This window comes from Chromatiales bacterium (assembly GCA_014762505.1).
GTDB lineage: Bacteria > Pseudomonadota > Gammaproteobacteria > SpSt-1174 > SpSt-1174 > SpSt-1174.
This window is the reverse complement of the sequence record JABURS010000040.1, coordinates 1-55326: the sequence shown is the minus strand read 5'-3', so window position 1 is coordinate 55326 and position 55326 is coordinate 1. Positions and strand designations below refer to the sequence as shown.

The following is a 55326-nucleotide window of genomic DNA, read 5'->3' as shown; positions in this document are numbered from 1 at the left end:
CCAGCTGCTGGTGCAGGGCGGCCTTGGAAAGCAGGTGCGCGCTCACCGGCGCGGTGATGAAGAGGAACAGCGTCACCAGGATCTCGTGCAGGCTGACGCCGTCCTCCTGCACGCTGAAGTAGACGGCGGAGGCGATCAGAACGCAGCCCACCCCCAGGGTGGTGGCCTTGGTCGGGCCATGCAGCCGGGTGTAGAAATCCTTCAGGCGGGCCAGACCGAGCGAGCCGATGAAGGTGAAGGCCGCGCCGGTGACGATGAGGAAGGAGAGCAGGTAGTCCATGGGCATTCCCTTATTCGATGATGTCGCCGCGCAGCAGGTATTTGCACAGCGCCACGGTGCCGACGAAGCCCATCAGCGCGATGAGCAGGGCCGCCTCGAAATAGATGTTGTTGCCGAGATGGATGCCGAACAGCACCAGCAGCGCGATGGTGTTCACGTACAGGGTGTCCAGGGCAAGGATGCGGTCGGGCGCGCTCGGGCCACGCAGCAGGCGCCAGAAGGCCAGCACCACGGCCAGGCCCACCAGGGTGAAGGCGATGTAGAGTGCGGTCTCGATCATGATTCGAACACCTTCTTGAGCGGCGCCTCATAGCGCTGCTTGATGGTGCGCACGACCTCCTCGGGATCGGAGGTGTTGAGCGCGTGCACCAGCAGCTGACGGCGATCGGGCGAGAGCTGTGCGGAAACGGTGCCGGGGGTCAGGCAGATGGTATTGGCCAGCAGGCTGATGGCCAGATCCGTCTCGAGGTCCAGCGGGATGGCGACGAAGGCCGGATGTACGTGCTTCGGCCCCAGCAGGATGCGGCCTGCCACCACGAAGTTGGCGATCACGATGTCGCCAAGCACCACGCCGGTGTAGCGCAGCAGGGTCAGGGGGTGGCGGATGGCGACGCGCTCCGGCCAGAAGGACCGGGTGAACAGGGGGATGGCCCAGCCGAGCAGCAGACCGAGGATGACGGCGCCCGCGCTCAGTTCGTTGACGAGCAGCACCCAGATCATCGCCAGGACCAGGGTCAGCAGCGGATGGGGCAGCAGACGATTCATGGTTGGACTCCAGGTTGCACGCCGGGCGTGATATCCGTGCCGAGCACGGCACGCACGTAGGTCTCGGGCGCGAGCAGCTGATCGGCCGTGGCGCGGGTGAATTCATCCACCGGCCCGGCCCATATCACCAGCGCCACGCACAGGGCCACAAGGCCCGCGGCGGGCAGCAGTTCCCGCGAGAGGCGTTCGGTGCGCACGGTGGGGCGATTCACCTCCGGTGCCTCGGAGCGATAGAACAGCACGTTGCCGGCCCGTGCCATGGCGATGACGGCCAGCAGGCTGGTGGCGAGCACCACGGCCAGCACCCAGGGCATCCAGGCATGATCGACGGCGGCCTTCAGCGTGAGCCACTTTCCGATGAAGCCCGACAGTGGCGGCAGGCCGGCGATGAGCACGGCGACGAGGAAGAACAGCGTCCCCAGCACGATGCGGTCGGTGAGCATGACGCCGGGCAGGAAGCGGTCGTCGTGCTCGCCGCGCCGGCTGCTGATACTGCCGGCCAGCAGGAAGAAGGCGCCGGCGGCAAAGCTGGCGTGGGGCAGGTAATACAGTCCGGCGGCGATGCCGGCACTGGAACCCAGGCCGAAGGCCGTGAGCAGCGAACCCACCGAGGCGACCACGAGATAGGCGATCTGCTGGCGCAGGGCGGTGGCGGCCAGCACGCCCAGCATGCCGACCGCCAGGGTGGCAAGTGCCAGCGGCAGGACCCAGCCGCTGATCAGGCCCGACAGGCTGCCCGCGGCGGCGCCGAAGATCAGGGTGTCCAGGCGCAGGATGCTGTAGGCCCCCACCTTGGTCATGATGGCGAACAGTGCGGCCACCGGGGCGCTGGTGTTGGCGTAGGCGCCGGGCAGCCAGAGGTGCAGCGGGATGAGCGCCCCCTTCAGGGCGAACACGCCGAACAGCAGCAGGCCGGCCGCCTTCACCGGGCCCAGGTGTTCCGGTGGCAGCATGGCCACCTGGCGGGCCAGGTCGGCCATGTTCAGCGTGCCGAGGATGCCGTACAGCGTGCCCACCGCAAACAGGAACAGGGTGGAGCCGGCCAGGTTGATGACCACGAAATGCAGGCCCGCACGCGTGCGCAGCCTGCCGCCGCCATGCAGCAGCAGGCCATAGGAGGCCAGCAGCAGGATCTCGAAGAAGACGAACAGATTGAAGAGGTCGCCGGTGAGGAAGGCGCCGTTCAGGCCGAACAGCTGCCACTGGAACAGCACGTGGAAATGCCGGCCCCGGGTGTCGATGCCGCGCACCCCGTAGAGCAGGGCGAACAGCGCCAGCAGTGCGGTGACGAGCAGCATCCAGGCGGCCAGCCGGTCGGCCACCAGCACGATGCCAAAGGGTGGGGCCCAGTCGCCCAGGGCATAGGTGAGGATGTCGCCGTCGCCCACCTGGCGCAGCAGCAGAACGGCGAGCAGCACCTGGCCGGCCACGGCGAGCAGGCTCAGCAGGCGCCGCGGGCCGATGGTCAGCGGGCGCAGCAGCAGCAGGGCGAGACCGGCCAGCAGGGGCAGCAGGACGGGGGCGATGACGAGATGGGTCACGCGTCATCCCTCCCGTCGACGTGGTCATTGCCGAGTTCGGCGCGGGCCTTGAGCGAGAGCATGATGACGAAGGCGGTCATGGCGAAACTGATGACGATGGCGGTGAGCACCAGCGCCTGTGGCAGCGGATCGGCATAGCCCGTGGCGGCGGCATCGATCACGGGTGGCTGGCCGATGGTGAGCCGGCCCATGGTGAAGAGGAACAGGTTCACCGCATAGGAGAGGAAGGTGAGCCCGAGCACCACGGGAAAGGTGCGTGCACGCAGGGCCAGGTACACCCCACAGGCGGTCAGCACGCCGATGACCAGCGAGACGAGTGCTTCCATCAGCGGCCTTCCTCCGGTTGCTGCGATTTTTCCTGGCTGGTGCTGTGCATCAGGCCGAGGTGGATGAGGATCAGCAGGGTGGCGCCGACCACCACCAGGTAGACGCCGAGGTCGAAGGCCAGGGCAGAGGCCACCTCGAACTTGCCGACCACGGGCCAGTCGAGGTAGGTGAAGGTGGACGTCAGGAAGGGGTGCCCCACCAGCCAGCTGCCGAGCCCGGTGAGCGTGGCGATCAGGAGGCCGATGCCGATGACCGGGTGCATGTTGCCAGGCAGGCGCGACTGGGTCCAGGACACGCCGTTGGCCAGGTACTGCATGATCAGCGCCACGGCCGTGACCAGGCCGGCGATGAAGCCACCGCCCGGCAGGTTGTGCCCACGCAGCAGGATGAAGATCGAGACCAGCAGGGCCAGCGGCAGCAGCAGTCGGGTGAGCGAGGCCATCACCGCCGGGTGCATGTCCCAGTTCCAGGGGCGGCCCTGGCTGTCATGACGCGGCGCCGGCAGGTGCAGGTGCTCGAGCATGGCGAAGATGCCCAGCGCGGCCAGGGCCAGCACCGCGATCTCGCCCAGGGTGTCGAAGCCGCGGAAGTCGACCAGGATCACGTTGACCACGTTGTAGCCGCCGCCGCCCGGCTTGGCGTTGTCGAGGAAATAGCCGGCAATGGTCTCGTAGGGCCGGGTGAGCACGGACCAGGCCAGCAGGCTGGCGCCCAGGCCGGCAAGACCGGCCAGCGTCACGTCGCGCAGCACCCGGGGATTGCCGGACTGGCGCGCCGGGCGCTGCGGGAGGAAGTACAGGGCCAGCATCAGCAGCACGATGGTGACGATCTCCACCGAGAGCTGGGTGAGCGCCAGGTCGGGTGCGGAGAACTTCACGAAGATGAGCGCGACCACCAGGCCGACGGCGCCGATGAGCACCAGCGCGGTGAAGCGTTCCCGGTGCATCACCACGGTGCCGATGGCCGCCAGTATCAGGCCGATGGCGGCGATGAGGCTGATGCCGTCCACCGGCAGCAGTTCGCGCTGCCCGCCGAGCGGGCTGCCGCTGCCCAGGAATCCCGCCACGCCCAGTACGAGCACGGAGAGGATGAAACTCAGCACGATGCGCTGCAGCGTGCCGCGGTCCAGCAGGCGGGTGATGCCCCGGGCGAAGGCGAACAGGGCCGACATCAGCCCGTCGAAGAGCTGCTTGCCGACGATGCGGCCGCAATACTTCTCGTGGCAGGCGAAGAGCCTCGCACGGAAGGCATAGAGCACACCGCCGCCGATCATGGCGAACACGCTCATGATCAGCGCCGGGTTCACGCCGTGCCAGATGGCCAGGTCGAAATCGGGCGGGGCGGTCTGCAGGACGCCGGTGGCGGCCACGTAGAGGATGGGCTCCACGGTGAGGGCGGGGAGGATGCCGACCAGCAGGCAGAGCGCCACCAGGAACTCTACCGGGATCTTCATCCAGCGCGTCGGTTCGTGGGGCGTCTTCGGCAGGTCGATGGGCTCGCCGTTGAAGAACACGTCGTGGATGAAGCGGAAGGAGTAGGCCACCGCGAAGATGCCGCCCACGGTGATCACCGCCGGCAGCAGCCAGCCGAGCTGGAAATAGGTGCCCGCGCTCACGGCCTCGGCAAAGAACATCTCCTTGGAGAGGAAGCCGTTGAGCAGCGGCACCCCGGCCATGGAGGCCGCTGCCACCATGGCCAGCAGGGCGGTGTGCGGCATGTACTTCCACAGCCCGTTGAGGCGACGCATGTCACGGCTGCCGGATTCGTGGTCGATGATGCCGGCGGCCATGAACAGCGAGGCCTTGAAGATGGCGTGGTTGATGATGTGGAAGACCCCGGCCACGGCTGCCAGCGGCGTGCCGATGCCGAACAGCACGGTGATGAGCCCCAGGTGGCTGATGGTGGAATAGGCCAGCAGCCCCTTGAGGTCGTGCTGGAACAGGGCAATGAAGGCACCCACCAGGAAGGTCGCCAGCCCGATGCTGCCCACCAGCCACGACCACTCCGGGGTGCCCGACAGCGCCGGGAACAGGCGCGCCAGCAGGAATACCCCGGCCTTCACCATGGTGGCCGAGTGCAGGTAGGCCGAGACCGGCGTGGGGGCGGCCATGGCGTTGGGCAGCCAGAAATGGAAGGGAAACTGGGCCGACTTGGTGAACGCCCCGAGCAGCACCAGCACCAGCATGGGCAGATACAGCGGGTGGGCCTTGATGGCCTCGCCCGAGGCGAGGATCACGGAGAGCTCGTAGCTGCCGGCGATCTCGCCCAGCAGCACGAAGCCGCCGAGCATGGCCAGGCCCCCGGCGCCGGTGATGGCCAGCGCCATGCGCGCCCCCTGCCGGGCATCCTCGCGATGCTGCCAGTAGCTGATCAGCAGGAAGGAGGCGATGCTGGTCAGCTCCCAGAAGACCAGCAGCTGGATGATGTTCTCCGACAGGGCGATGCCCAGCATCGCACCCATAAAGAGCATCAGGTAGGCGTAGAAACGCCCCATGGAATCGCGCGCCGACAGGTAGTAGCGCGCGTACAGCACGATCAGTAGGCCGATGCCCAGGATCAGCAGGGCGAACAGCAGGCCGAGGCCGTCGAGGCGGAATACCAGGTCGAGTCCCGCGGCCGGCATCCATTCCCAGCGTTCGATGGCGGTATGGCCATCGAAGACGGCCGGGATACGTGGCGCCAGCTGGGCCAGCCCGAGCAGGGTGACGAGGCCGGCGGCCCAGGCCGCATACAGGCGTCCGAAACGCGCGGCCCAGGCCGTGATGACGGCGCCGGAGAAGATGGTGAGCAGCAGCAGGAGCAAGGTCATCGGCGTAGCTTACCCGGCTTGGTGCATGGTGGAAACCGAAAGGGTTTTGTGACCGGGGCGGGTGTTCTTGGCAACGTGCTTATGCACAGTTCGCGCGTGGATGTGCCCTAGCGGCGCCGACCCAGCAGCGAACCCAGGATGCCCCGCACGATCTGGCGCCCGAGTTGCGAACCGATGGAGCGTGCGGCGCTCTTGATGAAGGCCTCGCCGGTGCTCTGCCGGTTGCTGCGTGGGCGTGCAGTGGTTCTGGCGGCCTGCTGCGGTTTTTCTGCCTCGGTGGCCTCCTGTTCCGCCGCTCGTTTCTTCAACATCTCATAGGCGGAATGACGGTCGACGGTTTCGTCGTAGCGTCCGCGCAGGGGCGAGCGCTGGAGATGCTCGGCGCGTTCCGCGTCGGTGAGCGGCCCCATGCGCGATTCCGGCGGGCAGATCAGCACGCGCTCCACCGGCAGGGGGCTGCCTTTGGCATCCAGGGTGGACACCAGGGCCTCACCTATGCCGAGTTCGGTGATGACCTGCTCGGTGTCGAGTGCCGGGTTGGGACGGAAGGTCTGGGCGGCGGCCTTCACGGCCTTCTGGTCCCGTGGAGTGAAGGCGCGCAGGGCGTGCTGTATCTTCAGGCCCAGCTGCCCCAGCACCTCCTCCGGGATGTCCGTCGGATTCTGCGTGATGAAATAGATGCCGACGCCCTTGGAGCGGATCAGGCGCACCACCTGCTCGATCTTGTCGAGCAGGGCCCTGGGGGCCGTATCGAACAGCAGGTGGGCCTCGTCGAAGAAGAAGACGAGCTTCGGCCGGTCGGCATCACCGGCCTCGGGCAGCTGCTCGAAGAGTTCGGCCAGCAACCAGAGCAACAGGGTGGCATAGAGCTTCGGCGAGCTGTGCATGAGCGTCGAGGCATCGAGCACGTTGATCACGCCGTTGCCCGAGAAATCGGTGAGCATCAGGTCGTCCAGCCGGATGGCGGGCTCGCCGAAGAAGCGGTCTGCCCCCTGTTCTTCCAGCACCAGCAGACTGCGCTGGATGGCCGCGATGCTGGCCGTGGCCAGGCTGCCGTAGTCCTTTTCCAGGTCCTTGCGGTTCTCGGCCATCCAGGTGAGCAGGGCGCGCAGGTCCTTGAGGTCCAGCAGTAGCATGCCCTGGTCGTCGGCGATGCGGAAGGCGGCATAGAGCACGCCCTCCTGGGTGGCATTGAGCTCGAGCAGGCTGGTGAGCAGCAGCGGGCCCATTTCCGAGATGGTGGTCCGCACGGGGTGTCCGTTGATGCCGAACAGGTCCCAGAAGGCGACGGGAAAGGCGCGCGACTGATAGCCGTCGATGCCGATATGACGGATGCGCTCCTCGATCTTCGGATGCGGGGCGGCCGGCCGGGAGAGCCCCGCCAGGTCGCCCTTCACGTCGGCGAGAAATACCGGCACCCCGAGGCGTGAAAAACCCTCGGCCAGCACCTGCAGGGTGACGGTCTTGCCGGTGCCGGTGGCGCCGGCGATCAGGCCATGGCGGTTGCTCATGCGGGCGAGTTGCTGCACGTGGCGTGCATCGGCAGTGCCGCCGATCAGGAGGCCGGTGGTGTCTGGCATGGCAGGTGCTCCCTGGAGCAGTGGGCGGGCCGGGTTTCGGTGACTATACCCGATCAGCCCGCCGACGAGGATATGGGCAGGCTGCCGGCCGGGCTGCAGTCATGTCGGGTATAGTGCGGAAACGCAGAAGCACTAGTGGAGAGCCATTCCTTGAGATTGTCGGCGCGTTATTACAGCCTCGTCTTTGCCCTGTTGATGTCGCTGATGATGTCCTTCCTGATGTCGGGGGTGATCACCTTCATCAACCTGGGCTGGGTGCACGACTTCATGCTGCGCTGGCTGCTGCATGCCTTCCCCAGTGCCTGGGCGGTGGCCTTTCCCATCTCGCTCTTCGTCGTGCCGGTGGTGCGCCGGCTGGTGGCGCGCATGGTGGCCGAGACCTGAAGTCCCGCCCCGATCGGGCGGGCCTGGTGTGGCCTGATCAGGTACCGGCCGGCTTCTCCTCGTCCTCCGACGGCAGCAGCATGTCGTCATGTTCTTCCATCTTCCAGGGCAGGATGCCGGGAGAGATGTGCAGGAAGTGCAGGTATTTCTCGAACTGACTGAGGATGTCGTCGATCACCTCCTGCTCGTCGTAGCCGTAGATGTCATAGGCCTGGCCGCCCCGGCGCAGGAAGACCTCGGCGCGGTAGTACTGTTCATCGCCATCCGGGTTGCGCGCCTGCTCGGGGTAGACAAAGCTCGGTTTGGCGTAACCGCGCATGCGTATGTCGTAGATGAAGTCCACCTCGCCTTCCTTGACGATCTCGAGAAAGGCACGCTGGTTGGTTTCATCGATGCAGATCTCGCCCGGCCAGCCCTTCTCCTTCAGGGCGTCGGCGACGTGGCGCATGGCATTGTGTGCCGTGGTGCTGATGAAGGTCTCCACCTCGCTGCGGGTGGGGTAGGTGAGCAGGTCGAAGAGCCGCTCCTTCCAGCTGCCCGGACCGGCGCCGCCGGCATGTGCCGCGGTGCGCATGTGCGACTGCAGGCTCACCTCGCGATGCCCCTCGATCACCAGTGCCCGCCACATGCCGATGGCGGCGATCAGCATGATGATGGCGAAGGGCAGGGCGCTGGTGATGCTCATGGTCTGCAGTGCGCTGAGGCCGCCGGCGATGAGCAGGGCGGCGGCCACCACACCCTCGATGCTGGCCCAGAAGACACGCTGCCACACCGGCGTAGCGGCCGCGCCGCCGGAGGCCAGCGAATCGATCACCAGCGAGCCCGAGTCCGAGGAGGTGACGAAGAAGGTGATGATGAGCACCACCGTGATGAAGGAGACGATGGAGCTCAGGGGCAGCTGCTCGAACAGCTTGAACAGGGCGATGGCGGTATCGGCCTGCACGTCGTCGATGATCTGCGTGTAGCCCTCCACCAGGATCATGTGCAGCGCGGTGTCGCCGAAGATCGAGAACCAGAGGAAGGTGAAGATGGTCGGGACGAACAGCACGCCGAAGACGAACTGGCGAATGGTGCGCCCGCGGCTGATCTTGGCGATGAACAGGCCGACGAAGGGCGCCCAGGCGATGGTCCAGCCGAAGATGAACAGGGTCCAGTTGCCGATCCAGTCGCTGTGTTCGTAGGCCTGCAGGCTGAAGGTGCGCTCGACGATGTTGTTGAGGTATACCCCGGTGTTCTCGAGGAAGGTCTCCATGATGAAGATGGAGGGGCCGACGATGAAGACGAAGGCCATGAGTGAGACGGCCAGCACCATGTTGAGGATGGAGAGCCGCTTCACGCCCTTGTCCAGCCCCGCCACCACCGAGACGATGGCGGCGGCGGTGATGAGCACGATGGCGACCACCTGCACGGTGGTGTTCACCGGGATCTCGGGCCACAGGTAGTTGAGCCCGGCGTTGATCTGCGCCACCGACAGCCCCAGGGTGGTGGCGATGCCGAACAGGGTGCCGAGGATGGCGACCACGTCCACCGTGTGGCCGATGGGCCCGTGGATGCGCTCGCCGATCAGCGGGTAGAGCGCCGAGCGCATGGACAGCGGCAGCCCGTGACGGAAGGCAAAATAGGCCAGCACCAGGCCGGTCAGGCCGTAGATGGCCCAGATGTGGAAGCCCCAGTGGAAGAAGGCGATCTGCATCGCCTGCTTGGCGGCATCCAGGGTCTGCGGCGCGCCGGTCGGCGGCGAGGCGTAATGCAGCACCGGTTCGGCCACGCCGAAGAACAGCAGGGCGATGCCGTAGCCGGCAGAGAACAGCATGGCGAACCAGGCCGGGAAGCTGTACTGCGGCTCGGCATGGTCGGGCCCGAGCCGGGTACGGCCCCAGGGCGAGATCGCCACCACCACGATGAACACCAGGAAGATCGCCACCGCCAGCATGTAGAACCAGCCGAAGGTCTGGGTGATGTAGCTCAGCGTCGCGCTGAAGGCCTGGCCGGCGAGCTTCGGGTTGCTCATGGTGCCGATCACCAGCAGCGCGGTGATGATGACGGCAGGGATGAAGACCGGGATGAGGACGGTGGAGGGCAGCTTCTTCTTGTCGTTTCCGCTCATGGTGGACTCCTGTCACGGCCTCTGGCGGGCCAGGCTGTTACGAGTGTAGCTGGCCGAGGATGCATGGATGACCCGCCGGCGAATCCGGGCCAGTGTTGTCAGCCTGAACGGTGATGTCAAATGGCGGTTGCGGACGCCAGCCGTTTCAGCCAGAAGGTCATCGGCTTGGCGGATTCGCCGGCTTCGTCCAGGTCCTGCCAGGAGAACGCGGCCCTGAGTTGCGGATGGCGGCGGTAGCCGCGTTTCTCCCAGAAGCGGTCCAGCGGGGAGTAACCGGCCGGGCGGCGCGGGTGGTCGGTGGGGCGGTCCACGGCGCAGAAGCAAGTGAGGTCGAAGCCCCCGAGCGCGCGGGCGTGGGCCTCACGTTCCACGAAGAAACGCACGCCGAGCCCCTGCCCACGGTATTCGGGCAGCAGCACCGATTCACCGAAATAGAAGATGCGAGCCACATCCATGCCCGCCTCGCGAAAGGGGGCGATCACGTTGTCCGTCTCGTCGGCGAGCGGCAGTCCCGTCGAGGCCCCGACGATCTGCTCCCCGTCGAACACCAGCACCACCACGCTGTCCGGCGAGTTCGTGTAGGTACGCAGATAGCGCGCCTCGTAATCCGCGTCGCCGTCATACAGGTAGGGAAACTCGCGAAACACCCGGATGCGCAGGCGGGCGAGTTCCGGGATCCAGGGCAGGATGGCGCTGCCGCGCAGGCGTTTGATCTCGGGCATGGGTCATCTGTCATCAGAATGTCATGCCAGTCTCGCAAGATCGTGCCCCGCGTGCAAAAGGCCCGAGGGGCGCGGCCCGGATACCCGCTCTTCTGCCGAGTAGAGAAAAAAGCTCAATCTTTTGCCGAAATGGCCGCTATAGGAAACCGTACGGATCGTGACGTTTCCTGCCAGGGGGGCGTGGCGCCGGGCACTGCCAACAATACATAAGGGAGCATTGGTGTCATGCACTGGTTTCAGAATCTTTCCTTTCGCAACAAGCTCCTGATCCCGCTGGGGCTGGTTGCGGCACTCTTCATCGCCATGGCGGCGGTCTCCATCAGCAAGCTCATGGTGCTGGGAGAAGAGATCGACGAGCTGGCCACGCTGGACGTGAACGGTCTCAACTTCCTCCTGCAGGCCGACCGCGACCTCTATCAGGCCCAGGTGGCCGAGCGCAGTCTGTTGTTCCTGGAGCCAGGGTCGGACGCCTACCGGAAGATGCTGGGCATGCACGACGAAAACATCGTGCAGGCCCGCGACCGCATCGGCAAGTTCATCACCCTGGTGGAGGAGGCCGGCAAGGTCGACATGCTGGGGCTGGGTCAGGCCATCGCCGACTACCGTCAGGCCCAGGCCAACTGGGAGCGCCAGACCCGTGCACTGGTCGCCAACCTCACCGACAACGCCCTCAGTGGCCGCGAGGAGGCCACCGCGCTGAGCTTCGGGGCAGTGGGCCAGTCCTTCGAGGGCATGCGCGACCACATCGACGTGATGGGCGAGATCATGCTCAACCGCACCCAGGCGGTCGCGACCATGGGCCAGAACGATGTCGCCGCCGGCCAGCAACTCGTCGTCACCCTGCTCGTTGCGGGCATCGCGATCATCCTGCTCATCGCCATCGTCATGCCGTTGCTGATCGTGCGGCCCATGCGCGCGCTCATCGGTCACCTTGAGAACGTCGCCCAGGGCGAGGGCGACCTCACCGTGCGCCTGGATGCCAGCACCCGTGACGAGATGGGGCGGCTGGCCCGTGCCTTCAACCAGTTCGTCGCCAAGCTGCAGGAGCTGGTGGCCCGTTCCGTCGACTCCACCGCCCAGCTCAGTGCGGCCTCGGAGGAGCTCTCCATGGTCGCCACCGACAGCCGCCAGGCCGTCAGCCAGCAGCTCAGCGAGATCGATCAGGTTGCTACCGCCATGAACGAGATGACGGCCACCGTGCAGGAGGTCGCGCGCAATGCCCAGGAGGCCGAGATGGCGGCCCGTGCGGCCGACGAGCAGGCCAGCGGCGGGCAGCGGGTGGTGCACGACACCGTGGCGGCCATCAATGCCCTGGCTGCGCGCGTCGAAGGACTTTCCCAGACCATGACCAGTCTCGAGAGTGCCAGCGTGGATATCGGCACCGTGCTCGAGGTGATCAAGGGCATTGCCGAGCAGACCAACCTGCTGGCGCTCAACGCCGCCATCGAGGCCGCGCGTGCCGGCGAGCAGGGCAGGGGCTTCGCCGTGGTGGCCGACGAGGTGCGCCAGCTAGCCTCGCGCACCCAGCAGTCCACCCGCGAGATCCAGGGCATGATCGAATCCCTGCAGGCCACCGCCAGCCAGGCTGCCGGCGAGATGGAGGCGGGCCGCAAGGACGCGGAGACCAGCGTCGAGAAGGCCGCCCAGGCCGGCAAGGCCCTGGACGACATCGCCCGGGCGGTGAAGACCATCACCGACATGAACGTGCAGATCGCCAGCGCCGCCGAGGAGCAGGCCGCCGTGACCGAGGAGCTGAACCGCAACACCAGCAACATCCAGGCGCTGGCCAACCAGTCTGCCGATGGCAGCCGGCAGACCGACGAGGCCTCCCAGGAACTCGCGCGCCTGGCGGCCGATCTGCAGATGGGCCTGGGGCAGTTCAAGGTCTAGACCCGACTGCACCGGTACCGACGCGACACAGGGCCACCCGGGCGGGTGGCCCTGTGTCGTTATGGGCCCCGATCAGGGCCGCGAACCGGCCATCGGGCGCCCTTCCATGGTCCTGTGTTGGCCGCAAGGTCTCCGCGGTCTCTGCGCATGGATCGACACGCGAATGGTGGTATAATGCCGCCACTTTATAACTAAATGATTAAAAAGGGTTTTCGGGGTCTGCCTGTGGCGGATTCCACTGCCACCGACACGATTGCACTCAGGGAGCATGCAGCATGGCTGAACTGTTTTCCGCGGACTGGATGAAGGCCTACATGGATGCCTGGAACAGCGATGGGGCGCTGGCCGACGAACTGGAACGCATCAACTTCAATGCGGTCATCGGTTACGGGTATGACAGCGATCCCGCGCCCAGCGTGGTTTATGTGGTGAATGGGGGGCGTATCACCTCCATCGGCCCGCATAATGGCGAGACCCTGAACTGGGATCTGCGCGCGAGCCCCGATCAGTGGGCGCAGTGGATGGCCAAGCCGCCCAGCCTGATGGCGCTTGCGCTGGCCTATACCCAGCGCAAGCTGCGCTTCCGCTCCGGCGACTATGCCTCGATGGTCAAGGATCCGCGCATGGCGGGCCCCTTCGTCAAGAGCTTCGACGTGATGCGCCGCGCACTGGCCTGAGCCCGTGCTTTCCAGGGCCGCATTGCCTGTGGGTGGTGCGGCCTTCTGTTTTTATCCCGGGGGCGGTTCGACGTGATCAGCGAGGATGTAACGGCACCGACGACAGTCCGTTCGCGGCTGCTGCTGGTCGATGACGAGCCCAACACGCTGCAGGCCCTGCGTCGCATGTTTCGTCATGAGCCCTATGAGCTGTTGCTGGCCTCCGGTGGCGAGGAGGGACTGGCGATACTTTCGCATCATGAGGTTGGCGTGATCATATCCGACTACCGCATGCCCGGGATGAACGGCGTGGACTTCCTGCGCCAGGTGAAGACGCGCTGGCCCGATACCCTGCGTATCGTGCTCAGCGGATTCACGGACCTGCGTTCGGTGACCTCGGCCATCAACGAGGGCGCCGTATACAAGTTCCTGACCAAGCCCTGGAACGATGAAGAGCTGCGCGAGATCACGCGCGAGGCGTTTTCCCTCTACGAACTGCAGCGTGAAAACCGGCGTCTCAATGCCGAACTGCGCGAGGCCAATGCGGAACTGGCCAGTCTCAACCAGGCACTGGAGCGGCGGGTGGAGGAAAAGACCCGGCACCTGGAGATACACGCCGCCTCCCTGCGCATCTCGCACGAAATGCTGGACCGCCTGCCTGTCGCGGCGCTCGGCATCGATCCGGATGGCATTGTCGCCTATGCGAACGAGGAGGCCATGCGCCTGTTTTCCGCCAGCCCGGGCGCTGCCCTGGTGGGGACCTCACTCGCGCAGTGCGCAGCGGCCTTGTCCGACAGCCTGCGCGCATCATCGGAAGCCTTTTTTACACAGGCTCTGGAATTGGCGGGTATCGGCCCGGTGGCTGCGCAGGTGCGCCGCATGGGCAGGTCCTCGGCATCGCAAGGCTGGATCGTGACGTTGATCCGGCAGGAGGGGTGTCACGATGCCGATTGAGTGGCGGGAGCTGGCTCAGGTCGAGCCCGGCAGCCGTCTGGCCGAAGATATCCGCGGTGCATCCGGCGACCTGCTGTTGCGGGCCGATGCGATGCTGCACGAGCGCGCCCTGCAGATGCTCGCCCAGCGTGGCGTGATGCAGGTCCCGGTGCATGTCGCGCTGGATAGCACGCGTTACGCCGGGCAGATCGCCGCCATCGATGCCCAGCTGTCACATCGATTCAGACACTGTGACGATTCCCAGCTGATGCGCCGGGTGCGGGAATCGGTGCGCCGCCAGATGCTGGCGCGACTGGGGAGTGACGCATGACCCCGGCCGATCTGGAACGCGAACTGGCGGACCTGCCACCCCTGCCCGCCGTCCTGCTGCAGGCCCTGGAGGTCTTCGATGACCCGGAGTTCGAGTTCGAGCGTCTGGATCTGGTGATACGCAAGGACCAGTCGCTGGTGTCGCAGGTACTGCGGGTCGCGAATTCACCGTTTTACGGCCTGACAGGCAAGGTATCGTCGCTGCGGGATGCCTTCGTGATTCTCGGCAGCAATACACTGCGCAATCTGGTGCTGGGTGTGGGTATCATCCGCGTGCTCGGCAACGCTGCCGGTGGGCCGCTGGATCAGCAGGGTCTCTGGGCGCATGCGTATGGCGTGGCCATGCTCGCCCGGCGGCTCGCCATCGACGTGCCCGGCGTGGACGAGGAGGCCGCCTTTGTCGCCGGCTTATTGCATGATGTCGGCAAGGCCTTCATGAACCTGCGCTTTGCCGAAGAACTCCGTCGTGTGGTTGCCTATTGCAAGACCCATGATTGCCGCTTCATCGAGGCCGAGGCCGCCCTGCTGGAACTGGATCACGCACATGTCGGCGGGCACCTGGCCAGGCGCTGGCATCTCTCGCCCGAGATCGTATCGGCCATCGGCCTGCATCACTCGATAGACAGGGCGGGCGGGGCGCCACTTGCCGATATCGTCCACGTCGCCGATGCCCTCTGCCGTGCGCTGGCCTTCGGCAACCCGGGTGACGATGGCGTGACCACCATCGAGCCCGCGGCGCTCGAACGCCTGGGACTGGATGCCGGCGCGCTCGATGTCGTGCTCGATGCGGTGTGGGGGCAGCTGGCGGCAGGCAGCGGATTTTCACTGGCCGACTGAACGGCTTCGGCCGACGGCGTTATGATCAGGGCGGTCAGTCATACCAGGAACAATACAGAGGTATTCCATGAGTACTCCGATACGTGTGCTGTTCGTCTGCATGGGCAACATCTGCCGCTCACCGACGGCCCAGGGTGTCTTCGAGGCGCTGGTCGAGCGGGAAGGGCTGTCGGCGCACATCGAGATCGATTCGGCGGGAACCCATGCCTATCACGTCGGCAATCCCCCGGATGAGCGCGCGCGGGAAGCGGCGGCTCGCCGCGGGGTCGAGATCGGCCACCAGCGGGCGCGACGCGTGAGCGACGAAGACTTCACTGGCTGGGATTACATCCTCGCCATGGACGAGGACAATCTCTCCATTCTGCAGGCAAGCTGCCCGACCGGGCATCGCGAGCGCATCCGCCTGTTTCTCGACTTCGCCCCGGACAGTCCGGTGCGCGAGGTGCCGGACCCCTATTACGGCGGTGCCGCCGGTTTCGAGCGCGTGCTCGACCTGGTGGAGCAGGCGGCCGAAGGCCTGCTGGCGGACATCCGTCGTCGCCTGAAATAGCCATGCGATCCCGGCCGTCGTCTGGCGACGGCCAAAACGCGAAGGGCCCGCTATCAAGGCGGGCCCTTCGCGTTTCTGCGCCGGCTACCTGGATCAAGCGCCCGGGGCGTCATTCCCCTTCTGGGGATCAACGGGCTTCGGTGCGGCTTCCGGCTTCGTCGGTGCGGCCTCCGGTTTCGGTGCGGCCTCCGGCTTCGGTGCGGCCTCCGGCTTCGGTGCAGCCTCCGGCTTCGGTGCGGCCTCCGGCTTCGGTGCAGCCTCGGGCTTCGGCGCGGCCTCGGGCTTCGGCGCGGCCTCCGGCTTCGGTGCGGCCTCCGGCTTCGGTGCGGCTTCCGGCTTCGGTGCGGCTTCCGGCTGCGGTGCGGCTTCCGGCTTCGGTGCGGCCTCCGGCTTCGGTGTGGCCTCCGATTGCGGATTCACGTCCTGTCGCGACCCGTCGTCACCGGCGGATTGGCGGTCAGCGGCGCGACCGGTCTCCTGGCGCTGTGCCCGCAGGCGGCGGCCCTGCTGGCGGTCATCGCCATGCGAACCACGCGGCTGCCTGGGCGTGCCCGCATCCGCAGCGGACTCCTTCTTCTCCGTCGTCTCGGGGCGGCCGGTCTCGGTTGCCTGCTGGGCATCGTTACCGCCGTTGTTGCCGTTGTTCTCACTGCCCTGGGCGTCCTGACCCGGGCTGCGGCGACGCCGGCGTCCGGAGCGTCGACCACGTCGGGACCGGGATTCACCGGTACTCCTGTCCTGACCGGCGTCCGAGCCTTCGGCGGAACGCGGGGAGGACTGTGCCGCCTGCTCCTGGGACCGGGTGCCGGCTTCGTCACGCGATTTCGGGGACGAGTCGGCGGACTTGTCACGAGTCTCGGACTTGCGTCCATCGGTCTGCGGCTTGCGGCGCTCCTGCTGGCTGCCGGTCTCGCTACGCCGACGGTTGCTGCTGCGCCCGCCGCGGCCGCGGCGGTTGCCGTTGGTGGCATTGCCGCGTGCGGCGCCACGTCCCTCGGACTGGGCCGAGCTGTCGCGGCGACGCGTCTTTTTCTCGCTGGTCTCGGTGCTGCGTTCCGGTGCCGGCGCGAACAGCAGGTTCCACAGGCGCACCAGCAGACCCGGGGCCTGGGGCTTCAGGGCCACGGGGGCCTGTGGGGCCGCCTCGGCCTCGGGTTCGATGGGGGCGGGTGCCGGGGCCGGCATGGACGGGGTGACGGTCTTCACCGCGGCGGCCTCGGGGGCACGCTGTGGCGCGGTGCTCTGGGGCAGCTCGGGTTCCTCGCGGGTCACGAGCTCGTAGCTGGACTTGCCCTTGAGCTCGCCCTGGACCTCGTCGGCACGCAGGCGGATGACCTCGAAGTGCGGGGTCTCCATGTGGGGGTTGGGCACCAGGGTGATCTCGACGCCGTGGCGCTGCTGGATGGCGCTGATGTCCTCGCGCTTTTCATTCAGCAGGAAGGTGGCGGCATTCACGGGCAGCTGGGCGACCACGTGACCGGTCTTTTCCTTCATCGCCTCTTCTTCGACCAGGCGCAGCACCGACAGGGCCAGGGATTCCACGCCGCGGATGGTGCCATGGCCGTTGCAGCGCGGGCAGACGATCTGGCTGGACTCGCCCAGCGACGGACGCAGGCGCTGGCGCGACATCTCCAGCAGGCCGAAGCGCGAGATGCGGCCGATCTGCACGCGGGCCCGGTCCATCTTCAGGGCGTCGCGCAGGCGGTTTTCCACCTCGCGCTGGTTCTTGCTCGGCGCCATGTCGATGAAGTCGATGACGATGAGGCCGCCCAGGTCGCGCAGGCGCAGCTGGCGGGCGATCTCCTCGGCCGCCTCCAGGTTGGTGTTGAGCGCCGTCTCCTCGATGTCGCTGCCCTTGGTGGCGCGCGCCGAGTTGATGTCGATGGCGGTGAGTGCCTCGGTGTGGTCGATGACGACGGAGCCGCCGGAGGGCAGGTGCACCTCGCGGGTGAACGCGGACTCGATCTGGCTCTCGATCTGGTAGCGGTTGAACAGCGGAACCGGGTCGGTGTAGAGCTTCAGCTTGCGCTGGTTGTGCGGCATCACCTGTGAGACGAATTCCTGCGCCTGCTGGTACACCTCCGGGTTGTCGATGATGATCTCACCGATGTCGTTGCGGAAGTAGTCGCGCAGGGCGCGGATGATGACATTGCTCTCCTGATAGATGAGCTTGGGTGCCTTGTTCTCCTCGCCCGCCTTCTGGATCGCATCCCACAGGGTGATGAGGTAGTCGAGGTCCCACTGCAATTCCTCGGTGCTGCGGCCCACGCCGGCGGTACGCACGATCACGCCCATGCCCTGCGGCAGGTTCAGTTGGGAGAGGGCCTCGCGGATCTCGGCGCGGTCTTCGCCTTCGATGCGACGGGACACGCCGCCGGCACGGGGGTTGTTCGGCATCAGCACCAGGTAGCGGCCGGCAAGGCTGACGAAGGTGGTCAGCGCGGCACCCTTGTTGCCGCGTTCTTCCTTCTCCACCTGGACCAGGATCTCCTGGCCTTCCTTCACCGCATCCTTGATGCTGGGACGCCCCTCAGCCTCCAGGGCCTCCTTGGCGAAATAGCTGCGGGAGATTTCCTTGAACGGCAGGAAGCCATGGCGCTCGGCGCCATAGTTGATGAAGGCCGCTTCGAGGGAGGGTTCAACCCGGGTGATGACACCCTTGTAGATATTGGCCTTTTTCTGTTCGCGGGCCAGGGTTTCGATATCCAGGTCGTAGAGGCGCTGGCCGTCGACCATCGCCACGCGCAGCTCTTCGGGCTGCGTCGCATTGATCAGAATTCTTTTCATTTAGTTGTACTCGAGCTGTCGGCTCGACCACCCCGGTGCGCAGACCGCAGGAACGGATTGTCGACGCGTTGGATGTGCTGCGGCGCAGGAAGAGCGCGCAAAGGCACAGCCACGGGAGCAAGACGCCCGCGGCGGACCGCGAATCGAAGGTGGGAGCGTGCGTGTTCATGAAACCGCTCATTCGCATGGAGTGCTTGGAGCGAAACCTTTTGCTTGGCTGGCCATCGTCCCGCAGGGCGGGGCGGTGACCGGGAAACCGGTGGTTACGGGGCGCGCGGCCTGCGACCCGCCAGGGGCGTTACGGAGTCGCGCGCTCGGAGCACTATATCAAGCTTCCAAAGTCCCTGCAAATGATTGATTGAACTGTTATTATTCGGCCATGACCGCAACCCCTGAACGGGCGCGGCAGGGCGTCCGCCATGTCGAGGTCGGACAGCAGGACGCCGGCCAGCGACTCGACAACTTTCTTGCCCGCCACCTCAAGGGCGTTCCCCGCAGCCGCGTGTACAAGATGCTCCGCAAGGGCGAGGTGCGGGTGAACCGCAAGCGCGCCAGGGCGGACTACCGCGTGGAGGCCGGCGACGAGGTACGTCTGCCGCCCGTGTACCAGGCGGCACCCGGCGAGCGCCCGTCGGTGCCGCCGGCGGTGCGTGAACGGATCGAGGCGGCCATTGTCTACGAGGACGACGCACTGCTGGTGGTCGACAAGCCGGCGGGGCTGGCCGTCCACGGTGGCAGCGGCCTCGCCTTCGGTCTCATCGAGGCCCTGCGGGAGGCGCGCCCCAACCAGCCCTTTCTGGAGCTCGGTCATCGCCTGGACCGCGACACCAGCGGCTGCCTGGTGATCGCCAAGACCCGCCCGGCACTCAACGCCTTTCATTGGCAGCTGCGCGAGGGGGGGGTGGAGAAACACTACCTGGCCCTGGTGACCGGGCGCTGGCAGGGCGGGACGCGCCGGGTGGACGAGGCGCTGGCCCGCACGGGGCGTCGCGGCCAGGAACGCCTGGTGGCGATCGATGAAGAGGGCAAGGATTCGGTCAGCCACTTCACGCCGGTGACCCGGCTGGCACGGTTCACCCTGATGGACGTACGCATCGATACCGGTCGCACCCACCAGATCCGCGTGCATGCCGCGCACCTGGGGCATCCGCTGGCCGGCGACGACAAGTACGGCGACTTCGAGTGCAACCGGGAACTGAAGCGGCACGGGCTCAAGCGCCTGTTCCTGCATGCAGCGCACCTGCGCTTTCGCCTGCCGGAGACCGGTGGTAACTACGACATCACGACACGGCTGCCGCCCGAGTTGCAGCAGGTGCTGGACGAGCTGGAGACATGAACAAGCCATACGATCTGCTGGTCTTCGACTGGGACGGGACGCTGATGGATTCCCAGGCGCGCATCGTGCGCTGCCTTTCGAAGTCCATCGACGACATCGGCGCCGAACCGCGTGACGAGGCGCAGCTCAGCAACATCATCGGCCTCGGTCTCGCCGAGGCCATCCGCGCGCCCTACGCCGATGCCGACGCGGCCTTCATCCAGGCCTTCAGCGAGGCCTACCGCCGCCACTTCCTGTTCGAGGACGATACGCCGAGCCAGCTCTTTCCCGGCGCGCGGGCGGTGCTGGAGGCCCTGACGGAGGCCGGCTACCTGCTGGCCGTGGCCACGGGCAAGGCCCGCCGCGGGCTCGACCGGGTGCTGGAGGCCGAGGGGCTGTCGCCGTTCTTCCACGCCACGCGCTGTGCCGACGAGACCTTCTCCAAACCCCACCCGGCCATGCTCGAGGAGATCATGGTCGACCTGGACACGCCACCGGCCCGCACGCTCATGATCGGCGACACCGAATACGACATGCTCATGGCTGCCAACGCCCGCACGCACGGCCTGGCCGTGAGCTACGGCGTGCACGCGCTGGAGCGTCTGCTGGAACATGCCAGTGCGGGGCATATCGACGATATCGCCGAACTCCCGGCCTGGCTGGGCCGCAAGGCCCGTTCCGCCGCCTGATGAATCACCCACACAAGGACATCGCATGACCGAGCAGAATCCGGAGCCGCGCAGCGGCAACGCCCCCGACAACTGGGAGCGCCAGGTGATCACCCAGCTCGCCCTGGAAGGGCTGCGCGAGCAGAAGCTGGCGCGCCGCTGGCGCATCGTCATGTTCTTCCTGGTCATCACCCTGATGACCGTGAGCCTGCTTGGCCCGTACCTGCTGAACATGGCGAGCCAGGGCCGCGTCGGCAAGCACACCGCGCTGGTGGACCTCTCGGGTGTGATCTCCGCCGATTCCGATGCCTCGGCGGATCGCATCGTCACCGGTCTGCGCGCGGCCTTCGAGGACAGGAACACCGTGGGCGTGATCCTGCGCATCAACAGCCCCGGCGGCAGCCCCGTGCAGTCCGGTTACATCAACGACGAGATCGAGCGCCTGCGCAGCGAGTACCCGGACATCCCGCTGTATGCCGTGGTGATGGACATCTGCGCCTCCGGCGGCTACTACGTGGCCGCGGCCGCCGATCGCATCTATGCCGACAAGGCGAGCGTGGTGGGCTCCATCGGCGTGCGTTTCGACGGCTTCGGCTTCGTCGATGCCATCGACCGGCTGGGTATCGAACGCCGGCTGATGACCGCCGGCGAGCACAAGGGGCTGCTGGACCCCTTCCTGCCGGAGGGCGAGACGGAGAAGGCGCATATGCAGGACCTGCTGGATGCCATCCACCAGCAGTTCATCGACACCGTGAAGCGTGGACGCGGCGATCGCCTGGCCGATGACCCGGCGATCTTCTCGGGCCTGGTCTGGACCGGCGACCAGGCGCTGGCGCTGGGGCTGGTGGACGAGCTGGGCAGTGCGGGCTACGTGGCGCGCGAGGTGATCGGCGAGTCCAATATCGTCGACTTCACGCCGCGCAAGAGCGTGTTCGACCGCTTCCTCACCAACCTCGGCGCCTCGGTGGCGAAGGGGGCGGTGGAGGCCGTCACGGAGCCGACCCTGCGCTAGGTTGGCAACAACACATCGGACAACGCAAAAGGCCCGGCAATCCCGGGCCTTTTGCGTCAGGCCGCCGGTGGGTCCGGCAGCAGGGGATTGACGCCGGCCGCGCGCAGCATCGCGAGCAGGCGGATGAGCGGCAGGCCGACCAGGGCGGAGGGGTCGTCGCCGCGCAGGTGGTCGAAGAGTGCCACGCCCAGTGCCTCGGACTTGAAGCTGCCGGCGCAGTTGTAGGGCTGTTCGAGGCGCAGGTAGTTGTCGATCTCCGCGTCCGAGAGCCGGCGGAAGCCGACTTCGAACCGGATGTCGTCGACCTCGGTCCGGGCGGTGCGCGTGTCGAGCAGGCACAGGCCGGTATGAAAGGTGACGACCCGGCCGGCGCAGGCACGCAGTTGCGCCACGGCCCTTTCGTGGGTGTGCGGCTTGCCGAGGATGGTCTCGCCGAGCACGGCGCACTGGTCGGAGCCGATGATCAGCGCCTCCCCCGTGGTCTGCGCCGCCACGGCCTCGGCCTTGAGCCGGGCCAGGCGCTGCACGTAGGCCGGGGGTGGCTCGTCCGGCAGCCGGGTCTCGTCGATGTCCGGCGCGGCGGTCTCGAAGGGCAGGTGCAGGCGTGCCAGCAGCTCGCGGCGAAACGGCGAGGTCGAGCCGAGGATCAGGCGGGGCGGGGCGCTCATTCGATCTCGATCAGGGTCTCGTCGGGATTGACGTTCTCGCCCTTGGCGACGTGGATGGCCTTGACCGTGCCGCTGACCGGCGCCTGGATCTCCGTCTCCATCTTCATGGCCTCGAGCACCAGCAGGCCGTCGCCGGCCTTGACCTCGTCGCCCTCGGCCACCAGTACATCCACCACCACGCCCGGCATGGAGGTGGTCACGTGGCCGGGCCGGGTGGCACGCGGCCGCTGGCTCTGCTGGCTGCCACCGCTACGGGCCGGGGCGGCGGCATTGTCCGACGCGGCGATGAGTTCGTCGAGGATCTCCAGGTTGATCTCCTCGGGGATGCCGTCCACGGTGACGTAATAGGGGCGCATGGCCTCGCGCCGGTGGCCGGTACCGGTCACCTTGATGTGGTAGGTCTCGCCGTGCAGGGTGGCGTTGAATTCCACCGGGGCGGCAGTCGTGGGCGCGCTCTCGCCGCCTTCGGCCTTGCGCGGTTCCAGCGGCTCGGGTACCAGGTTCCCGGCCTCGCGTTGCTCCAGGTATTCGCGTCCGATCTCCGGGAACATGGCGCAGGTGAGCACGTCCTCCTCGCTCTTTGCGAGCGCGCCGCAGGACTCCTGCAGCGCCTCCATCTCGGGTTCCAGCAGGTCCGCCGGCCGGCAGTCGATCACGTCGGCGTTGCCGATGGCCTTCTGGCGGACCACCTCGTTGATCTTGCCCGGTGCCCTGCCGTAGCGGCCCTGCAGGTAGAGCTTCACCTCGTTGGTGATGGTCTTGTAGCGCTCGCCGGTGAGTACGTTCATCACCGCCTGGGTGCCGACGATCTGCGAGGTGGGCGTCACCAGGGGCGGGTAGCCCAGGTCCTCGCGCACGCGCGGTATCTCCTCCATGACCTCGTCCAGCCGTTCCAGCGCGCCCTGGCTGCGCAGCTGGTTGATCATGTTGGAGATCATGCCGCCGGGTACCTGGTTGATGAGTACGCGGGTGTCCACGCCGGTGAACTCGCTCTCGAACTGGTGGTACTTCTTGCGCACCTCGCGGAAGTAGTGGCTGATGCGCTGCAGGCGGTTGAGGTCGAGCCCGCTGTCGTAGGGCGTGTCCCTGAGTGCCGCGACCATGCTCTCGGTCGGTGCATGGCTGGCGCCGCCGGCAAAGGCGGAGATCGCGGTGTCGATGCGCGCGCAGCCGGCCTCGATGGCCTTGTACTGGCAGATCTCGGCCTGGCCGGCGGTGGCGTGGGTATGCAGCTGCAGCGGCACGTCGATGGCGTCCACCAGGCCGCTGACCAGCTCGGTGGTGGCGGCCGGCGTGAGCAGGCCCGCCATGTCCTTGATGACGATGCTGTCGCAGCCCAGCGCCACCAGCTCGCGGGCCATGGCCACGTACTGTTCGACGTCGTGTACGGGACTCACGGTGTAGGAGAGGGCGCCCTGGGCGTGCTTGCCGGCGGCCTTCACCGCCTCGATGGAGACGCGCAGGTTGCGCACGTCGTTCATGGCGTCGAAGATGCGGAACACGTCGATGCCGTTGGCCGCGGCACGGGCGACGAAGGCGCGCACCACGTCGTCGGCGTAGTGGCGGTAACCGAGCAGGTTCTGGCCCCGCAACAGCATCTGCAGCCGGGTGTTGGGCAGGGCCTCGCGCAGCCTGCGCAGGCGTTCCCATGGGTCTTCCTTGAGGAAGCGGATGCAGGCGTCGAAGGTGGCGCCACCCCAGGCCTCCAGCGACCAGAAGCCGACCTGGTCGAGCTCCTCGCAAATGGGCAGCATGTCCTCGGTGCGCATGCGCGTGGCGATCAGGCACTGGTGTGCGTCGCGCAGGATGGTTTCGGTGATCTCGACCTTGGATGGCGACGTCTTCGCTGTCGACATGTCTGCTCCTGCTTACAGTCCGTGATGGGCCGCCAGGGCGGCGGCGATGACCGCGGCGATCTCTCGCGTCGGCCGTCTCGTGGAGTATTGGACGAGCTCGGGGTGCTGCTCCACGAAGCTCGTATCGAAGGAGGCCTTGCGGAAGTCCTCGGCGTGGAGGATGGCCAGGTGATAGGGGATGGTGGTCTTCACCCCGAACACCCCGATGTCCTTGAGCGCGCGCTCCGAGCGGCGCAGCAGGGATTCCCAGTCCAGCGCCCAGACGATGAGCTTGGCGCACATCGAGTCGTAATGCGGCGGGATGTGGTAACCGGTGTAGATGGCCCCGTCGGTGCGCACGCCGGGCCCGCCCGGCGCGAAATAGCGCGTGATGCGCCCGAAGCTCGGCAGGAAGTCGTTCTTCGGGTCTTCGGCGTTGATGCGGAACTCCATGGCAAAGCCGCGGCGCTGGATCTGCTCCTGGCTATAGGTCAGGGGTTCCCCGGCCGCCACCCGGATCTGTTCCTGCACGATGTCGATGCCGGTGATCATCTCGGTCACCGGGTGCTCGACCTGCAGGCGGGTGTTCATCTCCATGAAGTAGAAGCTGCCGTCGTGATCCATCAGGAACTCGACGGTGCCCGCGTTCTCGTAGCCCACGGCGGTCGCCGCCCGTACCGCCATCTCGCCGACGAAGGCCCGCTGATCGTCGGTCAGCTGGGGGGAGGGGGCGATCTCGAGCAGTTTCTGATGGCGGCGCTGGATGGAGCAGTCGCGCTCGAACAGGTGTACCACGTTGCCGTGGCTGTCGGCCAGGATCTGGGCCTCGATGTGGCGCGGGTTGACCACGGCCTTTTCCAGGAACACCTGGGCGTTGCCGAAGGCCTTGGTCGCCTCGGACAGCACGCGGTCGTAGTTGCGCCGCAGCTCCTCGGCCGAGTCGCAGCGCCGGATACCGCGCCCGCCGCCGCCCGTGGTGGCCTTGAGCATGACCGGATAGCCGATCTCCCCGGCCAGGGCCAGGGCCTCGTCCACGTCATGCAGGTTGCCCTCGCTGCCGGGCACCACCGGCACGCCGGCCTCGATCATGGCCTGGCGGGCGGCGACCTTGTCGCCCATGCGGCGGATCACCTCGGCCGAGGGGCCGATGAAGCGGATGCCGTGCAGGGCGCAGCGCTCGGCCAGCTGGGGGTTCTCCGAGAGGAAGCCGTAGCCCGGGTGGATGGCGTCGCAGCCGGCGGCGCGGGCCAGGTTGACCATGCGGTGCACGTTGAGATAGCCGGCCAGGGTGTCCGGGCCGATATAATAGGCCTCGTCGGCCTTTTTCACGTGCAGGCCATGCCGGTCCGCATCCGTGTACACCGCGACCGAGGTGATGCCCAGTTCGGCGCAGGCGCGGATGATGCGAACGGCGATCTCGCCCCGGTTTGCGATGAGGATTTTTCTTATCATTGTGCAGGTCCTCCCGTCGCCGGAAGCTGGCAAACGGGCTCGGTCACCCAGTATCCGGGAGCGGGGGCGACGGATCAAGCGCAAGCCCCGGTTTTCTGGGCGCTTTTTTCTTTGACACGGCGCCGAATATCCCAGTAAAATTGCCGGCTTATGTCTGAACGGATACCTGAGCGGGTGAACCCGTTCCGTCTGGCCGACACCGGCCGCCGTCTGGAAGGGCGGCTTGCCCTGTCCCGGCTCGTGCGCCTGGTCCCGGCGCTGTCATCCGATGCAGGCGAGGTGCGGGTACGGCTCGAGTTCGGCCGCGACATGCAGGGGATTGCGCTCATCCACGGGCAGCTGGAGACGGTCCTCACGCTCCAGTGTCAGCGCTGCATGCAGCCCATGCCGTATCCGGTGAGCGAGGAATTCACCGTCGCGGTGGTCGAGACCGATGCCGAGGCGGAGATGGTGCAGGCGCACTACGATCCGCTGCTGGTCGAGGACGAGTCTTTGATGCTCGCCGACCTGATCGAGGACGAGCTGCTGCTGGAGATGCCGCTGGCACCCATGCACCAGGAGTTGCAGGACTGCGTGGGTCGAGACCTTCGGGAATTCGACCCCGAGAGTGTCGGCGAGCCGGTTGAAGAAAAGGACAACCCGTTCGCCGTGTTGAAAACGCTGAAACCGAATTAAAGACCTGAAGCTGGAGTTTAGTCATGGCTGTACAACAACGACGCAAGACTCGTTCCCGCCGCGGCATGCGCCGTTCCCACGATGCGCTGAGCGCCCCGGCGCTTTCCATCGACCCGACCACGGGTGAGACGCATCTGCGCCATCACATCACTCCGGATGGCTTCTATCGCGGCCGCCAGGTGATCAAGAACGCGGTGGAGCTCGACGACGAAGAATAAGCGCCCGCGCTTTCGTCGACAGCTCCATGTGGCAAGTTGAAATATCGCGGGATTCTCATCCCGCGATTTTCTTTTTGTGGTGATCGGATCAGTTCATGCCTTCCGTATACACAGTGGCCCTGGATGCAATGGGTGGTGATTTCGGCCCCGACGTGGTCGTGCCCGCCGCCCTGAATGCCCTTGGGCACCACGACGATCTCGCGCTGATCCTCGTCGGCGACGAGACGGCACTGCGTGCCCGTCTCGATGCCGAGAAGGCGGCCCCGGCCGATCGCCTGCGCATCCATCATGCATCTCAGGTGGTGGAGATGGGCGAGCCGCCGGCCCAGGCCCTGCGCAACAAGAAGGACTCCTCGATGCGCGTGGCCATCAACCTGGTCAAGGCAGGCGAGGCGGATGCCTGCGTCAGCGCCGGCAACACCGGCGCGCTGATGGCCACGGCGCGCTACGTGCTCAAGACCCTGCCGGGTATCGACCGCCCGGCGATCGCCACCTCCATCCCGTCCATGCACGGACACACCCACATGCTCGACCTGGGTGCGAACGTCGATTGCACGGCCGAACACCTCTACCAGTTCGCCGTCATGGGCTCGGTGCTCACCAGCGCGGTAGACAGCAATCCGGCGCCGCGCATCGGCCTGCTCAACGTGGGCCAGGAGGCCATCAAGGGCAACGACGTGGTGAAGGAGGCAGGACGCCTGCTGGAGGCGAGCGAACTCAACTACATCGGCTTCGTGGAGGGGGATGATATCTACCTCAGCGATGTGGACGTGGTAGTCTGCGATGGTTTCGTCGGCAATATCTCGCTGAAGACCAGCGAAGGCGTGGCGAAGATGGTCTCGCAGCATCTGAAGTCCGGCTTCAAGAAGAACCTCTTCACCCGCATCGCCGCACTGTTCGCCCTGCCGGTGCTGAACTCGTTCCGCCAGCGCTTCGATCCGCGCCGTTATAATGGCGCCAGCCTGCTGGGGCTGCAGGGCATCGTGATCAAGAGCCATGGTGGCGCCGACGTGTTTTCGTTCGAGAATGCCATCAAGATCGCCCGCATGGAGGCGGAGAAGAACGTGCCACAGCAGATCGACAAGAAACTCGAAACCCTTTTGACGGAAAGACATACCGAGTGATGTACGCACGCATAACGGGAACGGGCAGCTTTCTGCCGGAAAAGGTGTTGACCAACCAGGATCTGGAAAAGATGGTCGACACCTCGGACGAATGGATTCAGGAGCGTACCGGTATCCGCAAGCGCCACATTGCCGTGGACGGCGAGACCACCTGCGATCTGGCCGAACAGGCCGCGCGCCGCGCCCTGGAGATGGCCGGGCGTCGCCCCGAGGACGTCGATCTCGTCATCGTCGCCACCACCACGCCCGACCGCGTCTTTCCCAGCACGGCCTGCCTGCTGCAGCAGCGCCTGGACATCCACGGCTGTGCCGCCTTCGACGTGCAGGCCGTCTGCACCGGTTTCGTCTACGCCCTGAGCGTGGCCGACAAGTTCATCCGCACCGGCGCCGCGCGCTGTGCCCTGGTGGTCGGTGCCGAGACACTCTCGCGCATCCTCGACTGGAACGACCGCACCACCTGCGTGCTGTTCGGCGACGGGGCCGGGGCCGTGGTGCTCGAGGCCAGCGAGGAGCCGGGCATACTCTCCACCCACCTGCATGCCGATGGCAGCTACGAGAGCCTGCTGACCGTGCCCTATGGCGTCAGCACCGGCTACGACAAGCTGCTACAGAGCGAGGCCTACATCCACATGAAGGGCAACGAGGTCTTCAAGATCGCCGTGAACACCCTCGGGCGGATCGTCGACGAGACGCTGGCGGCCAACGACATGGACAAGTCCGATATCGACTGGCTGATCCCGCACCAGGCGAACATCCGCATCATCGCCGCCACGGCACGCAAGCTGAAGATGTCCATGGACCATGTCGTCGTCACGGTAGGCGATCACGGCAATACCTCGGCGGCCTCCGTGCCGCTGGCGCTGGATGCCGCCGTACGCGACGGGCGCGTGAAGAAGGGCGAGACCCTGCTGATGGAGGCCTTCGGCGGCGGTTTCACCTGGGGTTCCGCGCTGCTGCGCTTCTAGCCCCGCCGTTCTCACCGGCTCCCGGCATGGCACGCGAGATCGAACGCAAGTTCCTGGTGCGGCACGATGGCTGGAAGTCCGGCGTCAGCCATCAGGTACATTACCGCCAGGGCTACCTGGCCAGCGACGGGCGTGTCTCCATCCGGGTGCGGGTCTCCGACGTGCAGGCCCATCTCAACATCAAGAGTGCCACGCTGGGCGTGGAGCGCCTCGAATACGAATACCCCATCCCGCTCGACGAGGCCCACGAACTCCTCGACCGTCTTGCCGACGGCCCGCTGATCGAAAAGACCCGCTACGAGGTTCCGCTTGGTGCGCATACCTGGGAGATCGACGTCTTCGAGGGTGACAACCAGGGGCTGGTGGTCGCCGAGATCGAACTGTCCTCGCCCGACGAGGACTTCGAACATCCCGACTGGCTGGGCGACGAGGTCTCGCACGACCCGCGTTATTACAACGTCTGCCTGGTCAGGCACCCGTATCGCGACTGGCAGGACTGAGCATTCGCCGACTGCCGGCGCCGATTGCCGGCCCCTATTGCCGGTCTGGCAATACGTGATCCCCGTTCCTGAGACACGGGATGCAGGGGGCATGCAGTCTCCCGATGCATCTCAGCCCGCCCTTCGGGATTCCTGCCTACGCAGGAATGACGATCAGGCGCAGGGTCTTTCTTTGTGCCCTCCGGGGCAAGCCACGCTGTCCGCTCAGCCCGGCAGCAACCGCTCCAGTATCCCCTCGTAGATCGCGCTCAGGGTATCCAGGTCTTCCACCCGCACGTGTTCATTGCGCTGGTGGATGGTGGCGTTCAAGGGCCCGAGCTCCAGGACCTGGGCGCCGGTGGGGGCGATGAAGCGGCCGTCGGAGGTGCCGCCGGCGGTGGAGAGCTCGGTGTCGGTGCCGGTCTGCTCGCGGATGGCGGCGACGGCGGCCTCTACCAGTTCGCCTTCGGGGGTGAGGAAGGGATGACCGGAGAGGGTCCATTCCAGGTCGTAGCGCAGGCCGTGCCTGTCCAGGATGTCGTGCACGCGCTGCTTGAGTTCGGCCTCGGTGGTCTCGGTGCTGAAGCGGAAATTGAAGAGCGCCACGGCCTCGCCCGGGATGACGTTGTTGGCGCCGGTGCCGGCATTGAGGTTGGAGACCTGGAAGGTGGTGGGCGGGAAGAATTCGTTGCCCTGGTCCCATTCCTGCGCGGCCAGCTCGGCCAGTGCCGGGGCGAGCCGGTGAATGGGGTTTTCCGCCAGATGCGGGTAGGCCACGTGGCCCTGGCGGCCGTAGACGGTGAGGGTGCCCGAGAGCGAGCCGCGCCGGCCGTTCTTGATCACATCGCCGACCTTCGTGGTGCTGGAGGGCTCGCCCACCAGGCACCAGTCGATCTTCTCGTTGCGCGCCTCCAGCACCTCGACCACCTTCACCGTGCCGTTGATCGAGGGGCCTTCCTCGTCGCTGGTGATGAGGAAGGCGATGGAGCCGGTGTGCCCGGGGTGCGCGGCGACGAAGCGTTCCACCGCGGTGGTCATGGCGGCGATGCTGCCCTTCATGTCGGCCGCGCCGCGCCCGTAGAGCATGCCGTCGCGGACCTCGGGGGCGAAGGGCGGGCTGTCCCACTTCTCCAGCGGGCCGGGCGGGACCACGTCGGTGTGGCCGGCGAAGCAGAACAGCGGCCCGCTGTCGCCCCGGCGCAGCCAGAGGTTGTCCACGTCCCCGAAGCGCAGCTTCTCGGCCCTGAAGCCGAGGCCTTCCAGGCGCTGGATCAGCACGTCCTGGCAGCCTTCGTCCTTCGGCGTGACGGAGGGGCGGCGGATGAGGTCGATGGCGAGGTCGAGGGTGGCGGTCATGGGTGGCTTGATGATTGATGAATGGGATTAGCGTATCACGCAAACAGGTCGGCGTAGGTCTGGTCCGAGAAGCCGACCACGCGGCGCTCGCCGAGGTCCAGCACCGGGCGCTTGATGAGCGCGGGGTGTTCGAGCATGAGTGCGATGGCGGCGGCCTCGTCGATGGACTCGCGCGCCCCGGCCGGCAGCTGGCGCCAGGTGGTACCGCGCCGGTTCACCAGTGTCTCCCAGCCGAGCTCGCTCACCCAGCCGAGCAGAAGGGCCTCGTCGAGCCCGTCGGCGCGAAAGTCATGAAAGCGGTAGTCGACACCGTGCGCGTCCAGCCACTTGCAGGCCTTCTTCACAGTATCGCAGTTTTTAATGCCGAATAAGACAGTCACGGGTTTCAATTCAAAAAGATGTAGGAGCGTCGCAAGGCGCGATGGCCATGGTTGGAGATGGTGCCATTCCAGTTCGCGCCTTGCGGCGCTCCTACGAAGTTACGATGCGGCTATTTCACGGTGTGGGGCGTGAGGGGGCTCTCGCCTCACCCCTCACGCCTTACGCCTCTCTCAGATATCGCGCAGCAGTTCGTTGATGCCGACCTTGCCGCGGGTCTTTTCGTCGACCTTCTTGACGATGACGGCGCAGTAGAGGCTGTACTTGCCGTCCTTGGAGGGCAGGTTGCCGGAGACGACCACCGAGCCGGCCGGGACGCGACCGTAGTGGATCTCGCCGGTCTCGCGGTCGTAGATCTTGGTGGACTGGCCGATGTACACGCCCATGGAGATGACCGAGCCTTCCTCGACGATGACGCCCTCGACGATCTCGGAGCGGGCGCCGATGAAGCAGTTGTCCTCGATGATGGTGGGCGCGGCCTGCAGGGGCTCGAGCACGCCGCCGATGCCGACACCGCCGGAGAGGTGCACGTTCTTGCCGATCTGGGCGCAGGAGCCGACGGTGGCCCAGGTGTCGACCATGGTGCCGGAGTCGACGTAGGCGCCGATGTTGACGTAGGAGGGCATGAGCACGGTGCCGGAGGCGATGTAGGAGCCCTTGCGCGCGGTGGCGGGCGGCACGACGCGGGCGCCGCCTTCACGGAATTCGCGCGAGCTCATGTCGGCGTACTTGGAGGGCACCTTGTCGTAGTAGTTGGTGAAGCCGCCCTTGATGAACTCGTTGTCCTCGATGCGGAAGTAGAGCAGCACGGCCTTCTTCAGCCACTCGTTCACCACCCAGTTGCCGCCCTTCTTCTCGGCGACGCGGGCCTTGCCGGAGTCCAGCAGTTCGATGGCCTCGAGCACGGCGTCCTTCACGTGGGTCTCGACGTTGCGCGGGGTGATCTCGGCGCGGCGCTCGAAGGCCTCTTCGATGGTGGTCTGGATATCGCTCATGAGTCTTGCTCCGTTGCTGCAGTGGATTTCAAAAATGGATTACAGGGATTCGATGTAGTCGCGGATGCGCGCGGCCGCCTCGTGGCATTCGTCCAGCGGCGCCACCAGGGCCATGCGCACGTGGTTCGCGCCCGGGTTGCTGCCGTGCGCCTCGCGCGAGAGGAACGAGCCCGGCAGCACGGTGACGTTGTGGCGGTCATAGAGGCCGCGGGCGAAGTCGGTGTCGGCGATGGGCGTGCGCGGCCAGAGGTAGAAGCCGGCATCCGGCGCGCTCACCTCGAGTACCGGCGAGAGGACCTCGAGCATCGCGGCGAACTTCTGGCGGTAGAGCTCGCGGTTGGCGCGCACGTGGGCCTCGTCGTTCCAGGCGGCGATGCTCGCGGCCTGGGTGGGCGGGGGCATGGCACAGCCGTGGTAGGTGCGGTACTGGTGGAACTGTTCGAGCACGGCGGCATCGCCGGCGACGAAGCCCGAGCGCAGGCCCGGCGCGTTGGAGCGCTTGGACAGGCTGTGGAAGACCACGCAGCGGCGGTAGTCCGTAACGCCCGCGCGGGCGGCGGCGCCCAGCAGGCCCGCCGGCGGGGCGGACTCGTCCGGATAGAGCTCGGAATAGCACTCGTCGGAGGCGATGAGGAAGTCGTGGCGTTCGGCCCGTTCGATCAGGCCGGCGAGCGTGGCCTCGTCGAGCACCGCGCCGGTGGGGTTGCCGGGCGAGCAGAGGTACAGCAGCTGGCAGCGGTCCCAGATGGCGTCCGGCACGGCGTCGAAGTCGGGGCGGTAGCCGTTGTCCGCGCTGCAGTTGAGGAACCAGGGCGTGGCGCCGGCCAGCAGGGCCGCGCCCTCGTAGATCTGGTAGAAGGGGTTGGGCATGAGCACCAGGGCGTCGCGGGAGCGGTCCACCACCGCCTGGGCGAAGGCGAACAGGGCCTCGCGGGTGCCATTCACGGGCAGCACGTGGCGGGCCGGGTCGATGCTCGCGGCCGGCAGGTCGAAGCGGCGGGTGAGCCAGCCGGCGATGGCCTCGCGCAGGGCGTCGCTGCCCTTCGTCACGGGATAGCTCGCCAGCCCGTGCAGGTGTTCCAGCAGGGCCTCGCTGATCAGGCTGGGCGTCGGGTGCTTGGGCTCGCCGATGGACAGGGCGATGTGCTCCAGCGCGGCCGGGGGCTGCGTGCCCTGCTTGAGGGCGGCCAGTTTCTGGAAGGGGTAGGGCTGGAGTCTGTCGAGATCGGGGTTCATCAGCTGCCTGCGCGCTGTCATGGCTCACAAGGCGCGGTAGTATAACCGATTCATCGCGCCTGCGCGGGCCGACAAGACCATGAAAAGCGAGGGTTTAAATGAGCGAACCGGCCTATCTCGGCATCCATCACGCCAGCGTCCTGGTGGCGGACACCGCCCGCGCGCTGGCCTTCTACCACGACCTGCTGGGCATGCCCGTGGCCGACGACCGCCCGGACCTCGGCTTTCCCGGCGCCTGGCTCGTGATCGGTGACCAGCAGATCCACCTGCTCGAATGCCCCAACCCCGACCCGGCCGAGCGCCCCCCGCACGGCGGCCGCGACCGCCACACGGCGCTGCGGGTGCGCGACCTCGAGGCCATCGTCACCCGCCTGGAGGCTGCCGGCTGGCCCTACACCCGCAGCCGCTCCGGCCGCGCCGCGCTGTTCTGCCGCGACCCGGACGGGAATACGCTGGAGATGGTGGCGGGGGCGTGATGGCGGGGGTGACCCACCCTGTGCGCCGCCTCAGTGCAGCCCTTTCGAGCGCAGATAATCCTCGTAGTTGCCGCTGAAGTCGGTGATGCCATCGGCCTCCATGTCGAGGATGCGGGTGGCCAGCGAGGAGACGAACTCGCGGTCGTGGCTGACGAAGATCAGCGTGCCGGGGTAGTTCTCCAGGGCGAGGTTCAGCGCCTCGATGGATTCCATGTCGAGGTGATTGGTGGGTTCGTCCATGAGCAGTACGTTCGGGCGCTGCAGAGTGAGCTTGCCGAAGAGCATGCGGCCCTGTTCGCCGCCGGAGATGACCTTGACGGACTTCTGGATGTCGTCGTTGGAGAACAGCATGCGGCCGAGCGCGCTGCGTATGGCCTGTTCGCCGCCCTTGGTCCACTGCGCCATCCAGTCGTAGAGGTTGGTGTCCTCGGCGAAGTCGCGGGCGTGGTCCTGGGCGAAGTAGCCGAGTTCGGCGGCATCCGTCCACTTGATCTCGCCGGCGTCGGGCGCGAGGTCGCCGGCCAGGCAGCGCAGCAGGGTGGTCTTGCCGATGCCGTTGGGGCCGATGATGGCGATGCGTTCGCCGGCCTCGACCTGCATGCCGAAGTCCTCGAACAGCGGCTTCTCGCCGGCATAGGCCTTGGTGAGTTCCTTCACGGTGACCGCCTGGCGGTGCAGCTTCTTGTGCTGCTCGAAGACGATGTAGGGACTCACGCGGCTGGAGGGCTTGATCTCGTTGAGTTCGATCTTCTCGATCTGGCGGGCGCGCGAAGTGGCCTGTCGCGCCTTGGAGGCGTTGGCGGAGAAACGGCTGACGAAGGCCTGCAGCTCGGCGATCTGCGCCTTCTTCTTGGCGTTGTCGGCCTGCAGGCGTTCGCGCGCCTGGGTGGAGGCGAACATGTAGTCGTCGTAGTTGCCCGGATACAGCCGGATCTCGCCGTAGTCCAGGTCGGCCATGTGGGTGCAGACGCTGTTCAGGAAGTGTCGGTCGTGCGAGATGATGATCATGGTGCTGTTGCGCGCGGTGAGCACGCCTTCCAGCCAGCGGATGGTGTTGATGTCCAGGTGGTTGGTGGGCTCGTCGAGCAGCAGCACGTCGGGATCGGAGAACAGGGCCTGGGCGAGCAGCACGCGCAGCTTCCAGCCCGGGGCGACGGCGCTCATGGGGCCGTCGTGCTGTTCGAGCGGGATGCCCAGACCGAGCAGCAGATCGCCGGCGCGGGACTCGGCGGTGTAGCCGTCCATCTCGGCGAACAGCATCTCCACCTCGGCGGCGGCCAGGCCGTCCTCCTGGCTCATCTCCGGCAGGGAATACAGGCGGTCGCGCTCGGCCTTGGCGGCCCACAGCTCGGTGTGTCCCATGATCACCACGTCCAGCACCTTCATGTCCTCGAAGGCGAACTGGTCCTGGCGCAGCTTGCCCAGGCGCGCGTTGGGCTCCAGCATGACCTGGCCGGCGCTGGGCTCGAGGTCGCCGCCCAGGATCTTCATGAAGGTGGACTTGCCGCAGCCGTTGGCGCCGATCAGGCCGTAGCGGTTGCCGGTGCCGAACTTGATGGAGACGTTTTCGAACAGCGGCCTGGCGCCGAACTGCATGGTGATGTTTGCGGTGGAGATCAAGAGGACTTCCAGATGACGAGGCGCGAGAGCGCGTAAAAGGGGCGCGATTGTACCGGGTTTGGCCGCCAAAGGGCAGGGCGGGCCCGTTCTGCGGTAGACTGCGTGCCATCGACACCCACAAAGATCGGTACGGACGGAAGGCGTTCATGGCGAACTCATTGATGGACCAGCTCCTCAAGGCGGGCGTGGCCAGCGAGAAGCAGGCGAAGAAGGTCAAGCACGAGAAGCGGGCGGGCAAGGGCGGCAAGAAGGGCCAGCAGGCCTCGCCCGCGGCGCAGGCCGACGCGGCCGCGCTGGCTGCCCGCCAGGCGGCCGCCGAGAAGGCCGAACGCGACCGCCAGCTCAACCTGGAGCGCAAGGCGGCGGCCGAGCAGAAGGCCCTGGCCGCCCAGGTGCGCCAGCTCATCGCGCAGAACCGCCTGCCGCGGGAGGGAGCCGGCGACGCCTATCACTTCACCGACGGCAGGATGCTGAAGTCACTGCCGGTCACCCCTGCCCAGCGCGCCCAGCTCGCCCGCGGCCAGCTGGACATCGTGCGCGACGGGGAGGCCTACGAACTGGTGTCGGCCGAGGTGGCCGAGAAGATCCGCGCCCGCGACGCCAGCCGCGTCATGGCCCGCCCGGCCGCCGAGTCGGAACTCGACGCGGACGACCCCTACGCCGGCTACGAGGTGCCGGACGACCTGATCTGGTGAGGGAAGTCGCAAGTTACAAGTCGGAAGACGCGAGGCGGGCACGGCCGGTATCGGCAGGAGCCGAGCCCCCTCGGCGATAACCCCCATGCCGGATGGACCGTCCTCGGCCAGAGGGCTGGCCTCCTACCTACTTGTATTGCGACTTACTCCGACTTCGGTGCGCGCTGGGCCTTGAAGCCGACCTGGTTGGCCTGGTTGACGCCCTGCAGGACGAAGGTCTTGATGTTGCCGAGGAATTCGTCGACTTCGGCGTCCTTGCCGAGGTTGCTGTCGATGACGGCGACGACATCGCCCAGCAGGCTCATGAAGTGTTCGGCGCGGGCCTCTTCGCGGGCGGCGAAACGGGCGAGCCGTTCTTCGCGTTCTTCCGGCGTGGCAGCACCACGGGTGTGGTTGTCGAGGATCTTTTCCCAGGCGGGTCGGTTGTCGATGGGCATGGTTCTTCGGCGGCTGGTTGAGGATGCGGCAACGCTATCACGCGGGTCGATTCCGCGCGAATAGCCGCAGTCTTCGTGGGTCATCGCGGGCGGACACCCTAAGGGGGCTGACGGGGCATTCTAGAGATGGTGCCGAGGGCGAGACTCGAACTCGCACTCCCGAAGGAACCTGATTTTGAGTCAGGTCAAGACGGATATTAGTAGAACTTAATGAGGCGCGCAAGTCCATAATGATTCTTGACGCATCAAAGGGTTACAGATAGCCTAACCTTAATCGGGGCTACGCTAGTTTAGCTTTCAGCTACGCCAGAGTGTAGCCCCAGCGTAGCCCCAGACGCGAGGTAGGCGGTGCGATTGAATCTGAACAAGGCGGTGATTGAGTCCATTGAGCCACCCGAGAAGGGGCAGCGAGTGGAGATCAAGGACGCCCGCACGCCCGGCCTCATTCTCCGCGTCACCGACAAGGGCACCCGCACCTTCTCCCTCTATCGCCGCGTTCGTGGCGTACCCAAGCGAATCAAGCTCGGCACCTGGCCGGCGATGACCGTCGAGCAGGCCCGCCGGCGTGCTATCGAGTACCTGGCCGAGATCGAGTCCGGCGGTGACCCGGTGGAGCGCCGGAAGCGGGAGCAGTTGCAGCGTGAGGCCGAGCGGGCCCGCTTGGTGACGCTCCGGGAAGCCTTCGAGACCTACCTCAATACCCACACCCTCAAGCCCAAGACCGTCAAGAACTACCGCGAGGCGTTCGGCGCCACGTACAAGGATTGGGAGCCCCTGCCGTTGCAGGCCATCACGAAAGACATGGTGGAGCAGCGGCACCGGGAGCGCGGCAAGGTGTCCCCGGCCGGGGCTGACGCCGCGGCCCGGGTCCTGCGGGCGGTGTTCAACGATGCGGCCGACCGGTTCACGGACGAGGACGGGAATCCCGTCGCCCCGGTGAATCCAGTGGGCCGCCTGTCGTCTGCCCGGTCCTGGCACAAGCCGGCTCGCCGCAAGACGTGGATCAAGCCGCACCAGCTGGCTGCCTGGTGGGAGGCTGTCGACCACCTCAAGGGCGAGCGCGTGACTGCCGGGGCCCCGGTCGCCCGGGATCTGCTCAAGTTCCTGTTGCTCACCGGCCTCCGGTTGAACGAGGGCGCCCGCCTCGAATGGTCCCGGGTTGACCTGGCCGGCGGCACCTTCGAGATCGTGGACACCAAGAACCGCGAGCCCCTGGTGCTGCCTCTCTCCGATTACCTGGTGAAGCTGCTGCAGACTCGTGCCCGGCTGAACGAGGACGAGGGGAGCCTGTTCGTGTTCCCCGGCCCGAGCGGTCACTTCAAGGCCCTGCGGCGATGGGCGGCCATCGTCGCGGATGAATCCGGGGTGCCGTTCATTCCCCACGATCTGCGTCGCACGTTCATCACCACGGCTGAATCGCTGGATATTTCAGCCTATGCGATCAAGCGGCTGGTGAATCACAAGCAGGGCGACGACGTGACCGCCGGCTATATGGGGCACTCCGTCGAGCGGCTGCGCATCGCCATGCAGCGCATCACCGACGAGCTGCTGCGGCAGGCTGATGCCACTGGTCACGAACGGCACACTTCCGAAAGTGACCACGATCAACCCAAGGAGGAAGCCCAATGAAGGACGAGGATTACCGCGCCGCGATCCGCGCTCTTGAGGCTGGAGAGATTGATCCAGGTGGTGAGCTCGGAAGGCTCGGAGCAGAAGCGATGCAGCGCCTGCAAGCCGCAGGGCTTCCATGGGTTTTTGATCGTTGTGCGGATGTATTTGTTGAGTATCACACGAGAGTTATGGACTCCCCCGACTCGATCAAGGCTGAGCGTAGAATACAGAAAGCAATGCGTGCCCTTGCGGACCTATTGGATGCATCCGGGCTTTCATCGTCCTACGTTATCGAGGACGCCGAGGTCTGGGCACGAATCGGCGATAACCTGGATGAAAATACAGTCTCAAAAATGGTTCAGAGAGGAGCCTGGCCTCCGAATAATGGTTATCTCACCCCGCTTGAGCTATACCTCCGCGCCGCTGCCGACTGGATCACTGAGCGTGAAGAGGAGGTATTGCCCGCGTTTGACCGGTATCTAGGAGAAGTGATGCCGCCCGACAACGGGTCTTCTCGGTTAAAGCCATTCGTAGCGAGGCGCATGAGCGAGCAGGTGAGATTCATCGGTGATCACCTGGCGCAGCTGGAGCGCGATGGCTATGCTCCCGACGTGCCGGCACAGTTTAGACCCCGGCCATGCCATGACCGCGATCCAGACGATACTCGCTCACCGCCAGGACACAACAAAATCGCCGCAGCACTCACAAGCATTATCCTCGCCGAGGACGTGCGCGATGGCTACATATCCCAAGTAAATAGGGGTACGAGTCGCCGCGGGAAGAACCTCTAGCAAATTGCCACTTTTACGCATGGTTACGTAAAAATGGCAATATCAGCACTACGTTGATTCCTTGTGACAGCCTAACCCACGTTGATTGAACAAACGTGAGGTTAGGAAATGCCTTCCGACGATACCACCAAGTCCTTTTCCGAAAAGGACCCCTTAACCCTCCTTCCTCCTGACGAGGTGGCCGAGATCCTGGGCGTGTCGACCGGCACGCTCATGGTCTGGCGTTCCACCGGTCGCTATAACCTGCCGTTCGTGAAAGTCGGCGGCCGTGTCCGGTACCGCCGTGCGGACGTGGAGCACTTCATCAACAGCCGCACGATGGAGCACACGAATGCCCCCGCGTGAGTCGATCAAGGGGGCTCCCCTCGACACCTTGCGCCGCATCGGGATGGATGACAAGACGCGGGAGTTAATGGAGCGCCGTGCATTGTTCAGGGCCGGCGATATTGCGCGGACGTTTGGTGAGCGGGCCCTGTTCGGCACCAGACGGCAAGCCGCAATGCATGAGGCTGGCCATGCTGTTGCCTATGTCGAGATTGGCGAGTCCGTCCGGTCCGTGCGTATCTTTCGCCGCAATGGTGAATGGGCCGGGTTCACGAACGCCGGCGAGCATTGGGAGATCGGTCCTCATGTCTCCCTGGACGCACACCTGCAGCGAGCCATGGTCACGCTGGCCGGCCTCATGGCCGAGATAACCGAGATAGGTGTGCCTTCCGTCGCCTGTGCCGAGGAGATCGAGATAGCGCTCGCTATGGTGGAGTCGGCAGCGGTGAGCAGCAAGGCCGACACCACCGAGCTAGGTGCTCAGCTGCTGTTGATGACCCTCGAGACGATCAAGAAGCGTCGCCCGGCTATGCGTCGCCTGGCTGCCGTACTGCAAACGGAACGCCGGGTAACTGGTGACCGCCTCAATGCTCTCCTGAGCGAGGGTGGTGCATGACGGTTCGGGCCGTGAATGATACCGGTGGGCCATCCACGCACGACGATCGCCCGATGATTATGCACGAGGCCGGAGACCTGCCGACGGTCATCGAGGAAACCCTCGATGCTGTGCGGGCTCTCGGGCTGCTCTATGTGTGGGGTGGTCGACTGGTGCGCATACATCGCACGGATGGCAAGCAGAGCGGAGCAATTCACCGGCCGGAAGGCTCGCCGCAGATTCATATGGTGGATGCTGCTCATGTGGCGGAACTCGCTACCCGGGCAGCGATTCACCGTCGCTACGACGCACGGTCGAATGATTGGAAGGTCATCGACTGTCCGCGCCGCATAGCCGAGGGCATTCTCGCCCGTGGGCATTGGCCACGCGTGCCGCGCCTCAATGGCGTCACCGAATCCCCCACGTTGTCACCAGACTTCCGGCTATTGCGTGCAGGGTATGACTCGCAGTCCGGAATCTTTGTGGCGGATGAACCCAGCGCGTGGAGGCCGCCAGCCGACCAACCGAGCAGGGAGGAGGCCCTCGAGGCTGCAGAGATTCTCAGGGATGCGGTGGGTTCGTTCCCGTTCGTAACCGACAGCGACGAAGCGGGCTTGATCTCGATGATCATCACCGCCGTGATTCGTCGCTCGATTCCTTCCGCCCCCATCTATGCGGTCACGGCGCCAACGCCCGGTACCGGGAAATCCTATTCGGTCGACCTGGCATCGGTGATTGCTCAGGGGCGCCGGCCTGCGGTGCTAAGCCTTGGGAGAGACCCGTCCGAAGCCGAGAAGCGACTCGCGGCTGCGCTGCTGGCCGGTGACCCGCTCATCGCCCTGGATAACGTCGAGCGCCCCCTCGATGGGGATCTGCTGTGCCAGGTGGCCACTCAGCCGACCGTGAGACTGCGCCCGCTGGGTGGTTCCTCGATGCTCTCGATACCCACTCAGGCTTTGATTGCCGCCACCGGGAACAACCTGGCGGTGATAGGTGACCTGCGCCGCCGTACCGTGCTGATCCGGCTGGATGCTGGCGTCGAGCGCCCTGAGCGTCGACGCTTCCCCCGTGACCTCCTGGCATGGGCGGCAGACAACCGCGGGGAGCTGCTGCGTGCGGCCCTCACGCTGCCCATGGCCTACCGTGCGGCAGGTGAGCCCGCTATTGATGACCTACAGGCATACGCCGGCTTTTCGGAGTGGGACCGCATGGTCCGCCGCCCGCTTTGCTGGCTGGGACTCCCCGACCCTCTCGGCCCTGCCGAGCGCCTGCGTGACGACGATCCCGACCTCGAGTCAGCCCGCAACCTGCTCACCAATATCCGGGCCGCGTTCGGTGAGCACGGGGTAACCGTGGCCGAGATCATCCGGTCCGCTCAGGAGTTCGACGGCACTGGGCGTCATGCTTACCCCGATCTGCATGACGCCGTCGAGGTGGTTTGTGCCGAGCGTATCAGCGGTCGTCGCCTGGGTGGCTGGCTGCGTCGACACCGGGACAGGATCGTCGACGGCCTGCAGCTGCTGCGCATCGAGGGCGACAGCCACCAGAAGGTGGCTCGCTGGTTGGTGAGGTCCGCATGATGGGTTGCGGGGTAATGCGGGTAATTTGGGGTTATTTATCCCTACGTGAGAAAAGTGTCAGTGACAAATTAAGTAAAGAGAGTGAAACCACCCCGCTTTTACCCGCATTTACCCGCAAGCCTCGATCCCGCCGCGGGTCCTTCCCGACTTCGCCAGCAGGCGGGTCGACGGCGGCGCGGAATTTCGCCAGGTTTTAGCCCTGAAGCATAGTGAACACGTGACGGAGAGATTGACACCGTGACATCAACGCCAGAACAAGACGATAGAGATCAGACCGCCGAGCCCCTGTCACTTTTGCCGGCTGGCGATACCCGGGTTCGTGTGCTGCCGGCGGAGCTGGCGCGGATCTTCGGCGTGAGCCGGCAGACGGTTTCCCGGTGGGTGAAGAACGGCAAGGTGACACTTCATGCCGATGGCCGGGTGAATCCGAGCGAAGCGGCCAGGCAAATCCTGGCGAGATCGGACCCGCGCCGGCTGCGGGCCCGATTGCTGAAGCCGCTGCTCGATGACGTGGGTTCGCTGCGTGAGCAGCTTGGCTCCCTGCGCGATCAGCTGGAGGGAGAGGGGGCGCGGGCCGACAAAGCCGAGCGTGAGCTCGAGAAGGCCAAAGCGAGCGAAGGCTTCTTCATGGCCCTGGCGGACAACCTGGATGTGATCGTCGGAGAGCGAGAGGCCGAGCTTCGCGCCACGAACGGTTCTGACGAATGGCGGGAGCTTCTGGACCAGCTTTATGAGGAGGCCTCGGAGCGAGCCGAAAAGGCACCATCTGATCTCGACGGTATGGAGTCAGCCGCTCTTGGGCGGGCCTTTGAATATTGTGAGGAGGGTGATTCTGATGGCCCGATTTAACCGCAAGCGTTACCGCAAGCTGCGCCGCGTGGTCTTGCGTGACGCAATCCGCGATAACCGCCGCCATGGCCGTACCCGTTCGTAATCATTCAATCACTCAAGCCGGAGAAATCAACCAATGACCGAACAGACAAAGAACCCCGTGCAACAGGTCGACGAAGTATGGAGTGAAGTCGTGGCGCTGGCCGCTTCGCGTGGCTGGTCTACCGATGTCCTGGCCGTGGCGCTCGCTCAGGGGCTGGGGCAGCTGGTGCAGGTGTGCAGCCCGACCGCTGAGGCACGCGACGGCACGCTGAATGAAGTCCTCGCGGTGACGGCGGCCTATGCACGCGCCCCGCTCACGTTGCCGAGGTTGCAGTGATGACACCCCGCAATCGTTTGTGCCGGCTCATGACCGCCCTCGAGGCCGGGCGGCCGGTGCCTGACGATGTAGCAGAATGGATGCGCGACGGGATCGCCGAATACCTGGACGAGGGCGGTCGTCGCCCGCTCGATGTGGTACTCGGGTTGCGTGGCCGTGGTATCCGGTCCTTCGAGACCCAGAAGGCGATGGAGCGACGCAACGCCGCTTTGATGGCGGCCCTTGAGTATGCGCACGACGGACAATGGCGGCCGGTTCGCTGGCGTGCCAATTACCTGGCCGATGCGGTGAAACGCTTCCGTCGCAAGTGGCCGCGTATCCGCCACCACGAAGAACCACCCGAGAGTCTGGACGAATTACAGCGGGCGCTATTCTGTGCGTTTCAGGCGAACGAACGTGTGCCCGAGGACCCCGACCACATCATGGCGTGCTGTCGAAAGAAATAGGCTGTTTTCATCCAGTGAAGGCCCACCTACCTTGAGGGCATGAACGCACAAAACGAAATCAAGGCACAAGCCAACGCCCTGGAAATCGTCGTCTATGCCGACATCGACTCAGGGTTTGCTGCGCAGATGGTGGAGCGGATCAATGCCGCCCCGAACGTCAGGACAATCACACTGCGTATCAACTCGCCCGGTGGTGCAGTCACCGAAGCCCTGGCCGCATTCAACGCTCTGCGCAGTCACTCCGCCACGGTCGAGGTGCATATCGACGGCCTGGCCGCGAGCAGTGCCAGTCTGCTGGCGATGGCCGGTGACTGGATCGTGATGGCCGAGAATGCCCTGTTCATGATCCACGATCCCTGGACCAGCGCCACCGGCAACGCCACGGAGCTGCGCCGCCTGGCCGACACCCTGGACAAACACCGCGACGCCATGTTGAAGGCGTATGCCCGCCGCTGGAAGGGGAAGACCTCCGAGCTGCAGGCGCTGCTGGCTGCCGAGACCTGGCTTGATGCCGATGAAGCCCTGAAAGCGGGATTCGTGGACGAGATCGCCGCCCCCCTGGCGATTGCCGCGTCCCTCGATCTGTCCCGCTTCGACAACCCCCCGAAACGCACAAGGAGTACCCCAATGCCCGAGACCCAAACCCATACCCCCGGCGTGGAGCCCAACACGCCCAAGAAACCGGAAGTCGTCGCCACCACCGAGGCCGAAGTGAGGGCCCGCATTCAGGCGCGTAACGACGAGATCCGCACGATCTTTCAGCCGTTCCTCATCCGTGGTCAGTATCAGGACCTGTACAACGACGTGATGGCCGACACCCGCCTGTCGGTGGACCATGTCCGCGAGAAACTGCTCGCCAAGATGGGCGAAGGCTGCGAGCCCCTGGCCAGTGACCCGCCGTCCATCAGCATGGGCTATGACCGCCGCGAGAGCGAATTCAAGGCGGCCGTCACCGATGGCCTGCTGATGCGCTTCGGTGTGCCGGTCAAGAACCCGCACCCGGCCGCCCGCGATGTGCGCGGCATGGGTGCCGTGGAGATCGCCGGGACGCTGCTCTCCCAGCGTGGCCGCTCCACCCGTGGCCAGAGCAAGGCCGAAATCATCCAGGCAGCGCTTACCACCTCCGACATGCCGGAGCTTCTGAGCAACGTCGCGAACAAGGCGCTGATCACCGGCATGCAGGAATCAGAGGCCGCGACCCACCGGATCTGGACGCGTTCCGGCGAGCTGCCGGACTTCAAGGAAGCCAAGCGCGTGGCACTGAGCGAGGCCCCGGGCCTGTCGAAGGTCAAGGAGGGCGCCGAATACACCTTTGGTGCCCTGACCGATGCCGCCGAGCCGATCCGCCTCGAGACCTTCGGCCGCATTCTGGGCATCAGCCGGCAGGCGCTGGTGAATGACGACCTGGGCGAGCTGTCCCGCGTGCCGTTTGCGCTGGGCCAGGCCGCCGCCCGCCGCGAAGCGGATGCCGTCTACTCGCTGCTCATCAACAACCCGGCCATGCGTGACACCAACGCCCTGTTTAGCGTTGCCCATGCCAACGAAGGCACTGCCGCCGCCCTGAGCGTGGATAGCCTGGGCGAAGCCCGCAAGCTGATGCGCCTGCAGAAGGGCCTGCAGGGCGAGGGGGCGCTGAACATCACCCCGCGTTATCTGCTCGTGCCGGCCGCCCTCGAAACCAAGGCCGAGCAGCTGCTGGCCTCGATCCAGCCGAGCGCCACCAGCAACGCGGTGCCCGAATGGGTGCGCCGCCTGGTGGTGGTGGTCGATGCCCGTCTCGATGACGACTCCACCACGGCCTGGTATCTGGCCGCCGATCCGGTGATGTACGACACCATCGAAGTGGCCCGCCTGGATGGCCAGGGCGCGACGATCGAGCAGCGCGACGCCTTCGTGCGCGACGTGCTCGAAATCAAGTGCCGCCTCGATGTGGGTGCCGCCGTGCTGGATTGGCGCGGCCTGGTCCGCAACGAGGGCGCGTAAGCCTGATCTTAAAGCCGGTATGGTTGAGCCGGCACCGGGCCGCCAATGGCGGGCGCTGTTCCCCGGACGCCTGTGTGTCTAAACCCTGGGGTTTGCAGGTGGCATGAGCAGCACCTTTTTCGGTACATGAGGGCGTGTCGGCATGATTTGGCTCAGGCCAATGGTTTATATGTCTTACAAGGCTTTCTTGAAAGTCTATGTAAAAACCAAGCTGATGCGCGCTCAGCGGGATACCGCTCGCGGACTTCGGACGTTTCGTGTCTGGACCGAGGTCGATGAATTCAGCGCAAGGAATGTCTCGCGCGACCTGCAAGGACTGGAACGTGAGGTAAATCGCGCCCTGGGCCGGGCCGTTCGCAAAACAACCCGTTGGGCCAATACGCATGCCGCCCGAGGAATCGCCCACCGCAATCAACTGCCTGTCGGCGCGCTTCTCGGGCGTGGCCGCTTCAAGACAAAGCGGCTATTCATGCGGATGCCGAACCGCCGCACCGGCACCGCTGGCAGCGTGTGGGTGGGGGCAAAGGACTATACCGTCTCTAACCTGGGGAAGGTCCGCCAGACAAGGAACGGCACCCGTGTCGGGCGCCACTCATTCCCCGGCAGCTTTGTCGCCACTATGCGCGACGGCCGCCTTAGCAGCTTCCAGCGGGCATCCGTTCTCACTCATCGCAGCCCGCGTGCGTGGTCGCCAAACCTGCCCATTCGCGAGGACCGTATCGAGCTGCAGGGGGTAGGCGAAGTGACGTCGGACATTCAGCGCAAGGTCGGGCCGCGACTCAACGACCTGTTGCAGCAAGAGCTGAAGTATGAGATCAACGTCAGAGGAAGAGGATACAGGTGAAGAAGCGAATGCCCCGGCCAAGTGCCGGGGCTTTTTTTCGTCTGAAAACCTTATCGTCTATTTCGCCGATTCGACTGTTTTTGCCAGTTCCTGAAATTCTCTCTGGAAGTTCAGGAGGACCTGAACATACCAGGCCGCCTCAGAGAGGATCTCCGCGTCAGTGTTTCCCTCAGCGGGTATGGACATGAGCCTGAGCATGACACTGGCGGCACACTCGAGATCTTCCGCGCTGTCGGCTGCGATGCGACGAAGGGTGCTCGCGTTATTGGGATCGACCTGGATGGCCGAAAAGATGGATTCGAACTTGTGGTCTGCCATGGTGCTACCCCTCGAAAAGGTTGAATGAGGGGAGTGACCGTCGTTCAGAGTGTAGCCCCAGCGTAGCCCAAAAACTAAGAGGCGGAAATCAGCAGAATGCAGATAAGAGCCTAAGTCGCTGATTCATAAAGTGGTGCCGAGGGCGAGACTCGAACTCGCACTCCCGAAGGAACCTGATTTTGAGTCAGGCGCGTCTACCAGTTCCGCCACCCCGGCACTCAGGGCGCACAGTATCAATGGAATGGCCCGTGCCCGCAAGCATTCGTGTCGCAAAGCCGGGGCCTTCCTGCTACCATGCCGCGCCATGCAAGTGAGTGATTTCGCTTACGATTTACCCCCCGAGCTCATCGCCCAGGAACCGCCGGCCACGCGCGGTGACTCGCGCCTGCTCGTGCTCGACGGCGAGGGGGGCGGCATCGCGGATCGCCACTTCAGCGAGATCGGCGAGCTGCTGCGCCCCGGCGACCTGCTGGTGTTCAACAACACCCGCGTGATCCCCGCGCGTCTCTATGGGCGCAAGGAGACGGGCGGGCAGGTGGAACTGCTGCTCGAGCGGGTGCTGGATGCGCACCATGCCCTGGCTCACGTGCGCGCGAGCAAGTCGCCCAGGCCCGGCACGCGCCTGATCCTGGAGGGCGGGGCCGAGGTGACCGTGACCGGCCGGCGGGAGGCCCTGTTCGCGCTGGACTTCGGCGCGGACCAGTCCATCTGGCAGGTGCTGGAGACGGTGGGGCACATGCCCCTGCCGCCCTACATCACCCGCGCCGACAGCATCGACGACCGCGAGCGCTACCAGACGGTGTACGCCGAGCGCCCGGGCGCGGTGGCGGCCCCCACGGCGGGGCTGCACTTCACCGACGCACTGCTGGCGGGGCTGCGCGCGCAGGGGGTGGAGACCGCCTTCGTGACCCTGCCCGTGGGGGCGGGTACCTTCCAGCCGGTGCGGGTGGACGACATCGCCGCGCATCGCATGCACGCCGAGTGGGTGGAGGTGCCGGAGGCGGTGGTGGCGCAGGTGGCGGCCTGCCGGGCCCGCGGCGGGCGCGTGATCGCGGTGGGCACCACCAGCGTGCGCAGCCTGGAGGCGGCCTCTGCCGGCGGGACGCTGGCGGCCTTCTCGGGCGACACCGAGATCTTCATCACCCCGGGCTACCGCTTTCGCAGCGTGGACGCGATGATCACCAACTTCCATCTGCCGGAATCGACCCTGCTGATGCTGGTCAGCGCCTTTGCCGGCCACGCCCACATCATGGCCGCCTACCGGCATGCCATCGAGGAGCGCTACCGCTTCTTCAGCTATGGCGATGCCATGTTCATCACCCGTCCGCAGCCCGCGGCGCGGGTCTGAGATTTCGTCTTCGAGGAGAGCGCCCCGCATGCGCATGCAGTTTGAACACCTGGCCAGCGACGGCAAGGCCCGCCGCGGGCGGCTGACGTTCCCGCGCGGGGTGGTGGAGACGCCGGCCTTCATGCCGGTGGGCACCTACGGCACCGTGAAGGCCATGACCCCGGAAGAGCTCACCGACCTCGGCGCCCAGATCATCCTCGGCAACACCTTTCACCTGATGCTGCGCCCGGGCACCGAGATCATCGCCCGACACGGCGACCTGCACGACTTCATGCACTGGGAGGGGCCGATCCTCACCGACTCGGGCGGCTTCCAGGTCTTCAGCCTGGCGCAGATGCGCAAGATCACGGAGGAGGGCGTGCGCTTCCAGTCGCCGGTGAACGGCAGCCCGGTGGAGCTTACGCCGGAGCGTTCCATGGCCGTGCAGAAGGCGCTGGGCTCGGACATCGTGATGATCTTCGACGAGTGCACGCCGTACCCGGCCACCGAGGAGCAGGCCCGGCAGTCCATGGAGCTGTCCCTGCGCTGGGCCGCGCGCAGCCGCGCCGCCCATGAGGGCAACGACGCGGCCCTGTTCGGCATCGTGCAGGGCGGGATGTACGCGCATCTGCGCCACGAGTCGGCGGCGGGGCTGCAGGCCATCGGCTTCGACGGCTACGCCATCGGCGGGCTGTCGGTGGGCGAGCCCGAGGCCGACCGTCTGCACGTGCTGGATACGACGCTGCCGGTGCTGCCGACCGATAGGCCGCGCTACCTCATGGGGGTGGGCACGCCGGAGGACATCGTCGAGGCGGTGCGCCGCGGCGTGGACATGTTCGACTGCGTGATCCCCACGCGCAACGCGCGCAACGGCTTTCTCTATACCCGCCACGGTACGCTGCGCATCCGCAATGCGCGCTACACCGACGACACCGGGCCCATCGACCCGGACTGCGGCTGCTACACCTGCCGGAACTACTCCCGCGCCTACCTGCGGCATCTGGACAAGTGCGGCGAGATGCTGGGGCCGCGCCTCAACACCATCCACAACCTGTATTACTACCAGGAGCTGATGCGCGGCCTGCGGGCGGCCATCGAGGCCGGGCAGCTGGCGGCCTTCGTGGCGGAGTTCTACCGCCTGCGCTCGAAAAGCGTGCCGCCTGTGTCATAATACGGCGCCTTGAACCCTGTACCATCGGAGCCCGTCTGGGTTCCTGATAACGACCAATAACCGGAGTGAGTCCCATGGATCTTCTGATTGCCAGTGCCATCGCCGAGAACGGCGCCCAGCAGGCCCAGGGCGGCGGCATCCAGCTGCTGCTGCTGATCGGCCTGATGTTCGTGATGATGTACTTCATGATCATCCGCCCGCAGAGCAAGCGCGCCAAGGAACACCGCGCCATGCTCGAGGCCCTGTCCAAGGGCGATGAAGTGGTCACCACCGGCGGTCTGCTCGGCAAGGTCACCGAGATCGGCGAGAACTTCGTGCAGATCCAGGTCGCCGAGGGCACCGAGGTGAAGGTGCAGAAGCAGGCCGTCGGCGCCGTCATGCCCAAGGGCACGATGAAGAACCTGTAAGCCTCACCGTCGCATCGCCATTCAAGCCAGGGAACGTTCATGAATCGCTACCCCCTCTGGAAATACCTCCTGATCCTCGCCGTGGTGATCGGGGGCATCCTGTATGCCCTGCCGAACCGCTACCCGCAGGATCCGGCGTTGCAGATCAGTGCCACGCGGGGGGTCGAGATCAATGAAACGGTCAGCCAGCGCGTGGCCAACGTGCTCGACCAGGTCGGAGCCGGCTACAAGGAGATCGCGCTCGAGGGCGAGCAGCTGCTGGTGCGCTTCCACGACGTCGAGGACCAGCTCAAGGCCCAGGACATCGTGCGCGGCGTACTGGGCAGCGGCTACATCGTGGCCCTGAACCTCGCGCCGAGCACGCCCGAGTGGCTGCAGTCGCTCAATGCCAAGCCCATGAACCTCGGCCTGGACCTGCGCGGCGGCGTGCACTTCCTCATGCAGGTGGACATGGACGAGGTGGTCGCCAAGACCCTGGAGCGCAACGAAAGCGAGTTCCGCAGCCTGCTGATCGAGAACAACATCCCCTACGACGACGTCTCCCGCACCGAATCCCGGGTGGTGGCGAGCTTTGCCAGCGCCGAGCTGCGCGAGCGGGCGCTCACGGCCCTGCAGGAGGAATACCGCCAGGAGATGGCGTTCGAGACCCTGGAGTCAGATGGTGCCTTCCTTATCGAGGCCGGCATTCGCGACGAGGCCCTGCAGGAGATCAAGTCCTTTGCCGTGCAGCAGAACGTCACGGCGCTGCGCAAGCGCGTGAACGAGCTGGGTGTGGCCGAGCCGCTGATCCAGCAGGCCGGCGAGGACCGCGTGGTGGTGCAGCTGCCGGGTGTGCAGGACACGGCCCGCGCCAAGGAGATCCTCGGCAAGACCGCCACCCTGGAATTCCGCCTGGTGGACGAGAATGCCGATGCCTACGCGGCTCAGGCCAGCGGCCGCGTGCCGCCGGGCGACCGGTTGTACCTGGATCGCCAGGGCCAGCCCATCCTGCTCAAGCGTCGCGTGATGCTCACCGGCGACTACATCATCGACGCCCAGAGCGGCATCGACCAGGATTCCGGCGGTCCCTCCGTCAGCATCACGCTGGACGGCAAGGGGGCACGCCTGTTCAGCAAGTCCTCGGGCGAGAACGTCAAGCGCCTGATGGCCGTGGTCTTCATCGAGACCCGCACAGAGACGCGCATCATCAACGGTGAGCGCGTCAACGTGCCGAGCAAGGTCGAGGAGGTCATCAACGTCGCGCGCATCCAGGAGCAGCTGGGCAAGCGCTTCCAGATCACCGGCCTGGATTCCAGCCGCGAGGCGGCCGACCTGGCGCTGCTGCTGCGCGCCGGCGCCCTGGCCGCGCCCATGCAGATCGTGGAGGAGCGCACCATCGGTCCGAGCCTCGGCAAGGACAACATCGAGAAGGGCTTCAAGTCGGTGGTCATCGGCTTCGTGCTGGTGATGGTGTTCATGGCGCTCTTCTATCGCGTGTTCGGGCTGATCGCCAACCTCGCGCTCACCGCCAACCTGCTGCTGATCGTCGCGGCGCTCTCGCTGTTCCAGGCCACGCTGACGCTGCCGGGCATCGCCGGTATCGTGCTCACCGTGGGTATGGCGGTGGATGCGAACGTGCTGATCTTCGAGCGCATCCGCGAGGAGCTGCGCAACGGCATGTCGCCGCAGGCCGCGATCCGCGCCGGCTATGACAAGGCGCTCTCGACCATCGCCGATGCCAACATCACCACGCTGATCGCCGCCGTGGCGCTGATCGTGATCGGCACCGGTCCGGTGCAGGGCTTCGCCGTCACGCTGTCCATCGGCATCGTCTCGTCCATGTTCACTGCCATCATGGGTACCCGTGCCGTGGTCAACCTCATCTACGGCAACCGGCGCCTTACGCGTCTGGCGATCTGATTAGGAGAATCTGGTTTATGCCGAATGCCAAGACGCAGATCGATTTCCTGGGCAAGGGGCGGCTCGCCGTCATCCTGTCCCTGTTGTTCATCGTCATTTCCATCGGGTCGCTGTTCGTCAACGGCCTGAACCTCGGGATCGACTTCACTGGCGGGACCTCCATCGAGGTGCGTTTCGCCGAGCCGGCCGACCTCGGTGAGGTGCGTGCCACCCTCAACGACAATGGCTTCGATAAGGCCATCGTGCAGAACGTGGACACGGCCCGCGACGTGCTGATCCGTATCGCGCCGCGCCCGGACGAGGACAGCGCCGAACTCAGCAACGCCGTGCTGGAACTCATGCGCGGCGTCAGCGACGCCAGTGTGGAGATGCGCAGCGTGGACTTCGTCGGTCCGCAGGTGGGCGAGGAGCTGCGCGACCGCGGCGGCATCGCCATCCTGGTGGCGCTGGCCGGCATCCTGCTGTACGTCTGGGTGCGCTTCATCCACTGGGGTTTCTCTGTGGGGTCGGTGCTGGCTCTGGTGCACGACGTGATCATCACGGTCGGGGTGTTTTCCATCACCGGCATCAGCTTCGATCTCACCGTGCTGGCGGCCATCCTCGCCGTGATCGGCTACTCGCTGAACGACACCATCGTGGTGTTCGACCGCGTGCGCGAGAACTTCCGGTTGATGCGCAAGGCCGAACCGCGTGACGTGATCAACAACTCGATCAACCAGATGCTCACCCGTACCCTCATCACTTCGGGTACGACGCTGCTTGTGCTCATCGCCCTGCTGATCTTCGGCGGCGACAACATCTTCGGTTTCGCCCTGGCGCTGGTGATCGGTATCGTGGTCGGTACCTATTCCTCCATCTACGTGGCGAGCTACGCGCTGATCCTGCTGGGCGTGACCAAGCAGGACCTGATGCCGGTGGAGAAGGAAGGCGAGGGCGAGGAGACGCCCTGAGTCAGACGGGGATCCATGCCACGAAAAAGGCCGCGATCTCGCGGCCTTTTTCGTGCCGGGGGTCAGGCCTGGCGGGCCCGGTCGGCCTCGTCCAGCGGGTCCGGCTCGTCGCTGTGGGGGATGATGCGCCGGCACAGCGAGCTGCTCGGACGCTTGCAGCGGTCGTCGTCGGCCGCGCGCAGGGTGAGGAAGCTCCAGCCCACGGCGATCAGCCAGAGCAGGATGCCGAGGGCGACCGTGCCCCAGCTCACGCCCTCCAGGCCCAAGGGCCCGCCGCGGAATCCATAGACGATGCTGATGATGCTGCTGATCCAGAACACGCCGATGGGGGCGGCGCAGCAGCCCGCGCAGCCATAGCGGCAGACGGCGAGCGGGGGGATGAAAACCGCGAGCACGTGGCGTTTCATCGACTTCCTCCTTTGACCTGCGTCCTGTGGGACGGGCTTTTTATAATGCGTTTTGTAGGTGTATAGCACAGCTCGGATGGCGGATAAACCGGCATGACCGGCAGGGTCCGTGGCGGGAAGCGCGGAAAAAGCGGGTGTCTGGACGCAAGAACGCCCCGTGGCCTGGCGGTCACGGGGCGTTTTCATGCCCGGATCAGTTGCTGGATCTGGCCAGGGCGGGCTTCAGGGCCTCGATCATGGCGGCGTAGACCTTGGGATTGCCGGCCACGACGTTGCCGCTCTTGAGGTAGTTCTTGCCGCCGTCGGGTTCGCCGATCATGCCGCCGGCCTCCTGGATGAGCAGCACGCCGGCCGCCATGTCCCAGGGGTTGAGGCCGAATTCCCAGAAGCCGTCCAGGCGCCCGGCGGCCACGTAGGCCAGGTCCAGTGCCGCCGAGCCTGCGCGCCGCACGCCTGCGGTGCCGGGCAGCAGCACCTTCAGGGTCTCCAGGTAGCGGTCCAGGTTCTGGTGCTTGCGAAAGGGGATGCCGGTGCCGAGCAGGGCGCCGTCCAGCGTGTTGCGCTGGGTCACGCGGATGCGGCGGCTGTTGAGCGTGGCCCCGCCGCCGCGGGTGGCGGTGAAGAGTTCCTGCTTGATCGGGTCGTAGACCACCGCCTGTTCCAGCCGGTCGCCCTGTTTCAGGGCGATGGACACGGCGAACTGCGGGAAGCCGTAGAGGAAGTTGGTGGTGCCGTCCAGCGGGTCGATGATCCAGGTGAACTCGCTGTCACCGGTGGTACCGCTCTCCTCGGCGAGGAAGGCGTGCTGGGGATAGGCGCGCTTGATGGTACGGATGATCTCCTGTTCGGCCATGTGGTCGACCTCGCTGACGAAGTCGTTGCGCTCCTTGGTCTGGATATTGAGCGTGTCGATGCGGTCGACGTGGCGAGCGATGATGTTGCCGGCGGCACGAGCGGCTTTCACCGCGATGTTGAGCATCGGATGCATGGCGTACAGGGTCCCGTTGTCAAAGAAGTCCGCGTGCGCGGAAGTGGGCGAAGCATAGCAGAAAGTTCTGCGCTCCGGGAGATGGCGGGGGTATGCCTGGCGCGGTTCCCGTACAATACCCGGCTGAACCGATAGCCGAGAATCATCGATGCTTTCCAATATCCGTATCGTCCTGGTCGAGACCTCCCATCCGGGCAACATCGGCGCCACCGCGCGGGCCATGAAGACCATGGGGCTCTCGCAGCTCTGTCTGGTGAGCCCGGGCGACTACCCCTGTGCCGAGGCCACGGCCCGCGCCTCGGGGGCGGACGACGTGCTGGCCGCCGCCCGGGTGGTGGACAGCCTGGAGGAGGCGCTGGCCGGCTGCCGCCTGGTGATCGCCAGCAGCGCGCGCCTGCGTACCCGCCGCTGGCCGCAGCTCGGCACCCGCGAGGCCGCCACCCAGGCCATGACGGAGGCCGGGCAGGGCGAGGTGGCGCTGGTGTTCGGGCGCGAGCGCACGGGGCTGACCAACGACGAGCTGGACCATGCCCATTACCTCGTGACCATTCCGGCCAATCCGGACTACAGCTCGCTCAACCTCGCCGCCGCGGTGCAGGTGCTGGCCTATGAACTGCGCATGGCCCATCTCGCGCTGACGGATCAGATGCCGGTTGTCCTGGAGTCGGACGAGCCCGGTGAGGAGCCGGCCAGCGCGGAGGATGTCGAGCGCTTCTTCGTACACCTGCAGGAGACGCTGGTGGCGCTGGACTTCCTCGACCCGGAGAACCCCAGGCACCTCATGCGGCGGCTGCGACGGCTGTTCAACCGCGTGCGCCTGTCGGACAACGAGATCAACATCCTGCGCGGCATCCTCACGGCCGCGAGTCGAAAACCCCACAAGTCGTCGTCTTAAGTGCGGGCCCTGCTGCACTTATAATGACTAACCCATAACCAGAAGCTGTTATCCTCACTGCCATGTTCGAACGTCTACGCGAAGACATCCGTTGCGTGTTCGACCGCGATCCGGCGGCGCGCAGCACCTTCGAGGTGCTGACCACCTATCCCGGCATCCACGCGATGCTGTTCCACCGGGTGGCGCATGCCCTGTGGCGGCGCAACCTCTACTGGCCGGCGCGCATCGTCTCCAACATCGGCCGCTTCCTCACGGGCATCGAGATCCATCCGGGGGCGCGCATCGGCCGGCGCTTCTTCATCGACCACGGCATGGGGGTGGTGATCGGCGAGACGGCCGAGATCGGTGACGATTGCACCCTCTATCACGGCGTGACCCTGGGCGGCACCAGCTGGGAGAAGGGCAAGCGCCATCCCACGCTGGGCAACGACGTGGTCATCGGTGCCGGTGCCAAGGTGCTGGGCCCGATCACGGTGGGCGACGGTGCCCGCGTGGGCTCGAATGCGGTGGTGATCAAGGACGTGCCGGCGGGTGCCACGGTGGTGGGTATCCCCGGGCGCATCGTCGGCGCCCACCGGGAAGACGCCGACAAGCGCGAGCGCATCGCGGCGAAGATGGGCTTCGACGCCTACGGCGCCACCCAGGACATGCCGGACCCGGTGGCCAGCGCCATACACAAGATCCTCGACCACATCCACGCCATGGACCGCAAGCTGGACGAGACCAGCCACGCGGTGAAACAGCTCGGCGGCGACGTGGACGATTCCCACCTGCCGGAGCTGGACGATGCCTCGATGGAGGGGCTTGCCGAGGAAGGGAAGAAAAAAGACGGCGAAGCCAATACTTGACTAAATTGGTAGGATATTGTTAGCATTAGCGAATCCTTATGAGGGGGTTCGCCAATGCGCCTGACAACGAAAGGACGCTACGCCGTCACGGCAATGCTCGATCTGGCTCTGCACAACGAGATGGGACCCATCTCGCTGGCCGATATTTCGAAGCGGCAGGGTATATCACTTTCCTACCTCGAGCAACTCTTCTCCCGCCTGCGCAAGAAGGGCCTGGTGGTCAGTACGCGCGGGCCTGGCGGCGGTTACGGCCTCAGCCGTCCGGCCGACCAGATCGCGGTCGCCGACGTGATCGCCGCGGTGGACGAGAAGGTCGATACCACCCGCTGCGGGGGTACGGCCGACTGCCAGGGGCACGAGCAGTGCCTGACCCACGATCTGTGGACCGACCTCAGCAACCAGATTCGCGATTTCCTGGCCCATATCAGCCTGGGCGAACTCATGGCGCGCAATGGCGTGCGTGAGGTCGCGCAGCGCCAGGATCGCATGGCCCGCCATCACCGCATCGTGGTCGAACCGACCAGCTGAGCGGGTATCAACAGACATCGCAGCCAAGGGGTAGTAACCGTGACTGACATCAAGCTTCCGATCTATCTGGATTACTCGGCGACGACGCCGGCGGACCCGCGC

Annotated in this window: 57 protein-coding genes and 2 tRNA genes (1 of these 59 only partly in view); 35 read left to right on the top strand and 24 right to left on the bottom strand. The window is 65.9% G+C overall.

The genetic code is table 11. The annotated features are described in order from the left end of the window. The 7 genes from HUJ28_09530 to HUJ28_09500 all read right to left on the bottom strand — a co-directional run. Positions 1-286, bottom strand: the 5' portion of a protein-coding gene (locus HUJ28_09530; GenBank protein MBD3619701.1) for a Na+/H+ antiporter subunit G. It extends 50 nt beyond the left edge of the window; 286 of the gene's 336 nt are visible here — the first part of the coding sequence; it begins with the start codon at positions 284-286; its stop codon lies off the left edge, out of view. Positions 287-290: 4 nt separating this feature from the next. Further along, positions 291-560, bottom strand: coding sequence for a K+/H+ antiporter subunit F (locus HUJ28_09525; protein ID MBD3619700.1), 270 nt, complete (start codon positions 558-560; stop codon positions 291-293). Further along, positions 557-1045: a Na+/H+ antiporter subunit E gene (locus HUJ28_09520; protein MBD3619699.1), complete on the bottom strand. Its 489-nt coding sequence runs from the start codon at positions 1043-1045 to the stop codon at positions 557-559. The genes HUJ28_09525 and HUJ28_09520 overlap by 4 nt, the downstream gene beginning before the upstream one ends. Next, on the bottom strand, positions 1042-2586 hold the full coding sequence (locus tag HUJ28_09515) for a monovalent cation/H+ antiporter subunit D (GenBank protein MBD3619698.1): 1545 nt from the start codon (positions 2584-2586) through the stop codon (positions 1042-1044). Before HUJ28_09515 ends, HUJ28_09520 begins: the two co-directional genes overlap by 4 nt. Further along, on the bottom strand, positions 2583-2912 hold the full coding sequence (locus tag HUJ28_09510; GenBank protein ID MBD3619697.1) for a Na+/H+ antiporter subunit C: 330 nt from the start codon (positions 2910-2912) through the stop codon (positions 2583-2585). Before HUJ28_09510 ends, HUJ28_09515 begins: the two co-directional genes overlap by 4 nt. Next, on the bottom strand, positions 2912-5722 hold the full coding sequence (locus tag HUJ28_09505) for a monovalent cation/H+ antiporter subunit A (GenBank protein ID MBD3619696.1): 2811 nt from the start codon (positions 5720-5722) through the stop codon (positions 2912-2914). Before HUJ28_09505 ends, HUJ28_09510 begins: the two co-directional genes overlap by 1 nt. 107 nt (positions 5723-5829) lie before the next feature. Further along, on the bottom strand, positions 5830-7302 hold the full coding sequence (locus tag HUJ28_09500) for a DUF853 family protein (protein MBD3619695.1): 1473 nt from the start codon (positions 7300-7302) through the stop codon (positions 5830-5832). Positions 7303-7497: 195 nt separating this feature from the next. Here HUJ28_09500 and HUJ28_09495 point away from each other — a divergent pair, with 195 nt between their 5' ends. Further along, positions 7498-7686, top strand: a complete 189-nt coding sequence (locus tag HUJ28_09495) for a DUF2798 domain-containing protein (GenBank protein ID MBD3619694.1) — start codon at positions 7498-7500, stop codon at positions 7684-7686. 37 nt (positions 7687-7723) lie between these two features. Here the strand turns inward: HUJ28_09495 and HUJ28_09490 are convergent, their stop codons facing one another. After that, the gene (locus HUJ28_09490; protein ID MBD3619693.1) at positions 7724-9793 is read right to left on the bottom strand and encodes a BCCT family transporter; all 2070 of its coding nucleotides are present in this window, start codon (positions 9791-9793) and stop codon (positions 7724-7726) included. A 116-nt stretch (positions 9794-9909) separates the two neighbouring features. Next, positions 9910-10515 (bottom strand): GNAT family N-acetyltransferase, encoded by a 606-nt coding sequence (locus tag HUJ28_09485; protein ID MBD3619692.1) that lies wholly within the window; start codon positions 10513-10515, stop codon positions 9910-9912. Between the two features lie 225 nt (positions 10516-10740). On the opposite strand from HUJ28_09485, the gene HUJ28_09480 reads away from it, so the two are divergent. The 6 genes from HUJ28_09480 to HUJ28_09455 all read left to right on the top strand — a co-directional run bounded on the left by HUJ28_09480 (position 10741) and on the right by HUJ28_09455 (position 15711). Further along, positions 10741-12405, top strand: a complete 1665-nt coding sequence (locus HUJ28_09480) for a methyl-accepting chemotaxis protein (GenBank protein ID MBD3619691.1) — start codon at positions 10741-10743, stop codon at positions 12403-12405. 275 nt (positions 12406-12680) lie between these two features. Further along, a complete protein-coding gene (locus HUJ28_09475) occupies positions 12681-13082 on the top strand; it encodes an SCP-2 sterol transfer family protein (protein MBD3619690.1) in 402 nt (133 codons plus the stop codon). A gap of 72 nt (positions 13083-13154) precedes the next feature. Next, the gene (locus tag HUJ28_09470) at positions 13155-14015 is read left to right on the top strand and encodes a response regulator (protein ID MBD3619689.1); all 861 of its coding nucleotides are present in this window, start codon (positions 13155-13157) and stop codon (positions 14013-14015) included. Then, on the top strand, positions 14005-14325 hold the full coding sequence (locus HUJ28_09465; GenBank protein MBD3619688.1) for a hypothetical protein: 321 nt from the start codon (positions 14005-14007) through the stop codon (positions 14323-14325). Before HUJ28_09470 ends, HUJ28_09465 begins: the two co-directional genes overlap by 11 nt. Next, positions 14322-15161: an HDOD domain-containing protein gene (locus tag HUJ28_09460; protein MBD3619687.1), complete on the top strand. Its 840-nt coding sequence runs from the start codon at positions 14322-14324 to the stop codon at positions 15159-15161. Before HUJ28_09465 ends, HUJ28_09460 begins: the two co-directional genes overlap by 4 nt. 67 nt (positions 15162-15228) lie before the next feature. Then, a complete protein-coding gene (locus HUJ28_09455; protein ID MBD3619686.1) occupies positions 15229-15711 on the top strand; it encodes a low molecular weight phosphotyrosine protein phosphatase in 483 nt (160 codons plus the stop codon). 93 nt (positions 15712-15804) lie between these two features. On the opposite strand, the gene rne is transcribed toward HUJ28_09455, so the two are convergent. Then, positions 15805-18498 carry a ribonuclease E gene (gene rne / locus HUJ28_09450; GenBank protein MBD3619685.1) on the bottom strand — a complete coding sequence of 898 codons (2694 nt, stop codon included), beginning with the start codon at positions 18496-18498 and terminating at the stop codon, positions 15805-15807. Positions 18499-18877: 379 nt separating this feature from the next. Here rne and HUJ28_09445 point away from each other — a divergent pair, with 379 nt between their 5' ends. Genes HUJ28_09445 through HUJ28_09435 form a run of 3 tightly spaced genes read left to right on the top strand, consistent with a single transcriptional unit; the run spans position 18878 to position 21493 of the window. Beyond that, positions 18878-19834, top strand: a complete 957-nt coding sequence (locus tag HUJ28_09445) for an RluA family pseudouridine synthase (GenBank protein MBD3619684.1) — start codon at positions 18878-18880, stop codon at positions 19832-19834. Further along, complete coding sequence (locus HUJ28_09440) at positions 19831-20502, top strand: HAD-IA family hydrolase (protein ID MBD3619683.1); 672 nt, start codon at positions 19831-19833, stop codon at positions 20500-20502. Before HUJ28_09445 ends, HUJ28_09440 begins: the two co-directional genes overlap by 4 nt. A 25-nt stretch (positions 20503-20527) precedes the next feature. After that, positions 20528-21493: a S49 family peptidase gene (locus tag HUJ28_09435; GenBank protein MBD3619682.1), complete on the top strand. Its 966-nt coding sequence runs from the start codon at positions 20528-20530 to the stop codon at positions 21491-21493. 56 nt (positions 21494-21549) lie between these two features. Here the strand turns inward: HUJ28_09435 and maf are convergent, their stop codons facing one another. The 3 genes from maf to HUJ28_09420 are packed head-to-tail and all read right to left on the bottom strand — an operon-like array spanning position 21550 to position 25448. Beyond that, entirely contained in the window at positions 21550-22161 is a 612-nt protein-coding gene (gene maf, locus HUJ28_09430) for a septum formation inhibitor Maf (protein MBD3619681.1), read from the bottom strand. Next, the gene (gene oadA, locus HUJ28_09425; GenBank protein ID MBD3619680.1) at positions 22158-24017 is read right to left on the bottom strand and encodes a sodium-extruding oxaloacetate decarboxylase subunit alpha; all 1860 of its coding nucleotides are present in this window, start codon (positions 24015-24017) and stop codon (positions 22158-22160) included. Before oadA ends, maf begins: the two co-directional genes overlap by 4 nt. Positions 24018-24029: 12 nt before the next feature. Next, positions 24030-25448: an acetyl-CoA carboxylase biotin carboxylase subunit gene (locus HUJ28_09420; GenBank protein MBD3619679.1), complete on the bottom strand. Its 1419-nt coding sequence runs from the start codon at positions 25446-25448 to the stop codon at positions 24030-24032. Between the two features lie 174 nt (positions 25449-25622). Here HUJ28_09420 and HUJ28_09415 point away from each other — a divergent pair, with 174 nt between their 5' ends. The 5 genes from HUJ28_09415 to HUJ28_09395 all read left to right on the top strand — a co-directional run bounded on the left by HUJ28_09415 (position 25623) and on the right by HUJ28_09395 (position 28930). Continuing rightward, entirely contained in the window at positions 25623-26123 is a 501-nt protein-coding gene (locus HUJ28_09415; GenBank protein MBD3619678.1) for a DUF177 domain-containing protein, read from the top strand. 23 nt (positions 26124-26146) lie between these two features. Next, the gene (rpmF, locus tag HUJ28_09410) at positions 26147-26341 is read left to right on the top strand and encodes a 50S ribosomal protein L32 (protein MBD3619677.1); all 195 of its coding nucleotides are present in this window, start codon (positions 26147-26149) and stop codon (positions 26339-26341) included. Positions 26342-26436: 95 nt separating this feature from the next. Then, positions 26437-27465 carry a phosphate acyltransferase PlsX gene (gene plsX, locus HUJ28_09405; protein MBD3619676.1) on the top strand — a complete coding sequence of 343 codons (1029 nt, stop codon included), beginning with the start codon at positions 26437-26439 and terminating at the stop codon, positions 27463-27465. Next, positions 27462-28430, top strand: coding sequence for a ketoacyl-ACP synthase III (locus HUJ28_09400; protein MBD3619675.1), 969 nt, complete (start codon positions 27462-27464; stop codon positions 28428-28430). The genes plsX and HUJ28_09400 overlap by 4 nt, the downstream gene beginning before the upstream one ends. Before the next feature lie 26 nt (positions 28431-28456). After that, positions 28457-28930, top strand: a complete 474-nt coding sequence (locus tag HUJ28_09395; GenBank protein ID MBD3619674.1) for a CYTH domain-containing protein — start codon at positions 28457-28459, stop codon at positions 28928-28930. A 204-nt stretch (positions 28931-29134) separates the two neighbouring features. On the opposite strand, the gene dapE is transcribed toward HUJ28_09395, so the two are convergent. The 4 genes from dapE to dapC all read right to left on the bottom strand — a co-directional run bounded on the left by dapE (position 29135) and on the right by dapC (position 32874). Then, positions 29135-30265, bottom strand: a complete 1131-nt coding sequence (gene dapE, locus HUJ28_09390) for a succinyl-diaminopimelate desuccinylase (GenBank protein MBD3619673.1) — start codon at positions 30263-30265, stop codon at positions 29135-29137. Between the two features lie 35 nt (positions 30266-30300). Then, entirely contained in the window at positions 30301-30645 is a 345-nt protein-coding gene (locus HUJ28_09385) for an ArsC family reductase (protein MBD3619672.1), read from the bottom strand. Between the two features lie 171 nt (positions 30646-30816). Then, positions 30817-31638: a 2,3,4,5-tetrahydropyridine-2,6-dicarboxylate N-succinyltransferase gene (dapD, locus tag HUJ28_09380; protein ID MBD3619671.1), complete on the bottom strand. Its 822-nt coding sequence runs from the start codon at positions 31636-31638 to the stop codon at positions 30817-30819. Between the two features lie 39 nt (positions 31639-31677). Then, on the bottom strand, positions 31678-32874 hold the full coding sequence (gene dapC / locus HUJ28_09375) for a succinyldiaminopimelate transaminase (protein ID MBD3619670.1): 1197 nt from the start codon (positions 32872-32874) through the stop codon (positions 31678-31680). 98 nt (positions 32875-32972) lie between these two features. On the opposite strand from dapC, the gene HUJ28_09370 reads away from it, so the two are divergent. Then, positions 32973-33350 carry a VOC family protein gene (locus tag HUJ28_09370; GenBank protein MBD3619669.1) on the top strand — a complete coding sequence of 126 codons (378 nt, stop codon included), beginning with the start codon at positions 32973-32975 and terminating at the stop codon, positions 33348-33350. 30 nt (positions 33351-33380) lie between these two features. Here HUJ28_09370 and HUJ28_09365 read toward each other — a convergent pair whose 3' ends face one another. After that, a complete protein-coding gene (locus HUJ28_09365) occupies positions 33381-34970 on the bottom strand; it encodes an ABC-F family ATPase (GenBank protein ID MBD3619668.1) in 1590 nt (529 codons plus the stop codon). Positions 34971-35116: 146 nt separating this feature from the next. Between HUJ28_09365 and HUJ28_09360 the strand changes: the two genes are divergently transcribed. Beyond that, positions 35117-35665: a DUF2058 domain-containing protein gene (locus HUJ28_09360; protein MBD3619667.1), complete on the top strand. Its 549-nt coding sequence runs from the start codon at positions 35117-35119 to the stop codon at positions 35663-35665. A 143-nt stretch (positions 35666-35808) separates the two neighbouring features. Here HUJ28_09360 and HUJ28_09355 read toward each other — a convergent pair whose 3' ends face one another. Both HUJ28_09355 and HUJ28_09350 read right to left on the bottom strand, forming a co-directional pair. Then, a complete protein-coding gene (locus HUJ28_09355; protein ID MBD3619666.1) occupies positions 35809-36102 on the bottom strand; it encodes a hypothetical protein in 294 nt (97 codons plus the stop codon). Positions 36103-36229: 127 nt separating this feature from the next. Then, positions 36230-36319: transfer RNA gene (locus HUJ28_09350), tRNA-Leu, on the bottom strand. Between the two features lie 137 nt (positions 36320-36456). On the opposite strand from HUJ28_09350, the gene HUJ28_09345 reads away from it, so the two are divergent. The 10 genes from HUJ28_09345 (at position 36457) to HUJ28_09300 (ending at position 45486) form a co-directional block, all read left to right on the top strand. Next, the gene (locus tag HUJ28_09345; GenBank protein ID MBD3619665.1) at positions 36457-37731 is read left to right on the top strand and encodes an integrase family protein; all 1275 of its coding nucleotides are present in this window, start codon (positions 36457-36459) and stop codon (positions 37729-37731) included. Beyond that, entirely contained in the window at positions 37728-38504 is a 777-nt protein-coding gene (locus HUJ28_09340) for a hypothetical protein (GenBank protein ID MBD3619664.1), read from the top strand. The genes HUJ28_09345 and HUJ28_09340 overlap by 4 nt, the downstream gene beginning before the upstream one ends. Before the next feature lie 108 nt (positions 38505-38612). Beyond that, positions 38613-38849: a helix-turn-helix domain-containing protein gene (locus HUJ28_09335; protein MBD3619663.1), complete on the top strand. Its 237-nt coding sequence runs from the start codon at positions 38613-38615 to the stop codon at positions 38847-38849. Continuing rightward, the gene (locus HUJ28_09330; GenBank protein MBD3619662.1) at positions 38836-39444 is read left to right on the top strand and encodes a hypothetical protein; all 609 of its coding nucleotides are present in this window, start codon (positions 38836-38838) and stop codon (positions 39442-39444) included. Before HUJ28_09335 ends, HUJ28_09330 begins: the two co-directional genes overlap by 14 nt. 53 nt (positions 39445-39497) lie before the next feature. Beyond that, positions 39498-41003, top strand: coding sequence for a hypothetical protein (locus tag HUJ28_09325; GenBank protein ID MBD3619661.1), 1506 nt, complete (start codon positions 39498-39500; stop codon positions 41001-41003). A 237-nt stretch (positions 41004-41240) separates the two neighbouring features. Then, positions 41241-41852 carry a hypothetical protein gene (locus HUJ28_09320; protein ID MBD3619660.1) on the top strand — a complete coding sequence of 204 codons (612 nt, stop codon included), beginning with the start codon at positions 41241-41243 and terminating at the stop codon, positions 41850-41852. Between the two features lie 118 nt (positions 41853-41970). Then, positions 41971-42213, top strand: coding sequence for a hypothetical protein (locus HUJ28_09315; GenBank protein ID MBD3619659.1), 243 nt, complete (start codon positions 41971-41973; stop codon positions 42211-42213). 29 nt (positions 42214-42242) lie between these two features. After that, positions 42243-42659 (top strand): hypothetical protein, encoded by a 417-nt coding sequence (locus HUJ28_09310; protein MBD3619658.1) that lies wholly within the window; start codon positions 42243-42245, stop codon positions 42657-42659. Between the two features lie 39 nt (positions 42660-42698). Beyond that, complete coding sequence (locus HUJ28_09305) at positions 42699-44642, top strand: Clp protease ClpP (GenBank protein ID MBD3619657.1); 1944 nt, start codon at positions 42699-42701, stop codon at positions 44640-44642. A gap of 142 nt (positions 44643-44784) precedes the next feature. Then, positions 44785-45486: a phage tail protein gene (locus HUJ28_09300; GenBank protein MBD3619656.1), complete on the top strand. Its 702-nt coding sequence runs from the start codon at positions 44785-44787 to the stop codon at positions 45484-45486. Positions 45487-45543: 57 nt separating this feature from the next. Here HUJ28_09300 and HUJ28_09295 read toward each other — a convergent pair whose 3' ends face one another. Both HUJ28_09295 and HUJ28_09290 read right to left on the bottom strand, forming a co-directional pair. Further along, entirely contained in the window at positions 45544-45804 is a 261-nt protein-coding gene (locus HUJ28_09295) for a hypothetical protein (protein ID MBD3619655.1), read from the bottom strand. Between the two features lie 131 nt (positions 45805-45935). Next, positions 45936-46020 (bottom strand) — tRNA-Leu (locus HUJ28_09290). A gap of 88 nt (positions 46021-46108) precedes the next feature. Here HUJ28_09290 and queA point away from each other — a divergent pair. The 5 genes from queA to secF all read left to right on the top strand — a co-directional run bounded on the left by queA (position 46109) and on the right by secF (position 51558). Continuing rightward, positions 46109-47152 carry a tRNA preQ1(34) S-adenosylmethionine ribosyltransferase-isomerase QueA gene (gene queA / locus HUJ28_09285; protein ID MBD3619654.1) on the top strand — a complete coding sequence of 348 codons (1044 nt, stop codon included), beginning with the start codon at positions 46109-46111 and terminating at the stop codon, positions 47150-47152. 34 nt (positions 47153-47186) lie between these two features. Continuing rightward, the gene (gene tgt, locus HUJ28_09280; protein ID MBD3619653.1) at positions 47187-48302 is read left to right on the top strand and encodes a tRNA guanosine(34) transglycosylase Tgt; all 1116 of its coding nucleotides are present in this window, start codon (positions 47187-47189) and stop codon (positions 48300-48302) included. Positions 48303-48376: 74 nt separating this feature from the next. Continuing rightward, complete coding sequence (yajC, locus tag HUJ28_09275; protein ID MBD3619652.1) at positions 48377-48709, top strand: preprotein translocase subunit YajC; 333 nt, start codon at positions 48377-48379, stop codon at positions 48707-48709. Between the two features lie 39 nt (positions 48710-48748). Further along, complete coding sequence (secD, locus tag HUJ28_09270; GenBank protein ID MBD3619651.1) at positions 48749-50608, top strand: protein translocase subunit SecD; 1860 nt, start codon at positions 48749-48751, stop codon at positions 50606-50608. A gap of 17 nt (positions 50609-50625) precedes the next feature. After that, entirely contained in the window at positions 50626-51558 is a 933-nt protein-coding gene (gene secF / locus HUJ28_09265; protein ID MBD3619650.1) for a protein translocase subunit SecF, read from the top strand. A gap of 62 nt (positions 51559-51620) precedes the next feature. On the opposite strand, the gene HUJ28_09260 is transcribed toward secF, so the two are convergent. Both HUJ28_09260 and HUJ28_09255 read right to left on the bottom strand, forming a co-directional pair. Beyond that, a complete protein-coding gene (locus HUJ28_09260) occupies positions 51621-51965 on the bottom strand; it encodes a hypothetical protein (GenBank protein MBD3619649.1) in 345 nt (114 codons plus the stop codon). A gap of 193 nt (positions 51966-52158) precedes the next feature. Further along, positions 52159-52953, bottom strand: a complete 795-nt coding sequence (locus tag HUJ28_09255; protein ID MBD3619648.1) for an inositol monophosphatase — start codon at positions 52951-52953, stop codon at positions 52159-52161. Positions 52954-53101: 148 nt separating this feature from the next. Between HUJ28_09255 and trmJ the strand changes: the two genes are divergently transcribed. From trmJ to iscR, 3 genes are all read left to right on the top strand, one after another. Further along, positions 53102-53848, top strand: coding sequence for a tRNA (cytosine(32)/uridine(32)-2'-O)-methyltransferase TrmJ (gene trmJ / locus HUJ28_09250; protein ID MBD3619647.1), 747 nt, complete (start codon positions 53102-53104; stop codon positions 53846-53848). 62 nt (positions 53849-53910) lie between these two features. Continuing rightward, on the top strand, positions 53911-54696 hold the full coding sequence (gene cysE, locus HUJ28_09245) for a serine O-acetyltransferase (GenBank protein ID MBD3619646.1): 786 nt from the start codon (positions 53911-53913) through the stop codon (positions 54694-54696). Between the two features lie 54 nt (positions 54697-54750). Next, a complete protein-coding gene (gene iscR, locus HUJ28_09240; protein MBD3619645.1) occupies positions 54751-55224 on the top strand; it encodes a Fe-S cluster assembly transcriptional regulator IscR in 474 nt (157 codons plus the stop codon). Positions 55225-55326 lie beyond the last annotated feature (102 nt).

Bases quoted from the DNA above. Each gene is read 5' to 3' on its own strand.
- trmJ (MBD3619647.1), top strand. From the start codon at position 53,102: ATGCTTTCCAATATCCGTATCGTCCTGGTCGAGACCTCCCATCCGGGC.
- HUJ28_09480 (MBD3619691.1), top strand. From the start codon at position 10,741: ATGCACTGGTTTCAGAATCTTTCCTTTCGCAACAAGCTCCTGATCCCG.
- HUJ28_09260 (MBD3619649.1), bottom strand. From the start codon at position 51,965: ATGAAACGCCACGTGCTCGCGGTTTTCATCCCCCCGCTCGCCGTCTGC.
- maf (MBD3619681.1), bottom strand. From the start codon at position 22,161: ATGAGCGCCCCGCCCCGCCTGATCCTCGGCTCGACCTCGCCGTTTCGC.
- secD (MBD3619651.1), top strand. From the start codon at position 48,749: ATGAATCGCTACCCCCTCTGGAAATACCTCCTGATCCTCGCCGTGGTG.
- HUJ28_09445 (MBD3619684.1), top strand. From the start codon at position 18,878: ATGACCGCAACCCCTGAACGGGCGCGGCAGGGCGTCCGCCATGTCGAG.
- queA (MBD3619654.1), top strand. From the start codon at position 46,109: ATGCAAGTGAGTGATTTCGCTTACGATTTACCCCCCGAGCTCATCGCC.
- HUJ28_09485 (MBD3619692.1), bottom strand. From the start codon at position 10,515: ATGCCCGAGATCAAACGCCTGCGCGGCAGCGCCATCCTGCCCTGGATC.
- HUJ28_09490 (MBD3619693.1), bottom strand. From the start codon at position 9,793: ATGAGCGGAAACGACAAGAAGAAGCTGCCCTCCACCGTCCTCATCCCG.
- HUJ28_09420 (MBD3619679.1), bottom strand. From the start codon at position 25,448: ATGATAAGAAAAATCCTCATCGCAAACCGGGGCGAGATCGCCGTTCGC.
- HUJ28_09330 (MBD3619662.1), top strand. From the start codon at position 38,836: ATGCCCCCGCGTGAGTCGATCAAGGGGGCTCCCCTCGACACCTTGCGC.
- tgt (MBD3619653.1), top strand. From the start codon at position 47,187: ATGCAGTTTGAACACCTGGCCAGCGACGGCAAGGCCCGCCGCGGGCGG.
- HUJ28_09295 (MBD3619655.1), bottom strand. From the start codon at position 45,804: ATGGCAGACCACAAGTTCGAATCCATCTTTTCGGCCATCCAGGTCGAT.
- HUJ28_09315 (MBD3619659.1), top strand. From the start codon at position 41,971: ATGACCGAACAGACAAAGAACCCCGTGCAACAGGTCGACGAAGTATGG.
- dapC (MBD3619670.1), bottom strand. From the start codon at position 32,874: ATGAACCCCGATCTCGACAGACTCCAGCCCTACCCCTTCCAGAAACTG.
- HUJ28_09255 (MBD3619648.1), bottom strand. From the start codon at position 52,953: ATGCATCCGATGCTCAACATCGCGGTGAAAGCCGCTCGTGCCGCCGGC.
- rpmF (MBD3619677.1), top strand. From the start codon at position 26,147: ATGGCTGTACAACAACGACGCAAGACTCGTTCCCGCCGCGGCATGCGC.
- HUJ28_09525 (MBD3619700.1), bottom strand. From the start codon at position 560: ATGATCGAGACCGCACTCTACATCGCCTTCACCCTGGTGGGCCTGGCC.
- dapE (MBD3619673.1), bottom strand. From the start codon at position 30,265: ATGACCGCCACCCTCGACCTCGCCATCGACCTCATCCGCCGCCCCTCC.
- dapD (MBD3619671.1), bottom strand. From the start codon at position 31,638: ATGAGCGATATCCAGACCACCATCGAAGAGGCCTTCGAGCGCCGCGCC.
- plsX (MBD3619676.1), top strand. From the start codon at position 26,437: ATGCCTTCCGTATACACAGTGGCCCTGGATGCAATGGGTGGTGATTTC.
- HUJ28_09325 (MBD3619661.1), top strand. From the start codon at position 39,498: ATGATTATGCACGAGGCCGGAGACCTGCCGACGGTCATCGAGGAAACC.
- HUJ28_09300 (MBD3619656.1), top strand. From the start codon at position 44,785: ATGATTTGGCTCAGGCCAATGGTTTATATGTCTTACAAGGCTTTCTTG.
- iscR (MBD3619645.1), top strand. From the start codon at position 54,751: ATGCGCCTGACAACGAAAGGACGCTACGCCGTCACGGCAATGCTCGAT.
- HUJ28_09355 (MBD3619666.1), bottom strand. From the start codon at position 36,102: ATGCCCATCGACAACCGACCCGCCTGGGAAAAGATCCTCGACAACCAC.
- HUJ28_09340 (MBD3619664.1), top strand. From the start codon at position 37,728: ATGAAGGACGAGGATTACCGCGCCGCGATCCGCGCTCTTGAGGCTGGA.
- HUJ28_09395 (MBD3619674.1), top strand. From the start codon at position 28,457: ATGGCACGCGAGATCGAACGCAAGTTCCTGGTGCGGCACGATGGCTGG.
- oadA (MBD3619680.1), bottom strand. From the start codon at position 24,017: ATGTCGACAGCGAAGACGTCGCCATCCAAGGTCGAGATCACCGAAACC.
- HUJ28_09505 (MBD3619696.1), bottom strand. From the start codon at position 5,722: ATGACCTTGCTCCTGCTGCTGCTCACCATCTTCTCCGGCGCCGTCATC.
- HUJ28_09455 (MBD3619686.1), top strand. From the start codon at position 15,229: ATGAGTACTCCGATACGTGTGCTGTTCGTCTGCATGGGCAACATCTGC.
- HUJ28_09495 (MBD3619694.1), top strand. From the start codon at position 7,498: ATGTCGCTGATGATGTCCTTCCTGATGTCGGGGGTGATCACCTTCATC.
- HUJ28_09520 (MBD3619699.1), bottom strand. From the start codon at position 1,045: ATGAATCGTCTGCTGCCCCATCCGCTGCTGACCCTGGTCCTGGCGATG.
- rne (MBD3619685.1), bottom strand. From the start codon at position 18,498: ATGAAAAGAATTCTGATCAATGCGACGCAGCCCGAAGAGCTGCGCGTG.
- HUJ28_09335 (MBD3619663.1), top strand. From the start codon at position 38,613: ATGCCTTCCGACGATACCACCAAGTCCTTTTCCGAAAAGGACCCCTTA.
- HUJ28_09465 (MBD3619688.1), top strand. From the start codon at position 14,005: ATGCCGATTGAGTGGCGGGAGCTGGCTCAGGTCGAGCCCGGCAGCCGT.
- HUJ28_09440 (MBD3619683.1), top strand. From the start codon at position 19,831: ATGAACAAGCCATACGATCTGCTGGTCTTCGACTGGGACGGGACGCTG.
- HUJ28_09500 (MBD3619695.1), bottom strand. From the start codon at position 7,302: ATGCCAGACACCACCGGCCTCCTGATCGGCGGCACTGCCGATGCACGC.
- HUJ28_09475 (MBD3619690.1), top strand. From the start codon at position 12,681: ATGGCTGAACTGTTTTCCGCGGACTGGATGAAGGCCTACATGGATGCC.
- yajC (MBD3619652.1), top strand. From the start codon at position 48,377: ATGGATCTTCTGATTGCCAGTGCCATCGCCGAGAACGGCGCCCAGCAG.
- HUJ28_09310 (MBD3619658.1), top strand. From the start codon at position 42,243: ATGACCGCCCTCGAGGCCGGGCGGCCGGTGCCTGACGATGTAGCAGAA.
- HUJ28_09510 (MBD3619697.1), bottom strand. From the start codon at position 2,912: ATGGAAGCACTCGTCTCGCTGGTCATCGGCGTGCTGACCGCCTGTGGG.
- cysE (MBD3619646.1), top strand. From the start codon at position 53,911: ATGTTCGAACGTCTACGCGAAGACATCCGTTGCGTGTTCGACCGCGAT.
- HUJ28_09435 (MBD3619682.1), top strand. From the start codon at position 20,528: ATGACCGAGCAGAATCCGGAGCCGCGCAGCGGCAACGCCCCCGACAAC.
- HUJ28_09460 (MBD3619687.1), top strand. From the start codon at position 14,322: ATGACCCCGGCCGATCTGGAACGCGAACTGGCGGACCTGCCACCCCTG.
- secF (MBD3619650.1), top strand. From the start codon at position 50,626: ATGCCGAATGCCAAGACGCAGATCGATTTCCTGGGCAAGGGGCGGCTC.
- HUJ28_09305 (MBD3619657.1), top strand. From the start codon at position 42,699: ATGAACGCACAAAACGAAATCAAGGCACAAGCCAACGCCCTGGAAATC.
- HUJ28_09360 (MBD3619667.1), top strand. From the start codon at position 35,117: ATGGCGAACTCATTGATGGACCAGCTCCTCAAGGCGGGCGTGGCCAGC.
- HUJ28_09370 (MBD3619669.1), top strand. From the start codon at position 32,973: ATGAGCGAACCGGCCTATCTCGGCATCCATCACGCCAGCGTCCTGGTG.